Source organism: Oryzicola mucosus (assembly GCF_014534685.1).
In the GTDB taxonomy this organism is placed as follows: Bacteria; Pseudomonadota; Alphaproteobacteria; order Rhizobiales; family Rhizobiaceae; genus Oryzicola; species Oryzicola mucosus.
This window is the reverse complement of the sequence record NZ_JACVVX010000001.1, coordinates 55,365-111,386: the sequence shown is the minus strand read 5'-3', so window position 1 is coordinate 111,386 and position 56,022 is coordinate 55,365. Positions and strand designations below refer to the sequence as shown.

Sequence of the window (56,022 nt, the reverse complement as noted above, 5' to 3'; positions counted from 1 at the left end):
GGCGCAAGGCTGATACTCGCGTCTCAAGGCCTCTTGCCAGGCTTTCGAGTCACCGCTTTGCGCGCATGTGGATTTGCTGTCGGTACGCATTTGGGAAGCGCTTTTCATCCGCCGTTGTCAGGCGGACTTTCATGGCGTAGAAAAAGCTGTTCTCAGGGCGGGGCGGAAATCCCCACCGGCGGTATGCGGCGCAAGCTGCGAGCCCGCGAGCGCCTTCCTTATGAAGGGTCAGCAGATCAGGTGCGATGCCTGAGCCGACGGTCACAGTCCGGAAGAAAGAGAACGGGCAGTTTCGGAGCGATCCGGAATTGCGCGTGATCGCCTTGGGTGACGTGTCACAACCTAAGGAGATTCTCATGACACCCACCCGTTACGCCTTCATCAAAGCCAATTGGCATGCCGATATCGTCGACCGCGCGCTGGACGGCTTCCAAGAGCTCATTCCGGCCGAGCAGGTCGACGTCTTCGATGTGCCCGGCGCATTCGAGATGCCGCTTTTAGCCCGCGATCTCGCCACCACAGGCCGCTACGCGGCCGTGGCCGCCGCCGCTTTGGTGGTCGATGGCGGCATCTATCGCCATGATTTCGTGGCACAGGCCGTCGTGGACGGGCTGATGCGTGCCGGGTTGGACAGCGGCGTTCCGGTCCTGTCGGTTTCGCTGACGCCGCACCACTATCAGGAAACGGACCATCACAAGGCGATCTATCGCGCCCATTTCGTCGAGAAGGGCCGCGAAGCCGCCCGTGCAGCCCTTATGATCGGCAAGACAAGAGCGTCATTGGCCAAGCCAAGCCTGGCTGCGTGAGGAGATAACTCAGCTTCGCCTTGCATCGAGGTAGGGAAAATCGGCGCGAAAAAAGCCCGGAAGCATCACTTCCGGGCTTTTTTGGTCATGACTACACTGGCCTCAGCCGCGCAGCATTCCGCCCGTCTGCTTCTTGACGTTGTCGACAATGCGGCCTGCAAGCGCCTCGAAATCCTGGTCGGTCAGGGTCTTGTCGACCGGCTGGATCGAGACCTCGATGGCAATCGACTTCTTGCCTTCGCCGAGCGATGCGCCCGAAAACACGTCGAACACCGAAACCCCGGTGATCAGCTTCTTGTCGGCGGATGATGCGGCCTTGACCAGCGTTCCGGCCTCGACATCGCGATCGACGACAAAGGCGAAGTCGCGCTTGACCATCTGGAACGGCGACAATTCGAGTTTCGGCTTGGTGCGGGTCGGCTTGGCCTTCGCTTCCGGCACGGCGTCGATGAAGATTTCGAAACCGCACAACGCACCCGACACGTCGAGCGCTTCCAGCGTGGATGGGTGGAACTCTCCGAAGGTGCCGAGCACGACCTTCGGCCCGAGCTTGATGGTTCCCGAACGCCCCGGATGATACCAGGACGGGCCGCCCGCCTCGACCTGCAGGCGGTCCACCGGCGCGCCGCAGGCTTCCAGCGCGGCAAGCGCATCGGCCTTGGCATCGAACACGCCGACGGCGCCGGCATTGCCGCTCCATTGACGGCCGGAGCCTTCCAGTTTGGCCGTGCCGCGACGGATGCCGGCAGCAACGCGGCGTTGGGCGTCGGGCGTGTCGCCCTCATAGGTGCCGGAGACCTCGAACAGCGCGACATCGCCAAGCCCGCGGTCGGCGTTGCGCTGGGCAGCCGCCAGAAGGCCCGGCAGCAGCGAGGGGCGCATATCGGACATATCAGCGGCGATCGGATTGGCGAGCTTCAACGCCGGATGGCCGCCGCCGAACAGTTCGGCATGCCTGGCCGGGATGAACGACCAGGTGACGGCTTCCATCATGCCGCGAACGGCAAGCGCGCGGCGCGCGGCGCGGGTGCGAATCTGCAGCGTTGTCAGGATGCGGCCGTTGACGGCATCGTGGCCGGAGAGCGGCTTGGGTACGATGTTGTCGACGCCGTGCATACGCATGACCTCTTCGACCAGATCGGCCTTGCCGTCGACGTCCGGCCGCCAGGACGGCACCGAAACCTCGATCATCTCACCGTCGCCCTTCGGCGCAAAGCCGAGATTGCTCAGGATCGACACGCTCTCGGCGCGGTCGATCTCGATGCCAGTCAGGCGCTTGATCTCCGACAGCGGGAAGGCGATGGTCTTGGGGGTGTAGCGGTCATAGCCGACGATCTCGGCTTCGGAGGCTTCGCCACCGCACAAATCGAGCACGAGTTGCGTGGCAAGATCAAGGCCGGGAATCATGAACTCCGGATCGACGCCGCGCTCGAAGCGATAGCGCGCATCGGTGATGATGCCGAGCGTTCGCCCGGTGCGCGCTATGTTCAGCGGTGCCCAGAGAGCGGATTCGATCAGCACGTCGGTTGTGGTCTCGTCACTGCCCGAATGCTCGCCACCCATCACCCCGGCGATGGATTCGACGCCATTGTCGTCGGCGATGACGCACATCTCGGGCGTCAGCGTGTATTCGCGCGTGTCGAGCGCGAGCACTTTCTCGCCGTCCTTGGCGCGGCGGACGACGAGGTTGCCCGCAACCTTCTTGAGGTCGAAGACGTGCAGCGGACGGCCACGGTCGAAGGTCAAATAATTGGTGATGTCGACCAAGGCGTTGATCGGCCGCAGGCCGATGGCGAGAAGCCGCTGCTGCATCCATTTCGGCGAGGGGCCATTCTTGACGCCGCGCACCAGCCGCAGCGCGAAGCCGGGGCAGAGGTCCGATGCTTCGATGCTTACCTTGACAGGGCAGGGTCCCTTGCCGGCGATCGGAGACACAGGCGGGGTTTTCAGCGTGCCCATGCCGGAGGCGGCTAGGTCGCGCGCGATGCCGTAGACGCTGGTGGCGTCGGGCCGATTGGGTGTCAGATTGATCTCGATGAGCGGGTCGTCAAGCTTGGCATAGCTGGCGAAAGAGGCACCGATGGGCGCGTCGTCCGGCAGTTCGATAATGCCGTTGTGCTCGTCCGACAGCTCCAACTCGCGTTCTGAGCACATCATGCCGTGGCTTTCGACGCCGCGAATCTTACCGATGCCCAGCGTCACGTCGATGCCGGGCACATAGGTGCCCGGAGCGGCGAAGGCGCCGATGAGGCCCGCGCGCGCATTGGGCGCGCCGCAGACCACCTGGATCGGCGCACCGGTGCCCGTATCGACCGAGAGCACTTGCAGCTTGTCGGCATCCGGATGGCGGTCGGCGGTCAGCACTTTTGCGATGACGAAGGGCTTCAGCGCCGCCTTGTCGTCGACGGATTCGACCTCGAGGCCAATCGAGGTCAGCCGCTCGACGATCTGGTCGAGCGTTGCATCGGTTTCGAGATGGTCTTTCAGCCAGGAAAGGGTGAATTTCATCGTCTCAAACTTTCACTTAGTTTCTTCCTGGATACCGATCACGCACTCAACCCGCCGAACAGCGTCGGCATGTCGAGCGGGCGAAAGCCGTAGTGCTGCAGCCAGCGCACATCGGCGTCGAAGAAAGCGCGCAGATCTGGCATGCCGTATTTCAGCATCGCGATGCGGTCGATCCCCATGCCCCAGGCAAAGCCCTGATACTCATCCGGGTCCAGCCCGCCCGCGCGCAGCACATTGGGATGCACCATGCCGCAGCCCAAAATCTCCATCCAGTCGTTGCCCTCGCCGAAGCGCACTTCGCCGGGGCGCGAACGGTCGCATTGGATGTCGACCTCCAGAGACGGCTCGGTGAACGGGAAGAAGGATGGGCGGAAGCGCATCTTCACAGACGGCACCTCGAAGAACGCCTTGCAGAACTCCTCCAGCACCCACTTCATGTTGGCGATATTGGCCGACTTGTCGATCACCAGACCCTCAACCTGATGGAACATCGGCGAATGGGTGGCGTCGGAATCCTGGCGGTAGGTCTTGCCCGGGATGACGATGCGGATCGGCGGCTTCTGCTTTTCCATGGTCCGCACCTGCACTGGCGAGGTGTGCGTACGCAAAAGCTTCCGGTCGTTGGAGGCGTCCGGCTGGAAGAAAAAGGTGTCGTGCATCTCCCGCGCCGGATGGCCTTCGGGGAAGTTCAACGCGGTGAAATTATAGTGGTCGGTCTCGATGTCCGGACCTTCGGCGATGGCGAAGCCGAGGTCGCCGAAGATCGCCGTGATCTCGTCGATGACCTGGCTGATCGGGTGGATGCGCCCACGCTCGGCCGGTGAACTGCGCACGGGTAGTGTAACGTCGAGCTTTTCGGCGATGAGGCGGGCGGTGACGGCAGCGTCCTTGAGCGTGGCCTTCCGGGCGGCGAGCGCTTCGGTGACGCGGTTTTTCAGCCCATTGATAGCCGGACCCTTCACCTGACGGTCCTCTGGGCTCATCGAGCCCAGCGTCTTCAGCATTTCGGAGACGGACCCCTTCTTGCCGAGAGCCGCGACGCGCACGGCCTCGATCGCGGGCTCGTCATGGGCCGAGGCGATGTCGGCGAGGATTGAGATTTCCAGAGAGTTCAAATCCATTGCTTTTCTCTATCCGTCATGCGGTCGGTACCCAAAGAAAAAGCCGCGCTAGCTTGCCAGCGCGGCTTTCCCAAATCAGAAAACGAATGCTTGGGAAGCGCTGGTCTTTAAGCCACAGCGCCTTCAAACTCGTTCGGCATGCCGTCCTTGAGATATTCAAGGGCAACCTTGGCCTTTGCCACGAGTGCGGCGAATGCCTGCGGCTCATGGATGGCCATGTCGGAAAGAATCTTGCGATCGATCTCGATGTTGGACTTGTTCAGGCCATCGATGAAGCGGCCATAGGTCAGGCCATGCTCGCGGACCGCTGCGTTGATGCGCTGGACCCACAGAGCGCGGAAGTTGCGCTTGCGGTTCTTGCGGTCACGATAGGCGTACTGCTTGGACTTTTCGACCGCCTGCTTGGCGATGCGGATGGTGTTCTTGCGGCGGCCATAGAAGCCTTTTGCCTGCTCCAGAACCTTCTTGTGTTTGGCGTGGGCGGTAACGCCTCTCTTTACGCGTGCCATGTCATGATCTCCTTAATTGTGTTCCAGGGCCGAGGCTCAGAGGCCGTTCGGCAGAAAATTCTTGATGACCTTCTTGGCATCGGGTTCAGCCAGAACCATCGTGCCGCGAGCATCGCGAATGAACTTGTTGGAACGCTTGATCATGCCGTGGCGCTTGCCTGCCGCTGCCGACAGAACCTTGCCGGTCGCGGTGATCTTGAACCGCTTTTTGGCGGCCGATTTGGTCTTCATCTTGGGCATTTTGCTACTCCGTTCTTCTGGGCCATTCGCCTAGGCGAAAGCCCTTTTTGTTGTCGTTTCCGGACCGACCATAGTCTGGAAAGCAAAGTAAACCGCCACGGCATGCCCTGCCGGGCGGTTCTGGGACGCGGCTACATACTCGAAAGCAGCCCCTCGTGCAACACCTGCGACGCGCTGTTGCGCACGATTCAGGGGATTCTGAACAGAACCGGTAGTGCCCCTGTCACCTGCGCGCTGTCGATGAGTTCGAAGACGGGCATGGCGATGAGGAAAACCAGCCCATCGCCCAGCGTCTGCAACAGCCTGCGCGGCTCGAAGCGGCCCGTATTGCCTTCTTGATAAAGTACGGGGTTCGGAAAAAAGCGCGGCACCCGCGCGCAATAGACGCGATAAGCCTCGCCGAACTCGCCGGCGAGGAACTTTTCCTCGCGCCTTATGACGATGTGGAAGGCTGCCGCGCAGATCGCGCCGAAGCCGAGCAGAGCGACGATGCTGCCCATCTGCGCGCCGACGCCAGCGGCGGCCATGGAAGAAAAAAGATAAAGCGGATTGCGGCACATGGAATAGGGGCCGCCGGTGACCACTTCGCCTGCCTTGCGTCCACCGATATAGAGCGTGCACCACAGCCTGCCGACGATACCAAGAAAGATAAGCAGGATGCCGATCATCTCGACAGCCTCATGGATAGGCGTTTCCGGAGGGAAGGTGGATTGCCCGACCAGGAGAAGGCCGAAAAGAACGAGGATCAACACGGCAAGAACCAGCCGCCGCAGGCGCTGATACCTGCCGAGATTCTGCAAATCCGAGCCGCTCATGAGCTGATTCTGTGCCTTGCCCGTTTGGCCATCAAGGCCGGAGCTGGGTGAGAAACGAAAACCCCGGCGCTTGGCCGGGGTTGCAGTGGTCAGCGCGGGGCCAGAACCATCATCATCTGGCGGCCTTCGAGCTTGGGCTCGGCCTCCACCTTGGCGATGGTTGCGGTTTCCTCACGCACTTTGTTCAGGAGCTGCATGCCGAGCTCCATATGCGCCATTTCGCGGCCGCGGAAGCGCAGGGTGAGCTTGACCTTGTCACCTTCTTCGAAGAACCGACGAACGGCCCGCATCTTGACCTCATAATCGTGGTCATCGATGTTCGGGCGCATCTTGATCTCTTTGATCTCGATGACCTTCTGGTTCTTGCGCGCTTCGGCGGCTTTCTTCTGGTTGGCGTATTTCAGTTTGCCCAGGTCAAGAATTTTGACCACGGGCGGCGTCGCGTTGGGGGAAATTTCAACGAGGTCGAGGCCTGCCTCTTCGGCGGCCAGCAGCGCATCGTTGATGGAAACGTCACCGCGGTTCTGCCCGTCTGCGTCGATCAGCTGAACCCGGGGCACCCGGATGTCACGGTTTGAGCGCGGGCCGTCTTTGGTAGGCGCCGCTGCTTTAAAAGGTCTGCGAATGGTCGTTGTCTCCTCGAGCCGTTTGCAAAATAATTTCGTCGGCCCGTGCCTATGTCGGTACGAACCGTTGGAAGTCAATAGCACAGTAAAGCAGGGAAATCACCTGTCAGGGCAGCATTCCGCTATCAAAATCACCGTGTTTTGCAGTCTGGCTTTCAGGAAAAGGCGAGCTGTGCCAGAAGATGCCGATAGCATGCAACGAACCACAGGCAGGCATCATGGACGTCTCAAAACCCGAATTCCTCGATGTCGGCGGCGCCGCAATCGCCTACAGGCGTCAGGCAGGCAGCGGGCCGGGCGTGGTTTGGTTGGGCGGCTACAAATCCGACATGCTGGGCACGAAGGCCGAAACCCTGTCGCAATGGGCGTCTGCACGCGGCAATGCGTTCCTGCGTCACGATTATTCCGGGCATGGTGAGTCGGCAGGTGTCTTCGCTGACGGCACCATCTCCAGATGGCTGGCAGAAAGCCTGGCTGTCTTTCGCGCCTTCACCGATGGGCCGCAAATCCTGGTCGGCTCATCGATGGGCGCGTGGGTCGCGCTGCGCATGAACCAGGAGCTTGGACGCTCGGGCGAGGGTGCGCGGATAGCCGGCATCGTGCTTCTGGCGCCCGCACCGGACTTCACGCGTGAGCTTGTCGAGCCGAAATTGACCGCTGCCGATCGTGCCGACCTCGAGAGCAAGGGCTATTTCGAGGTGCCTTCGGACTATTCGGCGGAGCCTTATATCTACACCCGCGACCTGATCGAGGACGGTCGCGCTAACCTGGTGATGACTGGCCCGCTCGATACGCACTGCCCTGTCCATATTATCCAAGGTCTCGCCGATCCGGACGTGCCGCATAGCCATGCGATGAAACTGATGAGCCTCTTGTCCGCCGACGATGCCACGCTGGCGCTAGTGCCGGACGGCGATCACCGCTTGTCGCGACCGCAGGACCTTGAGATGCTGACCCGATCTGTCCAGGGCATGGTCGAGCGGGCGGCGAAATAAGATGCGTCCTTCCATCCCATCATCGGCCTTCGTTGCCGCCATAGTCGGATTCGGCGGCACGCTGGCCATCATCATCGCGGCGGCGAATTCGCTGGGCGCAACGCAAGCACAGACGGCAAGCTGGGTGACGGCGATATGCCTGGCCATGGCGGTTGAAACGTTGTGGCTTTCCTGGCGCTACAAAATGCCGGTGATCACTGCGTGGTCGACGCCTGGGGCGGCATTAGTGGCCGCGAGCAGCGGCTTCACCATGGCCGAGGGTGTCGGCGCCTTCATCGTGGTCGCGGTCCTCTTGGTCGCCACCGGGCTGTTCAAGCCCCTGACACGGTTGATTTCCAGGATACCGGGGTCGGTGGCCTCTGCCATGCTCGCGGGCATTGTCGTCACCTTCGTCATGGGTGCGTTCAGGGCAGCGCCTGCTGACCCACTCTTCGTGCTGCCCCTGCTTGTCGCCTTCTTCGTGATCCGGCTTTTCAATCCTGCGATGTCCGTGCTGTTCGTGTTGGTCGGCGGGGGGCTCTTCGCCTTCCTGAGTGGCCGCGTGGGTGGGTTGCCCTCGCTCGAGCTCTCGACCTTGACGCTGACCATGCCGGCATTTTCGCTGCAGGCGCTGATGGGCCTGGCGTTGCCGCTCTATCTTGTCACCATGGCATCGCAGAACCTGTCCGGCCTGGCCGTCCTGCGCGCCGCCGGCTATGAACCACCGGCGGGGCCCTTGATCGCCGTGACGGGATTGGTCTCGCTGCTGACGGCCCCGCTCAATGCGCTGACCACCAATCTGGCCGCGATTTCCGCCGCAATCTGCACCGGGCCGGATGTGCATCCAGATCCTGCGAAGCGCTGGCTGACCGGCCCCTTCTACGCCTTCTACTATCTCCTTTTTGCAATTTTTGGGGCCTCTTTGGTGGCGCTGTTTGCGGTCATGCCGCCAAGCCTCATCGCACTGGTGGCGGGACTCGGGCTGATAGGCGCGCTGTCCAACGCCCTGACAATCGCGCTGAAGGATGAGGAGGATCGCATGGCGGCGGTTACGGCCTTTGTCGTGACGGCTTCCGGCCTGAGCTTTTTAGGCGTCGGATCGGCCTTCTGGGGGCTGGTCGCTGGATTAGCGGTGCTTTTCCTCGATCGTGCGAAAAAGCGTTAAGAATTACAAGGATTTGTCCGGTTTTAGCGGGCGATATCTTGAAGTGGGTTTTTGCCGTTCCCATTTCGATCTCAAGCAGCCGACTTGGCTGCGTGAAACCTGAGGAACGACAAAACGATGAACACGACCGCACTGATCCGCCCGGCCTGGACGCCGGCGACCATCGCGCTCATGGTGATCGGCTTCATGGTCTTTTGGCCGCTCGGCTTTGCCATGCTTGCCTACATCTTGTGGGGTGACCGGCTTGACGGCTTCAAGCGCGACGTGAACCGCGCGACGGACGGTATCTTCAAGGGCTGCCGCAAGGCGTCCTACCGCGCCAGCGCCAACGTCGGTACCGGCAATGTCGCCTTCGATGACTGGCGCGAAAAGGAACTCGCCCGGCTCGACGAAGAGCGCAACAGGCTTGAAGAAGCCCGCGAAGCCTTCGAGGAATATGCGCGCGAACTGCGCCGTGCCAAGGACCAGGATGAGTTCGACCGCTTCATGGCCGAACGCAACAGGTCGAACGCGCCGGCAGCTGCCAGCAAGCGCGGCGGCAAGTCAACTCCGGGCTTGCTCGACGAGTAGGATCGCGTCCTACTGATGAAAACGACGGCGTCGTGAAAGCGGCGCCGTTTTCTTTTGCTCTTCCCTGCCGCTCGAATCGACTATCGTCATTTCATGTCCTTCGGCTTTTTCCGTAAGAAACCGCACAGTCCGGCCCAGTCGCCCATTCAGGTACGAGAGCATGTCGTTGCCGGGCGCAGCTTGCCGCTGCGCATTGTCGAGAATGGCCGTGCCCGCCGTTTGACGTTGCGGATAGAGCCGGGTGGTCGCGGCTTGCGGATCACCATTCCGCCCGGACTGGCCAAGGGCGAGGTGGAGCGTTTCTTGCTGCGCCAACAGCGCTGGCTGGAACAGAAACTGATAAAACTGCCCGACAAGCCTGAAGTGCGGACCGGTGTGAAGATCCCTCTGCGCGGCGTGCCGCATATCGTAGTGCACCAGCCGACCGGACGCGGCACAACCACTGTGGGCGAGCACGAAGGAGCACTCGCTCTTCTGGTTTATGGCGATGTCCAGCATCTGCCACGCCGCGTTGCGGATTTCCTCAAGCGCGAGGCAAAACGCGACATCGAGGCGTTGGTGGCAACGCATTGCGAAACCATCGGCAAGCGCGCTAAAACGATCCGGTTTCGCGACACGTCGAGCCGCTGGGGCTCATGCACATCGGACGGTGCCTTGTCATTTTCCTGGCGCATTATGATGGCGCCGCCGCAGGTGATCAACTATCTCGTCGCTCATGAGGTGGCGCATCTCAAGGAGATGAATCACGGGCCGGGCTTCTGGCGTCTGTGCGAAAAGCTGTGTCCGGATACCGACCGATGCAAGGCTTGGCTGAAGCGCAATGGCAACGCGCTTCAGGCTATCCGTTTCGAATAATGAGCGGCTTAGTTTTGCTGAACGGAAATGCCGCTTTCATTCAGTTTGATCTCGACCCCATCGGGCTGGCTTTCCTCGCGCAACACATAAATTCCCAAAGCGATGACCGCCGCCACCAGTGCGCCGATCACAAGATAGAGCTGTTTCTGCTGCATGAATATCCTCAGTCTGAGCGGCTGAGATAGTGCACGGAACGGCTCTTGCCAGTGGCGGGCGGGGATTGAAGGCCTATCCCGTGCATTTCATGATATTGTCCCGCGCCCTGGCTGAGCGCGGGATAGGTATTGAGGTAAGACGTCAGATGACGAGGAAGTCGCGATAGCTGAGCGGCTCGAGGTTATCGATGACTGCGAATTTCACAGCGTCATAGGCGGTGCCGGAACCGTCGCGGTCGAAGAACAGGTCGCCGGTTGTGGAATCATACAGGATGCGGTCGCTTGCATCGACTGTACCGGTGCCGATGTCCTTGAACTGAGCTTTCGCAATCAAAGCACCCTCTGTGAGCCCGACGAATACTGCGTCATCTAGACGTATGCTATCCTGACGCTCGTAGAAGTCGGTAATCGTATCTACGTTGGATGGACGCAGAGGTGTGTCGAACACAAATCGGTCGCCACCATTGCCGCCAGTGAGCGTATCGTTGCCGTCGCCACCTTTGATAATGTTGCCTTTGAAGTTTCCGACAATCGTGTTGTTGAGCTTGTTGCCCGTCGCGTTGATGATGTCAGAGCCGGTCAGAATAAGATCTTCAACATACTGACCTTTCAGGGTGTAACTGACCGACGAAAAAACAGTATCATTGCCTTGACCCTGCTTTTCGACTGCTTTGTCGCCTATATTATCCACATAATAGGTATCGTTGCCGAGGCCACCAGACATCTTATCCGCGCCGGCAGCGCCATCGATAATGTTGTTTCCTGAGTTGCCCAGAATGATATTGTTGAATTTATTGCCCGTGCCGTTGATATCGCTCGATCCTGCAAGCGTTAGATTCTCGGCGTAGACGCCTTTAAAGCTATAGCTTGCAGTGGTTATAACGGTATCAGTACCTTGGCCGTCAATTTCGACGACTTTATCGCCGGCACTGTCGACGTGATAGGTATCATTGCCTTTGCCACCAATCATTATGTCGGCGCCCGCGCCGCCGTTGATGACGTCATTCCCGTCACTGCCGCGAAGGGTTTGAACGCCGGCATCGCCAGTCAAACTGTCGTTTCCAAAAAATGCGAGGTCGGGAAGGTTCGGTGTTTCGTTGGTGGTGAGGTTGTCATAACCGCCATTGCCGCCATTAGCCAAGCCGAGCGTTACAAGCAACTGCAGCAGGTTTCCGGTCAGATCGCCAACCTGCACGGACGGCGATGTGCCGAAATCGACGTCGAACTCCCGCCCCTGGTATGTCGCGATCGTCTCCCCACCCTGTGACAATTCAATATTGTCATAAGAACCGGTGATAGATACGGAGCCTAACACAAGAAGACGGTTTTCGGTCTGGGTCCACTCTCCATTGTAGGAATAGGTGATCCCATTATAGTCAAAGCTGAGCGTCTCAAAGGTTTGAACATATTCCCCGAGCAATGGATTTCCTGAAGCGCTGATTTGATTCTCGAAGCGGAGATTAGTGACGTCATTCAGGCTGGTAACAAAGAGCTGATTGGAATCAAGTGTAACGGGTTTTGTTACACTGAAAGTTGCCATAGACTTCCTCCATTTGAATAAAGCTGTAGTCAACTCGCTCCGTCCACAGCTTATGCAGTATTAGGTCAGGGGAACGATTTTTAATCGTTCCATAATTAAACTAATCTTTCAAGTAATTGTTCCAGTGAAAGGTAAACTGTAATATTTTGGTACAACAAAAATTGTAAAACGTTTTTTTATTGATAAAATATAAATATCAACACATTGCATATTTGGTTAATGCATGCGGGGGCCAAGTTTTGCGCAATAACTTATTTTTTTAGAGAAACACGAAAAGCCAGTTCTGGGCATTTCCTGTATTGTTTTAACGTCAGATTTCATAGGAGCTTGGCTTGGCGGACCTCTGTTTTCCGATCGCCATTGTTTTGAAAAACAGCGACTTCCGCCGTTCAGGTCTGCTAAACTCCAGCTTTTCTGGGCAACGTTCTGGCAGCCCGCTCTGATAAATAAAAGCGGGTTCTTCCCACGCTTTGTCTGTCGCACATGTGCTGGAGAGCCTGCGAAAGAGTCATGGCTGATTTATGGACTAATCATTCTTCTCTGAAGGCGCGGGAGAAAGAGTCCATGATCGGCTTGATAAGGTATTCCGCGAAGGTTCGGTCGCCTGTAGCGATGAACGTCTCTACCGGCATTCCAGGGTAGATCTGCTCCAGCGCCAGATCCGGTGGCAGGTCCTCGGAGATCGCGAGACGGGCAGTATAATAAGGGTTTCCCGTCTGCTGTTCGATCTGCCGGTCGGCCGAGACATAGGTGACATTGCCATTGACGATGGGCGTGGTGCGGGCGTTCAAGGCCGAGAACTGAAGATTGGCATGCTGACCGACTTCGATGGCGTCGATGTCGCGTGGCGAGACGCGCGCTTCGATGATCAGGGCATTACCGGTGGGCAGAATCTCCATCAGCGGTTCTCCGGCGCGTATCACCCCACCGGGAGAATTGAACAACGAGCGCACCACGATGCCGTCGGTCGGCGAGACGATGCTGATGCGCCCCAGCGTCGCGCGGGCGGAGACCATCTGCTCTTCAATGTCGCGCAGATTGGCCCGCGTGGTGTTGAGTTCGTTCATCGCTTGCTGCACGCGTTCGGTTCTAAGCCGCTCTACCTGTTGGCGGGCCTCGACCGTCTGTGTGGCCGAACTGGCGATCTGCGATTGCAGGGCTCCGGTGCGGCCGATGAGTTCGGCTTCCGCGCGCAGAAGCGCACTGTATTCGGTTCGATTGGTAAGGCCCTTGTCGAGCAGGCCCTTCTTGCGGTCGATCTCGTCGCGCAGAAGAAAGAGTTGGTCTTCACCAGCCTTTTTTTGGGCCTCGAGCCCGATAACCCCTTCCACCAGCGCCTCTTCTCTTTTGCCGAGAATATCCTGCTCGGCCTGGAATCGCGCCAGCCGTGCCGCGAATTCCTTCTCATGTTCGGAAGCCACGAAAGCGATGTCGAAGCCATCGACCGCCGCGGCCTCATCGCCATCGAATCCCGCCATGGCATTGAAGGTGGTCAGCCCATCGCGCTCCGAACGCAGGCGAGCTTCGCGCATGCGCATTTCAATGCGCTGATTGTTCAGGCGATTGTAGAGCGTGCGGACCTGGGTGTCTTCGAGGACGAAGAGCGTCTGGCCGGCCTTGACCCGCTCGCCTTCGCGCACGTCGATCGACTTGACGATGCCGCCATCAAGATGCTGGATCATGATGTTGTGACCGGTGGCAGCGACGAATCCGCTGGCGATCACCGCCCCACCAAGGGGGGCGCTTGCGGCCCAATAGCCAAAGCCCCCCAGCAGCAGAAAAATGGTGGCATAGCCGGCGAGCGCCACAGGCGCGGTCGTCGCTCTGATGCTCTGCTGCCAGCGCGTTTTTTTGGGGGGGGCCAAGGGAAAAGTCGTCATCTCAATTCGCCTTTACGCGTGCAACGGTCTGAAATGTCGCGGTGGCGGCGCTTTCCGCTACGGGAGCAGCAGGTGTCGGACGTTGTGGGACGACTGGCGTGCCTGCCAGCCGCTGAAGTACATCCGCTGCCGGCCCGAAAAGATCGATCTGACCGTCGCGAAGCACCAGTACACGGTCGCATTTGGCGGCGATCGAGGGCTTGTGGGTGATCAGGAGGATGGTGACGCCATTGGCCTTCGCCTCTTTGATCGCGAGTTCAAGCGCCATTTCGCCCTCTGCGTCGAGGCTGGCGTTCGGCTCGTCCAGCACGAGCAGGCGAGGCCCGCCATAGAAGGCTCGAGCCAGGCCGACGCGCTGACGTTCACCCCCCGACAGCCTGACGCCCGACGCGCCGATTTCGGTGAGGTAGCCCTTCTTCATCCGCAGGATCAGTTCATGCGCCTGCGCCCGTTGTGCGGCGCCGACGATGTCATCGTCAGCGGGCTGCTCGGCAAAGCGCGAAATGTTTTGCGCCACGGTGCCGGGCAAAAGATCCACTTCCTGCGGCAGATAGCCGATGTGGCTTCCCAGCATGTCGGGATCCCAGGTGCGGATATCGGCACCGTCGAGCCGCACCAGACCGGCATTTGGCTTGAGGGCACCCACGATGAGGCGCGCCAGGGTCGATTTTCCGGCACGGCTGGGGCCGACAATGGCAACAGACTCTCCCGCCTGAATCTGGAAGTTGAGTCGTTTGATCAGCGGGCTGGAGGCGTCCCCGTCCGGCAATTGGTAGACCAAGTTCTCGACGATCAGGCTGCCTTTCACATTGGGCAGGCGGATCGTCTCGCGTTCATGCTCCAGCTTCATCTCCCGCAGCGCGCCCAGCCGCCTCCAGGCCTTGCGCGCTTCGCCGATCTGCCGCCAGCCGCCGATGATCTGGTCCATCGGCTGCAGCGCGCGTCCCGCGATCAGCGAGGAAGCGAAGATCATGCCGGCGGTCATCTGGCCTTGGAGTACGAGATAGGCGCCCAGGCCGAGCATAGCGGTCTGCAGTCCGGTCCGGAGCATGCGGGAAATGCCGCTGAAAAAGGCGTTTGTGTCCGCAACTTTGCGATGTGCGGTGACCTGGTCAGCAAATCTGCGACCCCAGACGCCCGCGACACTCGATGTCATGCCCAGAGCTCGAACCGTTTCCTGCATGCGCGCGAAGGTTTGCGCAAGCATCATCGTTTCGGAGCTCGCCTCGCCGGCAGTCGCTTCGCTTTTCATCGTCGCGCGCTCATTCGCCAGAGCGACAAGAACCAGCACCACCACGCCGATCAACGTCAGCAGAAACAGCGCCGGATGGATGAAATACATCAACAGGAGAAAAAAGGGCGCAAACGGCAGGTCGAACAGGAAGAAGATCGCCTTTGAGGAGAGAAATGCGCGGATGGTGGAAAGATCGCGCAGGGGCTGGATGTCGCCCATAGCGGCGCGAGACCCGGTTATCGTTGCCAGAAAAGCCTTTCCGCCAAGCGATACATCGATTTGGGACGCGATGCGGTTGGCATAATAGGAGCGCACGATTTCAAGTGCACACAAGGTCAGAAACGCGGCGGCACATATGATCGAAAGGTAGATCAGTGTACTCAGGCTCTGTGCCGGGAGCACACGGTCGTAGATCTGCAGCAGATAGATGGGGGATACCAGCAAAAGCAGATTGACCGCTGCCGAAAAGATGCCAACTTCCAGTATTGCTTTCTTCACAAAGGACAATGAAAGCCCCTCCGCCCAGAGTCTAAAACCGCCGCCACGGCCTGTGGCTTAGATGACCTTATTTTTTGAAATGTGAACATCCAGAAAATGTGGTCCAGATAAGCTATCTCAACGTGTACAAGCCGAGATAACGAGAAGCAATTCGGCACCAATGTGACTTCGCTGTATGCAAAAAGGCATCGGCGCGGACATGTCCGCGCCGATCTAGGTCGTTTCAAATGCTCCCGAGGTGACTCCTTATCAGTCGAAAGCGCTTGGCAACCACGGCAGAAACTTAGGTATGTCGTGTATAGCCATCGGTCTGTCGACTGCAAGCCTATCGGCAAGCCCGAGCCTCGAAACTGGTCGGGTTATGCCGTGTCTCTGTTTCTTGGTTATGTCATCGGCCTGAAAATCGATCTGAAATTCAAGCGACATGTTTCAGCAAATCGTGTGGCGCGATCAATATGGCCATCTCCTCCGGGGTCAATACAACCCGATAGAGATATTCAGATTTGTCATATTGCCCTGCCGCCTTAAAGGTAAACGTAAAAGCACCGTGGTCGGCACTGATATCGTTCGTCTCCAAAGGCCGATCTAAAATTTTCTTGGACGGGCCGACGCGTTTCGCCGGACTGACAAGAACCTGCATAAGTGCCTCCCTCCCATGACTGCGCATGGTTATGGTGGCCGCATCTGTTTCGAGACTGCTCTCGAATTATTCAACAGGCAAGGGGCAATTGCTCACAATTTTCGGAGGGTGATTAAATTCGAAGAATGTGTTCCATAGTGGGACTTGTCTTTCAGCGATCCACCAAATGAGAAGTTCTTTGAAGATATAAGCAGATGCAACATTAGATATACTATTATAAAAAATTATCATTTATAAGATTTCAGATTAGAAATCCGAAAATTGATAATAGATGTATGCAATATATATTGAACTCTAAATTGCGCTCAGCCGAAAATCACGGCAGGCACAGTTCGAGCCGCGGCGTCGCTGCCATTCTCGTTCGCCAGAGAAAAGATCCGGGCGCTTGCGCGTACTGATGGCTTCTCATGGTGAGAACTATGTCACCTCTCTCCGGATCCGCGCCTCAAGCTTCGTCACAAACTCTTCAGAGCGAACTGTCATAAGCTTCACCAAACCGCCGGACGCCTCTATTTCAAGCGTCTGAGAGACCATGCCTTTCTTCAACGAGATGCCCGAGATGTCCTCCAGCTTAATCCGCCAGGTCGCCGGCGGATTTTTCGGTGATCTCACCAGCTTCGATTCAACATAGAGCAGATGGTCGGCCATCAGCCGCAATTCACCATTCAACCATACCCCGCCATTGCGCTTGAGCAACAATGCAGAGGCCGGGATCAGAATCCACCGCCAAAGCGGGGTTCTATAGTCTTTTGGCAGGGGCCTTAGCCAGGCGACGGGATGTGTGGCGATTGAGGTTTCTGTGGTCAAATCCGGCTCCATTATCGAAGCTCAGAGTTAGTCAAACATCCCTTTCCCAGCAAGCGTAGTCCGCCGACGGATGTTCGGGCTGAACCCAATGCAGGAAGATACAGCCGAAATTAGCGACCGCAGACCCGGCCATGTCACTCGTTATGCGAGGACCGTAGGTCAAAGAAGGCGAGCGGATAGAGCAAAGCGAGAGGCCTTGGGAACAAAAACAATTCTAACAGTGCTCCACGTTCGCCCTAAAAAGGAAGGCTCGCTTATCAATCGTCTTGGCTATCTAGCTCGATCAGACTGGAAGCTCAGGGCTCAAAAAATCCCGCGTCTTCCTCGAGCAGGTATTTCTTCGCTCCGACGGGGTCGATGTCCAGCCCCAGCCCAGGTCCCTTCAGTAGGTCCACCATGCTGTCGTTGACGATCTGCCCTTCCGGCAAGCCGGTCACGATATCGCTCCACCACGGATCGGACGCGCTGGGATATTCGAAGGCGATGTAGTTGGCCGGCAGCGTGGCGCAGACATTGATCAGAGCGCCAAGACCCAGAAGTCCATTCGCAGTGCCGTGCGGCGCCATCATGATCGAGTGCATATAGGCGTGTTCGGCCACCCATTTGAGTTCAGCTATTCCGCCGATATCTGCGGGATCGGGGCCAATTACCCGTACCGCCTGGGTCTCGATCAGCTCCTTGAAATTATGCCGCAGATAAATCTGCTCTCCAGTATGGATCGGCGTCGAGGTCGAGGTTGTCAGCTCTCTATAAGCCTGTGGGTTGACCCAAGGGACATAGTCGCCGGTCAGCATGTCTTCGAGCCACATCAGGTTGTGCTTTTCCACCGCCCGCGCAAAACGAATGGCGTCGGGCAGGAACCAACCTGGTCCGCAATCGAGCGCCAGGCTGACTGTATCGCCCAGCACCTCCTTCATGGCGGCTACACAGTCGAGCATATGGTTGAAGCCATGCTCGGAAATCTGCCCCTGATCCATCGCTCCGTGATAGCCGGCCTTGGTCTGGCGCGGACCATAGTGGAAATCGTCGATGCTATCCTTCATGTTGGAATGAAAGCTGATGCCTTGCTTGACCATGAAGAACTTTTCGGGCCGCTCCATCATCCACTTCACCTCGGCGGCGTAGTCCTCCGGCCGATCGCCTGTCCGCTTCTGGCGGATCGATCCATTGTAGACCCGCACCTGGTCGCGCACTTTGCCACCTAGCAGCTTGTAGACCGGCACGCCTGCCGCCTTGCCGGCAATGTCCCAGAGCGCATGTTCGATGGCGCTGACGGCCGCGCCGTAGGGCTTGAATGATCCGCGCTGGCGTATCTTGAGCATCACACGTTCAACATCTGTCGGATCTTCGCCGATCAGCGCGTCGCGGAAATGTAACACCCACGGCTTGAGATACGTTTTGGTGTATTCAACCTCACCCAGCCCATAGAGGCCCTCGTCGGTGACGATGCGTATGATGGGATGTTTGCCTATGACGGCGCAGCGCAAATCGGTGATTTTCATTTTGACGCCTCAGCTCCAGGTCCTGTCCCAGGAATACTCCTGATCCCATTGGTCAGTCGGCAGCCAAATGCCTTTGACACCCTCCTGGAGGTGGGCGCTAATGACCTCATCGACCACGTCGTCGATACCGAGCCCCGGCTTATCCGGCACGGTAATAAAGCCGTCTTTCACAAGCGGCTTGGGCAAGCCGGTGACGATGTCGTCCCACCATTCGACTTCGACACTGTGATATTCGAGTGCCATGAAATTCTCAGTCGCCACGGCGACATGAGCCGCGGCCATCGCAGCGATCGGGCTCTCCGCCATATGAATGGCCATGGCCACCCCATAGTCTTGCGCCGCATCGCCAAGCTTCTTCGTCTCGAGAATGCCGCCCGAAGTCAGAAGGTCGGGATGGATGACGGATACGCCGCCACTTTTAAGCAAGGGCTCAAAGCCCTCCTTGAGATAAATATCCTCGCCGGTGCAAATTGGAACCGTCGTGGCCTGCTGCAACTGCCGATACTGATCGGTATATTGCCAGGGAACCACGTCTTCGAGCCATGCCGGGACATATTTTTCGATCCGGCGGGCCAGCCTGATACCGTCCTGCAGAGATATATGGCCGACATGGTCGATGGCCAACGGGACCTCGTAACCGATGATCTCTCGTACTTCATGAATGTACTGCTCCAACAGGTCGATGCCCTTTTCGGTAAAGTGCAGACCGCTGAATGGATGCCGGACGTTGTGAACGTCATAGGCGGCATTGCGGGCGCGTCGATCGTCGATACTGTTCACCGGTCCACGGGTGGGAGATACGCGATAAGCGTCGAGCAAACCCGCAGGCGCGACCACCGCCCCTGGGATATCGGCGATCTGCATCAAGCCCAGGTCCATTTTCAGAAACGTGAAGCCGAGGTCCATGCGCTCCTTGAGGCGTCTTCCAGTCAGCGTGCCGCTGGGCTTGTCGGCGTCGGTGTCACAATAGACGCGCACCTTGTCCCGGAATTTGCCGCCGAGCATCTGATAGATCGGCACGCCATATGCCTTGCCGGCGAGATCCCAGAGAGCAATCTCGATGGCTGAAACCCCACCGCCCTGTCGGCCATGGCCGCCGAACTGCTTGATGCGCCTGAACAGTCGGTCGACATCGCAGGGATTCTCTCCAATCAACCGGCTTTTGAGCATCAGCGCAAAAGTCGCGCTGGCGCCGTCCCGCACCTCTCCTAACCCGACAATGCCCTGGTTGGTGTAGATCTTTATCAACGCCGACGTGAAAGGCGCCCCGACAATCTCCGCGACCCGTAGATCGGTGATACGCAATTCGCTAGGGCGCGAACTGGTGCGCACATTTTTCTCGATGGTTTCTTCGACCGTCAACGCCTGCATGTCACCCTCCATTTTGTCTGGCAGTTGCTTCGCTCAATGCCCTTGGCCCTGTTACGAAATTTCGATCGCATTCGCCTCGAGGTAGTCCCGGTTCATCTCGATGCCGAGGCCGGGCGCCTTGTTGAGCTTGAGGCTGCCATTGGAATTGTCGAGCGGCTTGTCGATCAGGTGGTCGTATTTGCTCAGGTTCCATTCCGAAGTCTCGAGCCGATAGAAGTTCGGCACCGTCATCATCACCTGCGCGCCGGCCACCACGTTGATCGGCCCTGCCGCGTCATGCGGCGAGACGGGGACATAGTAGGCCTCACACATTGCAGATATTTTCTTCAGTTCGGTGATGCCGCCGGTCCATGTCACGTCGGGCATGATGTAGTCAGCGAGCTTTCCTTCGAGGATCGGCACGAAATCCCATTTCGTATGGCCACGCTCGCCCCAGGAAATGGCGGCATTGACCTTATCGCGGACCTGCTTGAGCGCGTTGAAGCTTTCGGGCGGGACAGGCTCTTCGAACCAGTCGATATCCCCTGCCTCCTCTAGTGTCCGGCACAGTCTAATTGCCGTGGGCACGTCGAAGCGCCCATGGGCGTCTATGAGGATCTCGACGTCCGGGCCAGCGGTTTCGCGAATGAGGGCGGTGAGTTCCGCAGCCTCGCGCTCGTCCTTACGGTTCATGGAGCCATCGAGATAGCCTTCGGACTGCTCACGCGCAGACCCGTCAGCGCCTTTTGGTCCCTGTTGCGGGAAGGGATCGAACTTTAGCGCAGTGTGCCCTGAGGCGACGATGTCGCGGATTTCTTGAGCTACCGCTGCATTGCTCGTGAACTTGCGCTGGTCGGGATGCGTGTAAAGAAGGATGTCGTTCCGCACCGGCCCACCCAGCAGTTCGTAGATGGGCTGCCCTAAAACCTTGCCGCGAATATCCCATAATGCGATATCGATGGCACTGACGCATTCCACGGCGGCGCCACGGCTGCCCATATAGGTGAAGTTGCGAAAGATCTTGTGCCAGATGCGCTCGATATGAGCGGGGTCGTCGCCTTCGATAATTTTGCTGATCTGTCTTGTCATGACGCACAGCGCCCGATTGGCGACGAACGTCGTTGTCGTGATTTCTCCCCACCCCGAGACGCCTTCGTCGGTCAGGATCTCGACAAACAAGAACTCGCCCCAGTAGGACGCACTGGATTTGATGAGCCACGGCCGGACGCTGGTTATCTTCATTTGCATTGCCCTTTGCTGAACTGTGAACGGCGAAGCGGATTGGTCGGGCCTTACCCCGCACGCGCGGCCGAAGCCGAACGCATCTGTTCAAGGATATGCCGGCCAGAACCTTCGACATGACGAGCTACCAGTTTGGCGGCCTCATCGGCTTCGCCAGCTTTGATGTGGGCGATAAGTTCGCGGTGTTCGCGGATCACCTGCGCCCGGCGGGCGAGGGTAAAATTGAACCGGCGACCGACCGAGCGCAGCACCTCACGATGTTTCCACCACAACTCCGCAGCGTGACGATTGTAGTGTCGTTGGTACATCAAGGTATGGAATTGAGTGTCGAGGTCGCTGTGCTTGATCTGGTCAGCGAAGTTGTTGTCTTCAATCTGGCGCTGTACCAACTCAAGTTCCGCAATATCCGCCTCAGTTGCCATCCCAACAAACCAATGCGTCAGTACCGGCTCGATCAAGACACCGATCTCGTAGATATCGCGGACGAAATCCTGATCGATCGGCCTAACCCGCGCCCCGCGATTGCGCGTAAAAACAACAAAGCCTTCACCGCGGAGGAGTTGCAGGACCTCGCGAACCGGGGTTGTTGAAGTTTCGTGTCGCTTGGCCAGATCTCCAACAACCAGGCGCTCATTGGCTTCAAGTCGTCCTGAGACAATGTCCTCGCGGATCACATTGTAGAGGAGGGCGGCGCTTTCCGTCGAAGCGCCAATCGGATCGATTCCAACTGGCGGCGCAGCCTTAAATTCTCTCAAATCAGCCAAAAAGGCCTCCTAAAATCAAAACTATTTCATATCGTACGTGAGTTGTTTAAAACAATATACAATCTGTGCATATTGACACGCAATTGGTGTTCTGCAACTTTGATGTGGGTGGAGTAAAAATGAACAATAAGGGAGTGCCACGGGTCAGATCTGTGGGCTGAAGCCAGCGGAAAACCTGAAAATTGGGAGGAGCTCAATGACGTGTATTGCACTCGGCCGCGCGATTGGTCGCGGCGTTTCGGCGGCTGCCATTACGGCGTCGTTGATATCGGCGCCCGCGTTCGGCGCACCCGTCGACCTAAATAAATGGTCGCCCGAATACGTACGATCGATTGCCGGCACAGAGGAATTTGACACTGCCGCCGATTGCGGCAAGGTCACTCCGCTCGACTACAAAGGGCGCCTGACATTCTGGTACCAGGGCGTCTTTGAAGGCGACCCTGACCTCCTGCGCCAGTATTACAAAGACTTCTTTGAAGCCTTCCGCAAAACGTACCCGAACATCGAGCTGGAAGAGCAGGCGCTTACCTATAACGACTTGCTCGACAAGTTCCGCACGGCACTACTGGGCAATGCCGGTCCGATGGTTGTGCGTTTGCAAATTCTTGGCGGCGTCGAATTCGCCTCGAAGGGATATCTGCAAGAACTGAAACCGGAAGACGTCGGCTACTCTACCGATGATTTTTGGCCGGGTGCTATGAAATCCGACATTTGGGAGGGCAAGACCTACGGCATTCCCACCAACAATGAGACCATGGCGTTCATCTGGAACGCTGATGTCTTCAAGCGGGCCGGCCTCGATCCTGAAAAAGCCCCCGCCACCTGGGACGATGTCGTCAAGTATTCGAAGCAAATCCACGACAAGCTCGGGATCGCCGGCTATGGCCTCGTCGCTCGCAAGAACGCCGGCAATACGCCTTACCGCTTCATGCCGCAGCTATGGGGTTACGGCGGCGGAGTCTTCGATGAAGCCACGGAAAGCCCAACCTACAAACAGGTGGAGTTAAACAGCCCGGCAAGCAAGCAGGCTTTGCAGGCGTCGTATGATATGTACGTTCGCGATAAGTCTGTTCCAGTCTCAGCGTTGACCAACCAGCAAGCAGACAACCAGCCGCTCTTTCTGGCAGGTCAACTCGGCATGATGATTTCACATCCTTCCGACTACAACGTCATGCTTGATTTGCAAAAAAAGGCGACTGGGGGCGACCAGGCAAAAGCCCAGACCGTGATCGACAACATGCGATACGGCTTGATTCCGACAGGCCCGGACGGCAGGCGTGCGGTGGTGTTTGGCGGGTCCAACATCCACATCCTGAAACCCGAATATGTAGACGGCGGCAAGGTGGATGAGGCGGCGGCCAAGGCGCTCATCTGCTTCTGGGCCAGCCCAGAATGGTCTTTGAAGATGGCATATGCCGGCTCCAACCCCGGCAACCTCAATGGCTTCAAAACCAAGTGGATGAAAGAGCGCCTCGATAACATCAAGTTCCTCGATGTCACGACCTCGATGCTGCCTTACGGCGTGCCGTTCCCTGCGCTGCCGGAGACTCCTGAGATCATGAACATCGTCATCCCCGATATGCTGCAGAATGCTCTTACTGGAGCGATGACAGTTGACGAGGCGGCCGAGGATGCGGCTAAAAAGGTCGAGGAGATCATGGGCGGCGGCAAGCTTTAAGCCGATCTCATGCACCGGACCGGCGAAGTTTGTCGTCGGTCCGCTCCCTTAAATCACAAAGGGTTTCAAAATGACGGCGGTGGGAAGCCCGGCGGATTCGGCTTGTCGAAAAAACGTCCAGCGCACCGGTATCCTGCGGCAAGCATGGATCAACCGCTCCGACTACCTTTACGTACTTCCGTCTATCGGCGTTATGCTCGTCGTTATCGCCTATCCGATCTACTATACTATCGAGCTTTCATTCTTCAACACGCCCCCCAGCCTGCAACTGCGCGATAAGATTTTCGTCGGGCTGGATAATTATGGCTTGATACTTCAAAGCAACGTGTTCTGGCGTGTAACACTCAACACCATTATCTGGACCGTCGCCTCGACCTTCTTCGCTTTCTTCCTCGGGTTGGGCGCCGCTCTTGCGCTGCATCGAGAATTTTTCGGACGAGGCGTTTTGCGCGCCATCCTAATCATTCCGTGGGTGATCAGCGCAGTCGCGGCATCCTACATCTGGAAATGGATCTACCACTCGGATTTCGGAGTCATCGGCGCGGTTCTGGTGGGCCTCGGACTAGCTGACCGCCCCCCCAATTTCATCGACAACGTCAACACCGTCTTGCCGTCGCTGATTGTCGTCAATGTCTGGCGCGAGTTTCCATTTGCAATGATCATGCTGATGGCCGGTCTGCAGACCGTTCCGGACCAATTGTTGCGGGCCGCGACGGTCGATGGCGCGGGTCCGTGGCAGCGCTTCTGGCACGTGACGTTCCCTCATCTGAAAGGCGTGTCGACCGTGACGATACTGCTGCTCGCTGTGGCCAACTTCAACTCATTCATCATCCCATGGATTATGACTGGCGGCGGGCCGTCCAACGCATCGCATATCTGGATCACGCACATCTATGAACTCGCATTTGGACGACAACGCTGGGGCGTCGCGTCGGCCTATTCGGTGCTGCTGTTCCTGATTGTGATGACCTTCGGGTACTTCTATGTGCGCGCGCTTAGTGGCAGCGAAAGAAAGGCGCGGGGATGATGAACTCACCATCGAACCCCACACCCAAAGCTCGCAGACCAATCGATCGCTGGCGCTGGACCGGACGGTTGTTCCTCGTGCTCATGCTGCTTTACACGGCGGTTCCCATGATCTGGATGCTGCTGACGTCGATCAAATCCGGCTTCGCCGCGTTGCAGTTTCCCCCTCAATGGTGGCCGGACGAGCCAACGCTTGCGAGCTACCAGAAACTGCTCGATCCGACCAACAGTGTCGGCCGGGACTTTCTGCGGTTCTTCTGGAACAGTTTGTTTGTATCGACGGTGACGACGATCCTTGCCGTTATCGTTGCGGTCCCGGCTGCATACGCATTTTCGCGCTTCGATTTTCCGGGGCGGAAGTTCCTGTTTTTCGCAGTTTTGCTGCGTAACATGTTTCCAGCCGTGATCTTTCTTGTGCCACTGTTCATCCTGATGCGTCTTCTCGGCCTGGTGAACACCCACGGCTCGCTGATTCTGACCTATCTGACGTTTGGCCTCCCACTCGCCATCTGGCTGCTGAAAGGCTTTTACGACAATATTCCGATCCAGCTTGAACAGGCCGCGCGCATTGACGGCGCCACCCGATTCCAGGCGTTTATCCTGGTGGTGATGCCGCTGTCGGTGCCGGGGATTATTGCTACGGCTATCTACTCATTCATCGGCGCCTGGAACGAGTATATTTTCGCCTACACATTCATCAACAGGAACGATCAACTCACGCTGCCGGTCGGCATCCAGCGCTTCTTCTCTGAGAACACGACGGACTTCCCTGGCCTTATGGCTGCGAGCTTCATGATGAGCTTGCCTGTCGTTGTGCTGTTTCTCCTGCTGCAACGGTATTTCGTAAAGGCCCTCACGGAAGGCGCAGTCAAACACTAGAAAGTAGGTTTCATGGCCCACGTGGTCCTCACTGATCTCGTCAAGACCTACGGCACCTTCAAGGCTGTCAACAATGTTTCGTTGCGGGTCGAAGACGGAGAGTTCGTCGCCCTCGTTGGCCCCTCCGGTTGCGGGAAAACGACAACACTCAATCTCGTCGCTGGACTGGTACCCTTGACCTCGGGCGATATTACGATTGGCGACCGGATTGTGAATGATATCGATCCGAAAGATCGTGACATTGCGATGGTATTCCAGAACTACGCGCTTTATCCGCAAAAATCGGTCTATAAGAACCTGGCGTTCCCACTTCAGATGCGGAAGCTCCCGCGTGACGAGATCGACCTCAAGGTCAAGGAGGCGGCACGCGTACTTGATATGACGCACCTGCTCGAGCGCAAGCCACGCGAGCTGTCTGGAGGGCAGCAGCAGCGTGTCGCATTGGGTCGGGCGCTGGTGCGCGACCCCGCCGTCTTCCTTATGGATGAACCGCTGTCCAACCTGGATGCCAAGCTACGCGTGCAGATGCGATCCGAGATAAAGCGCTTTCACCAGGACCTGAAGGCCACGATCATCTATGTGACGCATGACCAACTCGAAGCTGTCACCATGGCCGACAAGATGGCGGTGATGAACGGTGGTTTTCTCCAGCAGTATGATTCACCGGCCACCGTCTTCGCCAATCCGGTCAATATGTTCGTCGCCAGTTTCATCGGCAGCCCGGCGATGAGCCTTGTGCCGCTTGAAGTCTCGACAAACAACGGCGACACCGCATTGTCCGGCACAGAAGGCTGGAGCATGGCTCTGTCGCCGCTGAACGCCAGAAAAGTCCAGAACTCGACCTCAAAGAAAGTCGTTCTGGGCGCGCGGCACTCCACCATCAAGCTTCATAAGCATGTGATCGCCGGCGGCATCCCGGCAAAGGTCTACACGGTCGAACCCACCGGAGATGTGACGTTTGTCCAGGCGCTGCTTTCAGGAGCCACGGTGAACATCAGTGTGCCACCAACTGTATCAGTTGCACCCGACGAGACGGTCTGGCTGGAATTCGACCAGCAGCGGATTCACTTGTTCGACGGCGAGACCGAGATGGCGTTGTCGGCAGCTTGAACAACGGCCTCACCAGAGACGGACCATGCCCGCGAAATTAAAAATCACCGCGATCAAGTCGTACCCGGTCAGGGTTGGAATCCGGAACCAGTTTCTCCTGAAAGTCGAAACCGACGAAGGCATTTTCGGTTGGGGTGAGAGCGGGCTGACCGGGCGCGAAAAGGCTGTTGCCGGAGCCGTCGAGCATTTCGCGGAATTCCTTGTCGGTCAGGATGCCATGCAGATCGGCCGGATCTGGCAGGAATTGTACCGCAGCCAGTACTTTGAAGGCGGGCGCGTCTTGCAGGCCGCCATCTCCGCCATCGATATCGCGCTGCACGACATTAAAGGAAAGGCACTCGGCATACCCGTCTACGAACTGCTGGGTGGCAGGCAGCGCACTGTTATTCCCACCTTTGCATCGACGGGCGATAGCGCCGGCGAGAATGCAATCGAACGCGCCAAAGAATTGCGGGACGCAGGCTTCGACGCAATCCGTTTTTTTCCCATAGGGCAGGACAGCCGCGATATTTTCGAACCGCGCCAGTCGATCCCCGCGACCGCCCGCATGCTCAACAAAGCCCGCGAGGAACTCGGCAGCGAGGTCGTTCTCGGCATCGATTTTCACCACCGTCTCTCGGTGGCCGAGGCCGCCAGCTTCTGCAATAAGCTCGACCGCGGTGTTTTGGATTTCCTCGAAGAGCCAATCCGCGACGAAACGCCCGAAGCCTATGAGTCGCTGCGCACCATGACGGATATTCCATTCGCCATAGGTGAAGAATTCGCCAGCAAGTGGCAATTCCTGCCTTATATCGAGCGCGGCATCCACCAGTTTAACCGCATCGATGTGTGCAATGTCGGCGGGCTGACAGAGGCTATGAAAGTGGCCGGTTGGAGCGAGGCGCATTATGTCGACTTGATGCCGCACAACCCCCTTGGCCCGATTTGCACTGCGGCAACGATTCAGATGGCCGCTGCCGTACCAAATTTCTCCTGGCTGGAAACGCGCGCTCCCGAACGGGAACTGGGTTTCGACAACAGCGATTTCTTCCCAGTTCAGCCGAAGCTCGAGCTTGCCGTCTACCCCGTGGGCGACGCGCCCGGACTGGGCATCGAGGTCAACGAACAACGGATTGCGCGGGAGAGCTTCGCATTTTGGGAAGCGCCGCATCTGCGGCGCAGAGATGGGTCAGTGACGAACTGGTAGGCTACAGGGAGCCGGGGAGACCAAAGCATGTTCAAGACAGCCGACATCAAGCGTCCACCGAAGCACCTGATCGAGGGGCTGCGGGGGCTGGGCGCCGCGACGATCGCGGGCACCTTGGGTCACATGGGCTTCCGCAACCCTCATATGACGGGCATCCTCCCACAGACCAGGGGCAAGTCTATCTGCGGCCCTGCGTTGACGCTCCAGTGCTTGCCGCAGCGACCAGATCTGTTCAGCGAGGGCGAGTATGCCGATCCTGAAACTCAATTGCATCGTCACGTGCTTTACCATGTGCAGGAAGGCGACGTCGTGGTCGTGGATGCGCGTGGCGACATGCGCTCCGGCATTTTTGGCGATATGATGTCGACCTACTTCAAGGGCCGTGGCGGTGCCGGGATTGTCATCGACGGCGTGATGCGCGATCGTCCCAACGTGGACAAGCTCGACCTGGCGCTTTGGCTCAAGGGCTGGTCGCCAAACTATCATGTTCAGACGGACATCTACCCAAATGCGGTCAACGTAACGATCGCCTGCGGCGGCGTAACTGTCGTACCAGGAGACATCATCGTTGCAGATGACGATGGGGCCGTTGTGGTTCCAGTATCGATGGCTGAGGCCGTTATCGAAGAGGGGCAAAAGCATGCTGAGTGGGAAGAGTTCTCCCGCATGAAATTGATGGAAGGGGCTCCGCTTCAGCGATATTATCCTCTGCATCCCGACGCGAACGAAGAATACGAGGTCTGGCGTCAAATCAATCGATGATATCAACGGAGATCGCTTGACGGGCGCCCCGGCCGCCATGGCCGGCGAACTCATTGCTAATGAGACACTTTGAGCGGCGGTGGTAAGAAAGTGGTGCCCAGACGCGGATTCGAACCACGGACACGCGGATTTTCAATCCGCTGCTCTACCAACTGAGCTATCTGGGCCTGTACCGAAGCGGTTCAAGCGAACCGTTCAGCGGTTCCAAGGGGCGTCGCCGTCCGTCGGAAGCGGGTGGGTTATAACACGAGAATCCGCGCTGTCCAGCGCTGCCGCGACTATTTTTGCCGAGAAACGATCAGCCTGTGCAGAACCGGGCGAAGCTGCTCAGCTCTCCGAATCCTGGTTGCTGGGAATGCCGTCTTCGTCTTGCTCGTCGTCGCGCGCGGGGATCACATAGGCGCCGGAAAGCCAGCGGTTGAGGTCGATGTCCTTGCAGCGGGTCGAGCAGAATGGATAGGTCGCGCGCTCGGTCGGGCGGCCGCATTCGGGACAGGCCCGGCGCGGCCGCAGCGGCGTGACCTTGTCCGTCGGGCCGCTCAACGTTCGCCTCCCGCAACCCAGCGCGGATGAATCTGGAGCCCGTCGCCTGTCAGAAGTGCGGCGGTTTCATAAAGCGGCAGGCCGACGACATTGGTGTAGGAGCCGACGAGTTTGACGACGAAGGAGCCGGCGATGCCCTGGATGGCATAGCCGCCCGCCTTGCCTCGCCATTCACCGGAGGCAAGATAGCTGTCCATCTCCGCGCGGGTCAGCCGCTTGAAGCGCAGGCGGGTCTCCACCAGCCGCTGCCGAAATTTTCCCGCGGGCGTGATCAGGGCGACGCCGGTATAGACCCGATGCGACCGCCCCGACAGCAGTTGCAGGCAGGCAAGCGCTTCGTCTGAGGTTTCCGCCTTGGGCAAAATGCGCCGGCCAACGCAGACGACGGTATCGGCTGCGAGGATATAGGCTGGCGTAGCCGCCTTTTCGCTGTCGACGATGCTTTGGGCCTTCTCGGCCTTGTCCTTCGACAACCGTTTGGCGAGCGAACGCGGGTGTTCGGCACGCTGCGGCGTTTCGTCGACATCGGCCGGCAGCAGCCGGTCGGGTTCGATGCCGGCCTGCTGCAGCAGTTCGATGCGTCTCGGCGAGCCGGAGGCGAGAACAAGCTTATATGATGCGCTCAATGCAATTCCCCGTGATGCCGCGAGGGCCTTGCGGAAGCGTCGCTTACTTGAAGCGGTAGGTAATGCGGCCCTTGGTCAGGTCGTAGGGCGTCATTTCCACGAGAACCTTGTCTCCGGTCAAGACGCGGATACGGTTCTTGCGCATACGCCCTGCGGTGTGCGCGATAATTTCATGTTCGTTTTCGAGCTTGACCCGGAACATCGCATTTGGGAGCAATTCCGTCACGACGCCCGGAAACTCCAGGACTTCTTCCTTCGGCATTCGATACCTTTGGTTTGGGTGGTTCTCCGGCCCGGCCGGAATTTGCGCGGAACCTATATGATTATGGTCGGTTTGTGAACACGGTTATTCCGGTGCTTCAGCATCGTCTTTTTGACCTAATCTCTCGGCGATTTTGGCCTTCAAGCGGTCCCTGACATCGCGGTAAGCGGCAAGGATGTTCTCACGGCCGCCGCTGGCGACCGTTGGGTCGGGGGTCGGCCAATATTCGACATCCACAGCAAGTGAGCGGGTCAGGTCCAGCGCCTTGTGATGCGCTTGAGGCGACAGAGTGACGATGAGGTCGAAGAAGTCGTCTTCGAGCTCGTCCACGCTGCGTGGCTGCCGGTCGCCCAGGTCGAGGTCATCCTCGGCGAGCACGGCATCGACGAAGGGATCGCGTTCGCCCGCGCGCACACCTGCCGAAGCGACATAAACCGATTTCGGCAGAAACTGCCGCGCCAACACCTCGGCCATCGGCGAGCGGATGGAGTTCATGCCGCACATGAACAGGATGGATCGGGCCGGGGAACTCAGCCGGGTGCCCTCAGCCGCGCCAATGCAGCACGCAGATCAGCGTGAACAGCCTGCGCGCCGTATCGAAATCAACCTCGATCTTGCCTGAAAGGCGATCGAGCAGGGTCTGCGATCCCTCATTGTGCAGTCCGCGGCGCCCCATGTCGATGGCTTCGATCTGGCTGGGTGTGGCGGACCGGATCGCTGCGTAGTAGCTTTCGCAGATCATGTAGTAGTCTTTGACGATGCGTCGGAACGGCGTCAGCGACAGGATGTGCGTGACAACGGTATCGCCGCTTTCGCGGTTTACCGCGAAGATCAGGCGCGATTCGGCCAGCGACAGCTTGAGCTTGTAGGGGCCGCCTGTCTCGTCGCCGATGGGATGGAAGCTGTTTTCCTCAATCAGGTCGAAAATAGCGACCGCGCGCTCGTGCTCGATATCAGGCGTGGACCGGCCGATCGTCTCGTCCAGTACGACGTCGCTCAGCCGGTTGTTCGCGTTCCCGTTTCCAGCCATGGCATTACATATTGAGCCGGATCGCGACCGACCGGCCATGCGCTTCCAGCCCCTCGGCCTTGGCGAGCGCGATGGCCGCCGGCGCGAGCGCCTTGAGCTGGTCTGGCCCGAGCCGCAGGATCGAGGTGCGCTTGACGAAATCGAGCACCGACAGGCCCGAAGAGAACCGCGCCGAACGCGCAGTCGGAAGCACATGGTTGGAGCCGCCGACATAGTCGCCGATGACTTCCGGCGTGTGGCGCCCGACGAAGACGGCGCCGGCGTTGCGAATCTTTCCGAGGAAGCTCTCTGCATCGTCGATGGCGAGTTCGAGATGCTCGGCGGCGATGCGGTCGACAAGCGGAATGGCAGCGTCGAAGGTCTCAACCAGGATGACGGCGCCGAAATCGCGCCAGCTCGCCGCGGCCGTCTCGGCGCGGGGCAGAAGCTTGATCTGGCGTTCTACGGCGTCTTCGACGGCCTTGCCGAAAGCTTCGTCGTCGGTAATCAGGATAGACTGCGCCGATACATCATGTTCTGCCTGGGCGAGCAGGTCGGCGGCGATCCAATCGGGATCGTTGCTGCCGTCCGCCACAACCAGAACTTCGGACGGGCCTGCGATCATGTCGATACCGACGGTGCCGAAGACGTGGCGCTTGGCGGCGGCGACATAGGCGTTGCCGGGGCCGACGATCTTGGCCACGGGAGCAATCGTCTCTGTGCCGTAGGCAAGGGCGGCGACAGCCTGCGCGCCGCCGATGCGGTAGATTTCCGACACGCCCGCAAGATCGGCCGCGACCAGCACCAGCGGGTTGATGACGCCGCCCGAGGCGGGCACCACCATGACGATGCGGTCGACGCCCGCGACCTGTGCGGGAATGGCGTTCATCAGCACCGAGCTGGGATAGCTCGCCGTGCCGCCCGGCACATAAAGGCCGACGGCCTCGATCGCGGTCCAGCGCGAGCCAAGTTCTACGCCGAGCGCGTCGGTGTAGCGGTCGTCCCTGGGCTTCTGACGCTCGTGGTGGCTGCGGATGCGGTCACGGGCGAAGCGCAGCGCCTCGACGGTCGCCGGATCGGCTTGCTTGTAGGCCTGCTCGATATCGGAGCGCGCCACCGCGATGCCGAGGGTGGACAGATCGGCCCGGTCGAATTTTTGGGTATAGTCGATCAGGGCTGCGTCGCCGCGCGCCCGCACCTCATCGATGATAGTGCGCACCGTTGCCTCGACATCAGGCGAGGCCTCGCGCTTGGTTCCCAGGAACGCCTTGAAGCGCTCCTCGAAGCCCGGGTCGGTCTGGCGAAGTGTGATGGCCATGGGTCTGCTCAGGCTTTGTGGATGGGGCGGGAGGATGCCTGCCAGGCAGCACCCGTGTCGCTGAGGCGTGCCTCGATGCATTCGACCTCGAGCCGGATGGTGGCATCGCCAGCGAAGACCAGATCAATGGCTCCGGCGGGCGACGCCACCGGCACGAACTGGACGGCGAGCAGGGACAACACATCATCCTTCTTGTCGCGGTCTATACCGGCGGTCTTGATCGAAAGCACGCGGCCGAAGCTCAGCAGGCTTTGGCGTCGCTCGTTGCGCTGGGAGAACAGGCCCGACTTCTGCTCCCAGGCAAAGCGGTTCAATGGCAACGCGAACTGCCGTGAGGAGGCGACGAATTTCAGCTCGCCGACCTTGGTCACGGCATCCTGGACATGGGCCGAGATGATCTCGAGATCCTGTTCGTCCAGCGCTGCGAGCTTGAGAATTTCCATGTCCGGACCCGTCGGAAGCAGTGTTTCCGGACTAGTTAGGCGGTTATGTCCCGGCGCGCAAACGCTTTCAGCTTGAGATGCGCTCGATCACCGCGCCGCAGCGCGACAGCTTCTCTTCAAGCCGTTCAAAGCCGCGATCGAGATGGTAGACGCGGTTGACGACCGTCTCACCCTCGGCGGCAAGGCCGGCGATGACGAGCGAGACCGAGGCGCGCAGATCGGTGGCCATGACCTGGGCGCCCTTGAGCTTGGGAACGCCGTCGACGATGGCGGTCTGGCCCGACAGCGCGATGCGCGCGCCCAGGCGGGCGAGTTCCTGCACATGCATGAAACGGTTCTCGAAGATCGTCTCGGTGATGCGCGATTTGCCGCGGGACATGGTCATCAGCGCCATGAACTGCGCTTGGAGGTCGGTGGGAAATCCGGGGAACGGTTCGGTGACGACGTCGACCGGCGCGATGCCTTGGCCGTTGCGGGTGACGCGGACGCCCGAATCAGTCTGGGTGATGACAGCGCCCGTCTGGGCGATGACGTCGAAAGCGTTCTGCAGCAGATCGGCGCGCGCGCCCTCCAGCAGCACGTCGCCGCCCGTCATGGCCACGGCCATGGCATAGGTGCCGGTCTCGATACGGTCGGGAATGACGCGATGACGTGCGCCCGACAGCGAATCGACGCCCTGGATGGTGATGGTGGAGGTGCCCGCGCCTTCGATCTTGGCGCCCATGGCGTTGAGGCATTCGGCGAGATTGACAACTTCGGGCTCGCGCGCGGCATTGAGCAGCACGGTCTCGCCGCGCGCCAGCGTAGCCGACATCATCAGCACATGGGTAGCGCCGACCGAGACTTTCGGAAAGTGGTAGCGGTTGCCGATCAGCCGGTTCTTGGCGCTGGCTATCGCATAGCCGCCCTCGACGTCGATCTGCGCGCCCAGGGCCTGCAGGCCTTCGATGAAGATGTCGACGGGCCGCGTGCCGATGGCACAGCCGCCGGGCAGCGATACCTTGGCCACGCCCATGCGGGCCAGCAGAGGGCCGATGACCCAAAAACTGGCGCGCATCTTCGAGACGAGCTCGTAGGGAGCTGTGGTGTCGACGATGTTGCGGGCGGTGAAGTTGATGGTGCGCGAATAGCCTTCGTTCTGGCGCTCGCGGCGGCCATTGACCGCGTAGTCGACGCCGTGATTGCCGAGAATGCGGATGAGCTGCTCGACATCGGCGAGATGCGGCACATTCTCCAGCGTCAGCGTGTCGTCGGTGAGCAGGGAGGCGATCATGAGGGGGAGGGCGGCATTCTTGGCGCCCGAGATCGGAATGGCTCCGTTGAGCTCGTTTCCGCCGACAATCCTGATGCGGTCCATGAAGAATCGTTTCTCCGGCTTGGGCCGGTTCTTGATGTTTTTTGCGTGCCGCCCGTCTAGACCATCACGCCGTCCGGTTCAAGGAACAGGATGCTACAGGGCGATTGATGGTCTTTTCAGGACGATTCGTTGCCGCTTTCAGGATTTTTTGCCGACGCAGCGTCCAGCCCATCAGGCCGCTGGTCGGGATCGCCGCTCCGGCGGGACCGTGCCTGCGCCTTGCGCCGCTGAAGGTTGGCGCGCAACTGTTCGGCGAGCCGCGCCTGGCGGCGCTCCTGTTCGTTGGAACGCTGTTTTGATCCCGCAGACACCGTGTCTTGTCCCCTGCTGCTTGGCCGTTTCGTCGTGCCGGGAGATATGGCCTTCTTTATGACCCGGCCAAGATTATCGGAAAACATCGAAAAAGGCAGCACGACACAACTTGCGCTTCCGGAAACGATGTGGCAGAAGTCCGCCGCATTCAAGACGCTGCCGTAGCTCAGTGGTAGAGCACTCCCTTGGTAAGGGAGAGGTCGAGAGTTCAATCCTCTCTGGCAGCACCATTCTTCTTCCTTTGCCGATTTGCGACAAACGACAGCGCCCTTGCTGTTGCCAAGGCGTTGATGATTTTCATCGCTTTGTCGGCATTCCTCGATCGGGTACTTAACCCTACCCCGAAGTCACCATCTTGTGTCCGTCGACATCGGCAACCATCTGAGAGATGACACGTTGAGCGCGACATAATTCGGGATAAACAGATGGACGCAACTCAGTTTGCAGTGCCGGTTCGCATCAACACCAAGGACGGTGTGATCCGCGAGATATACAGCGCAGAAGATGCTCTTGAGGTACTTTTCGATTGGCCGCGCCGTCAGGGCCCGCTGTACGAAAAGGCGCTTGAGACGTGCTTGATTGCGACGGTCGGGGGTGAAACAGCAGAAAGAGCCCAAAACGCCTTCCGATTGTTCTCGCGTGCTAGTGGAATTCTCGCCAAGGATATGATGTATCCGAAGGATCGTCGTCGTAATCACACTCGCCATCTATAGGCTCGGTCGGCAGAAGCCTTCCCTGAACGGTGTGAAGTCAGCGTTAGAGGCATGTCTCTTGTCTGGCGAGAGACTCGTTACCTTGCTGGCTCGGCTTGAGGGGTTGAACGCTCAGAGCGCTTTTGCAACCAGAGCAGGAAAAAGCCAAACAGCGGTATGAAAATATCGGTGTAGAAAATGACGCCAGCATTGCCTGGAGCAAAATTATTGGCTGTCACCATCTCCTTTGCATGCCCATAAGCTGCGCCGAGCAGGAAGCACGCGGGCCCGACGATTGCGGCTAACCGACGATCGAAACTACCGAACGCCGCCAAAAATCCAACCACCGAGAAACCGAGACTGGCAGTCGCTACTTCGAACTGGAAGGGGCTGTCCGCCCAGCCAATGAAGGAGGCGGTCATTTCGCCAAAAAAGCCGTGCATGATGAAATTGTAGAAAAATGACACGCCGATGCAGAAGAACACAAACCACGATATAAGCTTTTCGGCAATTACAGGCTGATCACGCTGCGGCGAGCGCATGATGGCCACCGCTGAGAAGATCAATGCTATAATGAACAAGGTCAGCGTGAAATTAGAAAGTGCCGATCGAACCATTTCCGCTATCACGAGACCGCCTCCGTTCATCCGTATGGCCAAGGTAGTGAGAACTTACTGCGAACGTAATTCTACAGCAATAGTGCGTAAATAAGAGTGTCGCTTTGGGTAGTCGGATTCTTCACATCTGTTTGGCGAAGACATAAAGTTTCCAGGGTGCGGGGCTGACCCTAAGCTGAAACATTGAGTTTCGGCTGCCTATTTCGCCAGCTCTATCGAACGTTTCCGCGCAGCTTCCACCGCTTCGGCAATAAGCTTCTCAAGCCTGTTTTCGCCCATCAAAATGTCGAGCGCGGCAGCCGTGGTGCCGTTCGGGCTGGTCACCTGCTTCCGCAGCGTTGCCGGGTCCTCGCCGCTTTCGGCTGCCAGGCAGGCCGCGCCGTAGACGGTCTGCATGGCGAGCAGCTTTGCGGTGTCCTCCGGCAGGCCCGCTGTTTTTGCAGCGGACGTCAGGCATTCGATGAAGTGGAATATATAGGCAGGCCCAGAGCCCGATACGGCGGTGACGGCGTCCATCTGGGCTTCGTCGTCGATGGAGGCGACCGCGCCGGATGCGGAAAGCAGATCGCCGATGGTGGCTTTCGCTGATTCGGAAACGTGCGGGCTGGCAAATGTCACCATCATACCTTTGCCGATGGACGCCGGGGTGTTTGGCATGCACCGCAAGACCGGCGTCCGGCTACCGAGGATTTCGGTGAAGGTGGCTACCGTCGTGCCGGCGGCGACGCTGACGAAGGTCGTCGTGCCATCGCCGAAACGGCGATAGGCGGCCGTGACGTCGCGGATCACCTGCGGCTTCACTGCGAGAACGACGATGTCGGGATGTGCGTCGGGGCCGATCGCTTCAGCCGATTCGGTTACCGTGACACCCAGCTTTGCTGCCCGCGCGCGCAGTTCGGCGTTCGGTTCCACCACGAGACATTCGGATGTTGCCAGCTTGCCCGAGCCGATCCAGCCCGAAAGCATTGCAAAACCCATATTGCCGCAACCGGCGAGGATCAGTTTGGTCGTCATGTCACAGCCTCCATCGATCCTCTCCCAATACAGGCGGCCGGGCTGACGCGAAAGCACCTGTTGCAGCCCACCGTGAAAATCGGTTGTTACCTCGGCGTTAACCTTTTGTTTTCCATGTCCGTTTAACGTCGGTTAACCATTGGGTATCCGCCCATGGAGAGTTCAACGGTCCGGGGACCTGCGCGCCATGAGCACCTCCGCAAGGCAAATCGACTGGAACATGCAGCCTACGTTGCTTGCCCCGAGTGGCGAAGGCAATGAGCGGCAGTCGCAGACAGATGCGGATGCGCGTTTTTTCGAGGCGAGATCCGATGCCGCTTTGCCGGGAGAGGGCGCGCACGATCCGTTCGAGGTGACAATAGGCCTTCCCGATGCAACCGGCGACCTGCGCGATGAAATCGATCACGACGTCGCAGCGACCTATGCCGCTCCCCGTGGCGCAGTGCCGCGTCGCAGCCGCCGCATGATGTTGCTTGCTGCGACCACGGCACTGGGAGCGGTGTGCGCCGGCGCGTGGACGGCCTGGATGCCGCAGCGTTACGAAGCGGTGGTGGAGTTCGTCGCCCGGCCCGACGCCGAACAGCTCTCTGCCGCTTACGGCGTCGAAGCGCCTGCCCGGCTCTTCGATCAGGCCGATGGGCACGTGGCGGCGCTGACCGGCCCGGCTGTGCTGCAACAAGTGGCCGATAGACTGAACCTTCAAGAGGATCCCGAATTCACCACGCTGTCTTCGCACCCCAGCGAGTGGACTTTCGCCGCCTTGCTGAACATGGCGTCGCCTGGCGGTCTGTCCATCCCGGCGGCTACGCTCCGCGACAAGGTGAGTGTCACGCGAGCCCCCGACAGCTTCATCATCCGCACTGGTGTCACCACGGATAGTGCGGAAAAATCCGCTCTGATTGCCAATACACTTGCCGAAACCTTCCTGAAGCTGCCATCGGGAAGTGCGGCTTCTGCTGCCGACAATCGGCTGGCCGAGTTGGAAAAAGCAGCCAACGACGCCGAACGTCGTGCGCAGGGCTATGCGGCGGAGAACCGCCTCGGCCCGGTCCTGGCAAGCGAAGCCGAGATCAGGACGCTGCAGGCCCAGATTGCCGAGGCGCGTCTGCGCACCGTCGAGCTGAATGCCACGACGGCTGCGGCGCGCAGCGCTAATCTCGAGAGTTTCCTAGCAGGCGAACTGCCGGCATCCGTCGAAAATGCGGGCCTGCGCCACGCTCGTGCCGACTATCTCGACGCCAGCCAGAATCTGGCGAGACTCTCGGCCAACCTCGGCCCGAAACATCCCCAACGCATCGCGGCTGAGGGGCTTGTGTCCGATGCCAGGCGCATTCTTGACGCGCAGCTACGCGGAGCTATCGGCAAACTGCAGATCGATCTGACGCGCGCGGTGGAGATCGAGCAGCACCTTGCCGGCCGCATGGCCGAGATCAAGGCGGAGCGCGAGGCCACGGCTCCGGAACTCGTTCGTCTACAGGATTTGCGGCGTGACGCCGATGCGCGACGCTCTGCCTACGAAGCCGCGCGGCTCGAGGCCAAGCGCGGTCCAGGCTCCAGCGGGCTTGCCGGCATCAATCTCGTGGCTCCGGCCTTTGCGCCTGCGACACCGGTGAAGCTCTCAATGGCGAAATCCATCTTTGGCGGTGCGGGCGCGGGTCTGCTCGGCGGCATGTTGATTGCTCTTCTGGGACTTTCCCGTCGTCGTGACGAGCAGGTCGAGGCGCTTCCCGCAACCATGAAGGCGGAGCCGGTCAGTGAGGCCGACGCCATCGAGCCGACCCTCGAGGTCGCTTCCGAACCGTATGCTCCACCTGTCTCACATGCCGAGCCGGAGTTGCAACTGACGCCAGTGGAAGAAGTCGTGGCCGCGCCTTCGGAATTTGCACTGGACGCCAGCGAGTTCGAGCCGGTTGTGCTGTCGGGCGAACCCGAAGAGACGCTGGCGCCGGCTGAAGAAACAGCGCTTGAGTTTTTGGCGGAGGAGGATGAGCCGGTGGCAAGTGAGACGGAACTGGAAGTTCGTTCGGATGAAGCGGAAATATCTTCAAACGAAGCGGAATGGCTCGCCTTGCTGAACGACATGCGGCAGTCGGTCGCCAACGACAACCCCGCATCCGTCGGTGCAACTGAATTTGTCGCCGCTGCCGCCGATCGAGATGCCACGACGGATGACGATGACCGCATGCGGGAAATCGATGCGATTCGCGAAAGACTCCGCGAATTTCGGGCGTCCGTCTACGAATATCACGCCCGCAAGGGTACAGAGCAGCGCATCGCTGGATAGATTGGCAGACCAGTGGCGGTCGCCTGTTCGGCTATAGGCTCTTGTAGGAACGTCTCATGGGCGGCTGCTGCGCCGCCCCTGGCTTTCAAGGCCAATCAGGTGCTGAAAACGCTGCCGCCATTGTCTGCGCGGCCGGCCAATTGGCGAAAGCCGGTGAACAGCTCACGCCCGAAGCCGAAATCGTTTTCCGAAAGGTCGACCGTAGGCACACTGCGCGCTGCCAGCTCGGCCTGAGAGATCAGCACTTCGAGTGTGCCGGTGATTGCGTCGACGCGGATGATGTCGCCGTCGCGAACCTTGCCGATTGGCCCGCCCTCCAGCGCTTCCGGCGTGACGTGGATGGCGGCAGGAACCTTCCCGGACGCGCCGGACATGCGGCCGTCCGTGACAAGCGCGACGCGGTGGCCACGATCCTGCAGTACGCCGAGCACTGTGGTCAGCTTGTGCAGTTCGGGCATGCCGTTGGCCTTCGGTCCCTGGTAGCGCAGAACCGCGACGAAGTCCTTGTTCAGAAGGCCAGCCTTGAACAGGTCGTTGAGCGCCTGTTGGCTGTCCAGAACCACCGCCGGCGCCTCGATGACGCGCCGTTCGGGTTTCACCGCCGAGACTTTGATGACGGCGTGGCCGAGATTTCCGGTCAGCATCTTGAGGCCGCCGGTGGGCTGGAACGCCTTGGGCAGCGGTGCAAGAACCTTCTCGTCGCCGCTGATGGCTGGGGCCGGCTCGCGCATCACGGAACCATCCGCTGCGAGCTTTGCCTCGACCGTGTACGGACGCAGGCCTTCGCCCCAGATCGTCTGGACGTCTTCGTGCAGATAGCCGCCGTCGAGGAGTTCTCGGATCAGGAAGCCCAGGCCGCCCGCCGCCTGGAAATGGTTCACGTCGGCCAGCCCATTCGGATAGACACGTGCCAGCAGGGGCACGATATCGGACAGGTCTGAGATGTCCTGCCAGGTCAGGCGGATGCCGGCCGCGGCAGCCATGGCGACGAGATGCATGGTGTGGTTGGTGGAGCCGCCGGTTGCGTGCAGTCCGACCACGCCATTGACGATGGAGCGCTCGTCGATCATGCGGCCGACTGGGATGTATTCATTGCCGAGCGCTGTAATGGCGAGCGCGCGCTTGGCCGCCTCGCGCGTCAGCGCCTCGCGCAAAGGCGTGTTCGGGTTGACGAAAGAGGCCCCCGGGGTGTGCAGGCCCATGATCTCCATCAGCATCTGGTTGGAGTTGGCCGTGCCGTAGAAGGTGCAGGTGCCGGGACCGTGATAGGACTTGGATTCGGACTCCAGCAGTTCGGCGCGGCCGACTTTGCCTTCGGCAAAGAGCTGGCGCACCCTGGCTTTTTCGTCGTTGGAAATGCCTGTTGTCATCGGTCCGGCAGGGATGAACACAGCCGGCAGATGCCCGAAGGTGAACGCTCCGATGACCAGGCCGGGCACGATCTTGTCGCAGACGCCGAGATAGACCGCGGCATCGAACATGTTGTGGGTCAGGCCGATCGCCGTCGACATGGCGATGACGTCGCGCGAGAACAGCGACAGTTCCATACCTGGCTGGCCTTGGGTAACGCCGTCGCACATGGCCGGAACCGCACCCGCAACCTGGGCGATGCCACCCACTTCGTGTGCCGCATCCTTGATCTGGTTGGGGAAGGTCTCGAACGGCTGATGCGCCGAAAGCATATCGTTGTAGGAGGTGATGATGCCGAGGTTCGGCACCCGGTCGCCGCCAAGCGCGACCTTTTCGGAAGGGCTGCAGACGGCAAAACCGTGCGCGAGATTGGCGCAGGACAGCACGGCGCGGTTTGCGGTTCTGCTCGCCGCCTGTGCGACGCGTTCAAGGTAAGGTCCGCGGGCGGGTTTGGATCGTTCCCGTATCCGCTGGGTGATGGCTTCGATTTCTCGTCTGGCTGTCATGGTCTTTCCTTTCACGCAATCCAGCGCGGCTTGGGAGCGCCGCGCCGGGTAGGCGCCGGATCATGGCGCCCAGAAAATCTCGATCCCCTCCGCGGCATTCTCGATCACCGCGCGGATCGGCAGGATGGTGTCGGCGGCAAGCGCGGCTTCGAGCGCAAACCGTTTCTCTTCGCCCTCGATGTGGAGCGCCAGAAAGCGGGCCGAAACAAGTCGCGGCAGCGTCAATGTGAGGCGCGGTTCGCCGGCACTTTCGGCATGGACCGCCATGACCGAGCGTGTGCCCGCCGGGTCGAGCAGTTGCGGCAGCTCCTTGGCGTCGGGGAAGAACGATGCCGTGTGGCCGTCCGGTCCCATGCCAAGGATCACCGCATCGAGCGGCCAGGGCAGGGTGGCGAGTTCGGCTTCGGCGGAATCCGCGCTTGCCGCGACCTCGGCCACGTCGCGATAGAGCGTGACGAAGCTCGCAGCCGCCGCGTCGTTCTGCAGCAGATTGGTTTTGGCGAGACCCGCATTGGAGCGCGGCGAGGTTTCCGGGACGAAACGCTCGTCCACCTGTACGACGGTCACCTTCGACCAATCGAGAGGCTTGCCCGACAATGCCTGCATGAAGCGGGCAGGGGTGGAGCCGCCCGAGACGGCCAGAAGCCCGTATCCGCGCTCGTCTATACCGTCTTCAAGAGCAGCGGCCACGGCCTCGGCGAGGGTTTCAGCAAGCGTTTCGCGGCTGTCGAAAACGGTCCACATGGGTTCATGATCCGCCATGTCAGTTGCTCTCGTGCCAGGTGCGACCGTCGCGCTCGATCAAGGCGATGGAAGAGGACGGACCCCAGGTGCCGGCTGTGTAGCCCTGCACGTCCTGGCGGCCTTCTTCCCACGCATGCTGGATCGGATCGATCCAGTTCCACGCCGCCTCGACTTCATCGCGGCGCATGAACAGCGACTGGTTTCCGCGAATGACATCCATGATCAGCCGTTCATACGCATCCGGAGCACGTCCGGTGAAACTTTGCGCGAAACTCATGTCGAGCGGAATCTGGCGCAGGCGCATGCCGCCCGGACCGGGATCCTTGATCATGATGAACTGCTTGACGCCCTCGTCGGGCTGCAGCCGGATGACGAGCTGATTGTTGAAAATCGAGCCGGCATTTTCGCCGAAGATAGAGTGCGGGATCGGCTTGAACTCGATGACGATCTCGGAAACGCGGGTGGCAAGCCGCTTGCCTGTGCGCAGATAGAACGGCACGCCCGCCCAGCGCCAGTTGGCGATCTCGGCCTTGATGGCGACGAAGGTCTCGGTGTTGCTCTCCGCACCCAGTTCCTCGACATAACCCTTGACCGGGCCACCGGCGGATGCGCCTGCGCGATATTGTCCGCGCACGGTATGCTTTGGCGCCTCGTTGCCATTGATGCGCTTCAGGGAGTTCAGCACCTTCAGCTTCTCGTCGCGCAGGGCATTGGCTTCCATCGACGACGGGGCTTCCATGGCAACGAGGCAAAGAAGCTGCAGCATATGGTTCTGCACCATGTCGCGCAGCGCGCCGGCATTGTTGTAATAGGTGACGCGGTCCTCGAGGCCGACGGTCTCAGCCACGGTGATCTGCACGTGGTCGATATGGGCGGAATTCCACAGCGGCTCGTAGAGCGCATTGGCAAAACGCAGCGCCATCAGGTTCTGCACGGTCTCTTTGCCAAGGTAATGGTCGATGCGGAAGATCTGATGCTCTTCGAAATCATCGCCGATCAGCTTGTTCAGCGCCTTTGCCGAGGCGAGGTCGCGCCCGATGGGCTTTTCGACGACGATGCGCGATTCCGGCGTGACAAGCTTGTGCCCCTTGAGGTTGTCGGCAATGCTGCCGAACAGGCTGGGGGACACCGCAAGATAAAAGGCGCGAATGGCCTTGCTGTCGCCAATTGCCTTTTTAAGGTCTTCGAAGCCGTCGCCCGACACGGCGTCAACCGCGACATAGCTCAGCCGCGCCAGAAACGTCTTCAGTTCCGTGTCGTCGATATACTCTTCCTTGACGTGCTCCTTGATCGCCTTGCGGGCAAAGTCCTGGAATTCCTTGTCGGTCATCTTGGAGCGCGAGGCGCCGATGATCCGCGTCGGTTCGGAAAACTGGTGGTCGCGCTGGCGATGATAAAGCGAGGGCAGGAGCTTGCGCTCCGCGAGGTCGCCGGTGCCTCCAAAGACGATGAAATCAAAGGGGTCGACGGGGATGATCTGGCTAGTCATTCTTCATCCGTTCTGCGTGATGAGCTTCAAATAATCTAATCGATTTAAAATTACCAGTACCAAAATCGCCTTGCGCCCCGGTCTTCCATCGGAACGGGCGGAAGCGAAGCAGTTAACGCGCAACATAGTGGCTTTGGGTTGGTAAATCCAAGGCTTCAAGACGCGGTATCGTCGCAGGCTGCTGCCTTCCATCGCTGCGATTTGTCGCTATATGCGCAATGTGCAAAGCGATGCCAAAGGCAAAACGGGGGTTGGAGACGTCATGCATAGGGTTGCGATCACGGGAACTGGCATCTTCACTCCGGAAGAGGTGATCACCAACGCCGAACTGGTAGCGTCCTACAACGAATATGCCCTTCGGCAGAATGCGCTTCATGCGGCGGCCATCGACGCCGGCGAGCGCGAGCCGATGCCGATGTCGAGCGAGGAATTTATTCTAAAGGCGTCCGGCATCGAGCGGCGCCACGTGATGAGCAAGTTCGGCATCGTCGATCCCGGCATCATGCACCCGGTCTTGCCGGAGCGGACGGAAGACGAGTTGTCGATCATGGCGGAAATTTCCGTCAAAGCTGCCGACGAGGCTTTGAAGAAGGCTGGGCTGGCTGCAGGCGATGTCGATGCGGTGATCTGTGCTGCTTCCAACCACGAGCGCGCATATCCTGCAATTGCCATCGAAGTTCAGCAGGCGCTCGGCATCAAGGGCTTCGCCTTCGACATGAACGTGGCTTGCTCGTCGGCCACCTTCGGTATCCAGCTTGCCGCCGACATGGTGCGCACCGGCTCGGTGCGGGCGGTGCTGATGGTCAACCCGGAGATCACGTCGGGCCACCAGGAATGGCGCGACCGGGACTGCCATTTCATCTTCGGCGATGTCTGCACCGCCGTCGTTATCCAGCGGGCTGAGGATGTGAAGACCGAAGGGGCCTACGAGGTGCTGTCGACCCGTTGCATCACCGAGTTTTCCAACAACATCCGCAACAACAACGGCTTCCTGCGCCGCACGCGCGAGGGACACATGGCCGACCGCCGCGATATGCAGTTCCACCAGGAGGGCCGCAAGGTCTTCAAGCAGGTCGTACCCATGGTGGCCGATCTGATGCTCGGACATCTCGCCGACGAGAATATCGAGCCTTCCAAGCTGTCGCGGCTGTGGCTGCATCAGGCCAATAAGGGCATGAACGACATGATCGGGCAGAAGGTGCTTGGCCGCGAGCCGAGCCGTGAAAGAGCAGCCCAACGTATTGCAGGACTACGCCAACACCTCGTCAGCCGGTTCGATCATCGCTTTTTCAAAATATTCCGATGATTTGCCCTCAGGAAGCCTTGGCGTGATTTGTTCTTTTGGCGCCGGATACTCTGCGGGAAGCGTGATTGTAAGAAGAATGTAAGGTTTGTGCAGAGTCCGCATTGCGTCTTGATTAACCTTCTTCTAACTTCGTTTTTCTGGAGTGCTCCACAAACATGACTCATGACCGTCGCGCCATCGCAAGGCATAGGAATTGTTAATGGCTGCGGCATGAAGTGAAAATGCCCCGCAATGTCACATCGAGCCTAGCATGTCTCATCGTTCGCAGAAGATTCAGGGCTTCTCCCGCGCCGGCCGGCAGGATGAAGCCGGGGTCGCGGCGTTGAGGAAGCAGCTGAAGAAACAGCAGGAACTCATCGACACGCTCCAGGCCGAACTCAAGCACAGCCGCAAGATTTTCGATCGGGCATCGGCGGCCGCGCGCATTGGAGTGTGGGAATGCGAGCTGCCGGCCGAGACGTTGCGTTGGACGGATGTCGTCTATGACATCTTCGACCTGCCGCGCGATTTCGATATTACGAGGGGCAAGACGCTTGCCCTCTATAGCGAGGAGTCGGCACGTGAACTTAAGCGGCTGCGCGACAAAGCCATCGAGGAGCGCTCCGGATTCACGATGGACGCCGAAATCGTCACCGAGAAGGGCAATAAGCGCTGGATGCGGATCACGGCAACCGTGGAATGCGATGGAGAGATGCCCCAGCGCATATTCGGTATGAAGCAGGACATCACCGAAGAAAAGAACCTTGCCGACCGCACGCGTTATCTCGCGGAGTTCGATGTCCTGACTGGACTTGCAAACCGCAGCCGGTTCCAGTCGATGCTGGCAGAAGTCGGCGAGATCGTCTTTCCGCATCAGCGCGCCGACGCGCTGTTGCTGATCGACATGGACGGATTCAAGAGCATCAACGACAGCTATGGTCATGCCGCCGGCGACGATTGCCTCAAGGAAGCCGGCCAGCGGCTGTTGACGATCTGTGAGGATGCACGTCTGGTGTCGCGCATCGGAGGCGATGAATTCGCCGTTTAGCGACTTATGACGATGCGGCAAACCTCGTCGATCTGTGCCAGCGCATTGTCGAGACAATTGCCCGCCCTTTTGAACATCGCGGCATGCAGCTTGGCATGGGCGTGTCGGTCGGGGTTGCAACCTTTGACGCTTGCCCGCCTTCAGACCTGCTGATTTGCGCCGATATTGCGCTCTACGAGGCCAAAGCTGCCGGCCGCAATACCTTCCGGATCTACGAGGCTGCGAATCCCATCAAGGGCTTGGGTTCAGGTCTGCAGGAACCTAGGATTCCGCTGAGCAACTGAGAGAGCTTAATGAAGATATTTCTGTCGTGTCTGGCGGTGCTGGCCGGGCTGGCCGGCCCAGCTTTCGGACAGCAGCGTACGGTCTATCTGACATTCGACGACGGTCCGTTGACGGGCACAGCCAACATCTTGAGCGTTTTGGAGACGGAGAGCGTGCCGGCCACGCTGTTCATGGTCGGAATGCATGTAGAGGCAAGTCCGGCGCATGAGGCGCTTCTGGCGAAGGCCAAGGCCATGCCGCTGGTGACGGTGGGAAACCACAGCTATTCTCATGCGCATGACCAGTACCGGCATTTCTATGCCGACACCGATGCGGTGGTGGCCGATCTCGAACGCGCCAACACCGTGCTGGGGCTGACGAAAAAACCGTTCCACACGCGACTTCCCGGCCGCGATGTTTTCCGCCTGCCGGATTTTTCCTCCGACGACTTCTCCATCGGCAAGGCCGAGGACAACCGCGAGGAGCCCGACTTCGAGTTTGCCGCAGCCGAGGGCTTTTATCTCTATGGCTGGGATCACGAATGGGTGCACGACAGTCGCGGCAAGCCAGTGCAGAGCGTGGAGCACCTGCTGTCGGAGATCGACAACCTGTTCTCGCATGGCAGGCTGGTGAAGCCCGGGAAGCTCATTCTGCTGATGCATGACGAGATGTTTCAGGACAGCTACGACGGCACGTCCAATCTCACGGCGCTGATTGGCGGGTTGAAGGCAAAAGGCTACGCCTTCGGCACCATCGAATCCTATGACTAGAGCCGGTCGCGCAGCGCGTACCAGTTGAGCGCGAGGAAGAGCAGCGGCGTGCGGAAGCGACGCCCGCCCGGAAAGGGCGGTATGTCGAGGTCTTCGAACAGCCTGAGCCTGTCGCGATTGCCGCTGATCGTCTCCGCATAAAGCTTGCCGACGAAATTCGACAGCATCACGCCATGGCCGGAATAGCCGCCGGCGGAGATGACCTTCGGCATCACCTCGCGCACGAACGGCTTGCGCGGCAGCGTGATGCCGACATAGCCGCCCCAGCCATGCGTGATCTCGATATCCTTGAGGCCGGGATAGACCTCGCTGATCTGCTTGCGGATATGGATGTGGATATCCTTGGCGTCGTCCACCCCGTAGACCTCCCGGCCACCGAAGAGCAGGCGACCATCTTGCGACCGGCGGAAATAGCGCACGACGAAGCGCGAATCGTCGACCGCCTCGCCGCCCGGAAGCACCGGGCTGTCGGCGCCGAGCGGAACGGTCGCCCCGATGAAGGAGCCGATAGGCATGACATGGGCGGCGCTGACCGGTTCGAGATTGCCGCCATAGGCATTGACGGCGATCAGGCATTTGTCGGCGGTGATGGTGCCGTTGGCCGTGGTGACACGCACCTTGCCGCCTGAACTGGCGATGTTTGTCGCCTTGGTATTCTCGAACAGCATCGCGCCGGCTTCGGCGGCGACACGGGCTGTGCCGATTGCGAGCTTCAATGGGTGAATGTGACCTGTACCGGTGTCGCGCACGCCACCGAAATAGGCCGTTGAGCCAAGCCGCTCGGCTGTCTCCTTTGCATCCATGAAACTTATATGCGGATAGTCGTAGCGCTCGGTCATCAGTTCGGCATGACGCTTGTATTCGTCGAGATAGCGCTTCTTGTGCGTCACCGACATCTGGCCGGGCACATACTCCATGTCGATGCCGTTGGTGGCGGTGAACTCCATAAGATGCGCCTTGGCCTCTTCGGCGAGGCTGAACAAAGCCTTTGCGCGTTCGAGGCCGAGTTCGGCTTCAAGCTCTTCGGTCCAGGCGCGCTGCCCGGTGCCCATTTGTCCGCCATTGCGCCCCGAAGCGCCATCGCCAAGCCGATGCGCCTCGATCAGCGCGACGCGCGTCCCTGCCTTCGCCAAATGCACGGCCGCCGACATGCCGGTATAGCCGCCACCGACAATGACCACGTCGACGCTCTGATCGCCGTCGAGTGCCGGATAGGTCGGGCGCGGACCTGCGGTATCCTCGTACCAGGAAATGCCGGGAGAGATGGGGGATTGGTAGGGCATGAGCGTCAAGCAAGTACCGAATGAGAATGAGCGAGTGGCGAGTAGCCAATAGCGAATAGGGAAAAAAGAACCCTCAAGCAGACGCGGGTAACTGGTTCTTGCACTATGAAATACCTACCATAATCCTACTCGCTACTCGCTACTCGCTACTCGCTACTCGCTACTCGCTACTCGCTACTCGCTCAAACATTCAACAGCAAAAACTCCCGCTCCCACGGGCTGATGACTTCCATGAAGGTCTCGAACTCGGCGCGTTTGATGGCGGCATAGGTGGCGCAGAAGGACTGGCCGAGCGCCGCCCGCAGCTCCTCGTCGGCCTCGAACAAATCCACCGCCTCGAGCAGGCCGCGTGGCAGGTCGATCTCGTCCTCGTTGGCGGTCGTCAGGATGGGCGGTTCGGCAGGTAGTTTTTTCTGCAACCCGATCAGGCCGCAGGCCAGCGAAGCCGCGAGCGCCAGATAGGGATTGGCATCGGAGGAGGGGATGCGGTTTTCGACGCGCCGGGCGGACGGGTCGGAACGCGGCACGCGGAAAGCCGTGGTGCGGTTGTCATAGCCCCATTTGTTGTTGACGGGGGCGGATGCTGCCTGGGTGAGGCGGCGATAGGAATTCACATAGGGCGCAAGCATCACCAGCGCATTTGGAACATGCTTCTGCATGCCGCCAATGAAGTGAAAAAACGCATCCGACTCCGTGCCATCCTCGTTTTTGAAGATGTTTCGGCCTGTTTTCTTCTCGACGATGGACTGGTGGATGTGCATGGCCGAACCAGGCTGTCCTTGGATCGGCTTGGCCATGAAGGTGGCGTAGGTTTCGTGTTTCAGCGCCGCCTCGCGGATGGTGCGCTTGAACAAAAACACCTGGTCAGCCAGTTCGATCGGGTCGCCGTGGCGCAGATTGATCTCGAGCTGTCCAGCACCTTCCTCGTGGATCAACGTGTCGATCTCTAGGCCCTGGCTTTCGGAGAAGTGATAGATGTCGTCGATCAGCTCATCGAACTCGTTGACGCCGGCGATGGAATAGCCTGCGCCACCGCCGATGGGGCGGCCGGAACGGCCGACGGGCGGGGTCAGCGGATAATCCGGATCGGGGTTTTTGCGGACGAGATAGAATTCTATCTCCGGCGCGACGACGGGCTTGAGGCCCAATTTGTCATAGGCGGCAAGCACCTTCCGGAGAACGTTGCGGGGGGTGAACTCCACCGCTCGACCATCCTGATGCACCAGGTCGCAGATGACCTGCGCGGTTGGATCGCTCTCCCAGGGCACGACGGAAAGCGTATCGAGGTCGGGCACGAGCTTCAGGTCGCCGTCATCTTCCGGGTAGGAAAAGCCGTTGCCGTCCTCGGGATAGCCGCCGGTGATGGTGGTCATGAACACAGCTGATGGCAGCGCCAGCGAGGTGTTCGAGGTGAATTTCTTGGACGGCATCATCTTGCCGCGCGCAACGCCCGCCTGGTCGGGCGTAATACACTCAATGTCCTCGATGCCGCGCCAGTCGAGCCAGCCGGACGCCTCTTTCCAGTCCTTGACGCCCCGCAGATTTTTCACGAAGGCAGGCGTACGGGTACGTCCTCCGCGGTTCGACGGACGGACTTCCTTTTTGGCAGGCGGCATCAATCACCAATTGCGTGTTGCGGATGGGCGAGTATAGCCGTGCCCATAGCGGGAAGGGAAGGGGCAGGTGGTTTGCCGTCCTATGCTTATGCAGGATATGACGGGTCCGCTTCTTGGATAGGGGAGAATGTCATGGGTGGATTGGCTCAAAATCTCACCACGATCGGCTTCGACGCTGACGATACGCTCTGGCAGAATGAACAGTTCTTTCGCCTGACTGAGGCGCAATTCGCTGATCTATTGGCCGATCACGCGGATAAGCAGCATTTGCTCTCGCGCCTTCTGGACGCGGAACGGCGCAATCTTGGGCTCTATGGCTTTGGTATCAAGGGTTTCACGCTGTCGATGATCGAAACTGCGATAGAGGTGACCGAAGGACGGGTGCCGGCCGACGTTATTGCAAAAATCCTTGCCGCAGGGCGCGAGATGCTGCGTCATCCCATCGAAACGTTGCCGCATGTTCACGAGACGCTGGAAGCATTGGCTGGTCGCTACCGCCTCATGCTGATCACCAAGGGCGATCTGTTCGACCAGGAGCGCAAGCTCGCCCAGTCAGGCCTCGGCGATATCTTTGATGCCGTCGAAATCGTCAGCGACAAGTCGCGCGAGACTTACGAACGCATCTTCGCTCGCCATGGCGATGGCGCTGGGCGAAGCATGATGGTGGGCAATTCGCTGAAATCGGATGTGGTGCCGGCACTTCAGGCGGGCAGTTGGGGCGTGTATGTGCCACATGACCTGACATGGGTGCTCGAACACGCGGACGAGCCCGAGACCGAGCCACGGTTTCGGCGGCTTTCGCATTTGGGAGAGCTGTTGCCGGTTGTGGAAACGATCGGCTGACGCGTGTCAGTCCCTGCCGCTCAGGCGATCGACAACAGCCTGTAACCGCTCCGGTATGATAGGCTTGGGCACAACCGCATCGACGGCCTCTGATACCACGATATTTGCAGCGGCTGGGAGTCGGCTCGTCAAAAGAACCACCTTCGGCAGCCCGTCCTGCGTGTTTTGCCGCAGTGTCGCAAGGCGCGTCATCAGATGCTCGCAGTCGCGATTTTCAGGCCCGCAGTCGAGGATCACAGTTCCCGGAGTCAGACGATCTAGGATGCTTTCGGCATTTTCCGGCAAGTCCGACAGGATTTTCAACCCTGACCTCTCGATGATCTTGGCGACAACAATTCGGTTGATCCGCGAAGTCGCGACGATCAGCACGCGGGAAGCATCAACAGGTGCTATGCGCCTTGAAGAAGGCGTGGGGTCAGTTGAAATTTCCTCATCCCTGGCATCAGGGCTCTGACGGTCCATGCGCTCTCTCTTGCTGAAATTCAATGCTAGGTTGAATTGCAGGTTTGAGATGCAGCACTGGCCTGGTGGGAGTCAAGTCTACTTTCTGATGAAGTTTAAGTTTGAAGTTGTGAAAATTTCTAGCGCCGCCTTCCTTCAGCGAAAGCAATGGGTGGAGCCGCAAGAAAATCCCCGCCTTGTCGGGCGGGGATTTCGTTGAGGTGCGGATCGTGAGGTTCACCCATGCGCGCTTTGTGAAACGATGACCGGGATGAGCAGGTCGCCCCAGTTGCCTTCGCCCCCATGGTGACGGGCCGACCGCACCAGCTCGACGGAAACACCCGCTTCCACTGCCTTCATGACCGACTGGTTGAGCCGGTGGAGATCGTTTGCGACCATGCGAATGGTGGCTTGCTGGTCGGCATTCATGGTGCTCGACTGTTCTTCGGCACGTTCCTTGACTCGGGTCTTGGGTGTCATTGTTCTTCTCCTGGGTGCTTCCTTGGGTGGCAGCCGGCCTTAGCGAAGGTCGGTCGTTTCCGTCACTCCGCCGCAGGGCGGAACTGTTCGTGCTCGGTCGATTCGTGCATGGCTGTCGTCGAGGACTGGCCTCCGGTGATTGCCATGGAGACGGCATCGAAATAGCCGGTGCCGACTTCGCGCTGGTGCTTGGTTGCAGTGTAGCCGTTGACTTCGGCCGCGAATTCCGCCTCCTGCAACTCGGAATAGGCAGCCATCTGCCGGTCCTTGTAGCCGCGAGCCAGTTCGAACATGCCGTAGTTCAGTTGGTGGAAGCCGGCGAGGGTGATGAACTGGAACTTGTAGCCCATAGCGCCCAACTCGCGCTGGAATTTGGCAATGGTCGCGTCGTCGAGGTTCTTCTTCCAGTTGAAAGACGGCGAGCAGTTGTAGGCGAGCTTCTTGCCCGGATGTGCCTTATGCACCGCTTCTGCAAACTTCCGCGCCTGGGCGAGATCCGGCTTGCCGGTTTCCATCCAGATCAGGTCGCAATGCGGGGCATAGGCTATGGCCCGCGCGATGCAGGGCTCAATGCCGTTCTTAACATGGTAGAAGCCTTCGACGGTACGTCCCTTGTCGTGATCGACGAAGGGCTGGTCGCGCTCATCGATGTCGGAGGTCAAAAGCTTGGCTGCTTCCGCATCCGTACGAGCGATAATGAGCGATGGCACGCCCATTACATCCGCTGCAAGACGTGCCGCATCAAGGTTGCGAATATGAGCTGCCGTCGGGATCAAGACCTTGCCGCCGAGATGGCCGCACTTCTTTTCAGAAGCCAACTGGTCCTCGAAGTGGACGCCGGCGGCACCCGCCTCGATAAACGCTTTCATGATCTCGAAGGCATTCAGCGGGCCGCCGAAGCCGGCTTCGGCATCGGCGACAATCGGTGCAAACCAGGTATCGACCGAAAGGCCCCTGCCTTCCGCCGTCTCGATCTGGTCGGCGCGCTGCAGCGTCTTGTTGATGCGCTTGGCCAACTCGGGCGCCGCATTCGCCGGATAGAGCGACTGGTCTGGGTACATTGCCGAAGCGGTGTTGGCGTCCGCGGCGACCTGCCAACCTGAAAGATAGATCGCCTTCAGCCCGGCGCGAACCATCTGCATGGCCTGGTTGCCTGATAGGGCGCCAAGCGCATTGACGAAGTCTTCCTGGTTGATCAACTGCCACAGCCGGTTTGCGCCCATTTCGGCGATGCTGTGCTTGATCTGAACGGAGCCACGCAGTTTCGTCACATCTTCGGGAGTGTAGGGTCGCTCGATGCCATCGAAACGACCACCGGCTGCGGATGGAACGAGATTGTAAAAGTCAGTCATAGTGTACTCCCTCAGGCTCTGATATCTGACGCCGCAGGCCTCGCGTGTCATTCGTGTATGACTTGATTTACATTGCGCTGCACAGAAGGCGAGGAAAACCGCTCAAATAGCGCCATATTTGAAGAAAACCTGTCTTGTCTTTGACTGCATCGGTGTGTAAATTTGTAAATATTGTAAATAACTCGCGCGGCGTTGTTGTAAATCCGGTGTAAACAAATGGCAGAGCAGAAGATTTTCGCCGGGCCTCGGATCAGGCGCATCCGCATCGCGAAGGGGTTGACCCAGACCGCGATGGCAGAGGGCCTGGGCATTTCTCCGTCCTATCTCAACCTGATCGAGCGCAACCAGCGGCCCCTGACGGTGCAACTGATCTTGAAGCTGGCATCCGCCTACAAGGTCGAGCCGGAGGAATTGCATGGCGAAGCGGGCGGCTCCATCGCTGCCCTGCGCGAGGTGTTCTCGGATCCGCTTTTGTCGGGCGAACTGCCTGGCGACCAGGAACTGATCGAAATCGCTGAAGCCGCGCCGAATGCTGCCGCTGCGGTGGTCAAGCTGTTCCGCGCCTATCGCGAGCAGGCCGAGCGCTTGTCGGACCTCTCGGAATTGCTGGCGCAGGAGGGCAAGGCAACCGCGCTTTCCTCAGCGCGGCTTCCGATCGACGAAGTGAATGAGGTCTTCGAGCGGCGTCCGAACCATTTTCAGTCGATCGAAGAAGAGGCGGACGCCTTCGTTTCGCTGCTCGATCCGCGAGACGATCTCATGGGTGCATTGAAGGCCTGGTTGAAGCGCGACTACGGCATCGTGGTCAAGGTCCTGCCGGTGACGACCATGCCCAACTGGCGCCGCCGCTACGACCGGCATTCCCAGCGGCTGTTCCTGTCGGAACGGCTGTCGCCCTTCGACCAATTACGCGAGGTGGCGATGGAGGCTTGCCTGATCCGCATGCAGGTAGCCATCGCGGCGGAGATCAAGGCGCTGAAATTGTCGAGCGACGAGGCCCGTCGCATCGCCCGGTTTGAGCTGGCGCGCTATGCAGCTCATGCGCTGATGATGCCATACCAGGCTTTTCAGACCGCGGCCGTTCGAGCTTTGTACGATGTCGATGTGCTGCGCTCGCGTTTCGGCGTCTCGTTCGAGCAGGCGGCCAATCGGCTCACCACGCTGCAGCGGCAGGGGGCTCTGGGTGCGCCCTTCTTCATGCTGGAGATCGACAATGCCGGAAACCGCTTTCGCAGATCGGGCGCGCAAGGTTTTCCGCACAGCCGTTTCGGTGGTGGCTGCCCGAAGCTGCCGGTGCATGCCGCCTTCACCCAGCCGGGTCAGATTTTCGTCGAGGCTGTGCAAATGCCGGATGGAGCCGAGTTCCTTTGCGTCGCGCGAACGCTTGAAGGCCCGCAGGGCGCCTTCAACGAACGTCCGCGCCGTACGGCTATCCTGCTCGGCTGCGACATCGCCTTCCGTGCCGAGATCGTCTACGGCGCGGCACTGCCGCAAGCCACCGGTCCGGCCGGCCGGCCGATCCAGATCGGCGCGACGGCTGTCGGGCCGGCGTGCCGGCTGTGCGAGCGGCAGGGATGTCTTGCGCGCGCCGAGCCGCCGGTCACCCGCCCGCTCGGCCTCGATGAGATGGTCACCGGTCTGAGTGCTTTCGACTTTCAATAAGGCCAGTTCCACGCTCGTGCCACAAGCCATCAACGCCGCGTGGATCACGCTGATGGCCCGCAAATGCTCTATGGATACCGGCGCTTTCATGCCGAAGCACATCCTCTTTCCATCCGGTTGCTCCATGTCCGACCTCGCCGCGCCCATGCCGCAGCCTGCGCAGTCCTCGACGAGCGGGGAGGAGCGCCAGGGCTTGCTTCTCGTCTTCCTCTCGGCGCTCGCCTGGAGTTTCGGCGGCACGATCGGGCGCTTCGTGGAAACCCCCGACGGCTGGACCATGGTGTTCTGGCGGTCTTTCTGGGCGGTGGCCTTCCTCGTCGGCTTCATGCTGTGGCGCGACGGACGTCGCGGAACGCTGCGGATGTTTGCAGGAATGGGCGTTCCAGGCATGGCGGTCGCAATCTGTTTCGGGATTTCCTCGGCCTGTTTCGTGCTGGCGCTGTCTTACACAACGGTTGCCAACATCCTTCTGATGCAGGCCGGCGTGCCGCTCATCGCCGCCCTCATTTCCTGGGTGATCTTTCGCGAACGCATAGCATGGACGACATGGATGGCGATTTGCGCCGTTATTCTGGGCATCGGCATCATGGTCTCGGAATCCGCGACCGGCGCTGTATCCCCGATCGGCGATGCTCTCGCTCTGCTGATAGCGATATGCTTTGCCATCGCAACCGTGATCACCCGGCGCTACGCCCATGTGCGCATGACGCCGGCAACCTGCCTTGGTGCCGCTCTGGCAGGCCTTGTGGCGGCGTTCCAGTCGTCCGGACTGATCACCAGCGTGCCGGATGCCATGATCCTGTTTGTCTTCGGTGCACTCAATCTCGGGCTCGGTTTTGCGTTCTTTGCCATGGGCGCGCGACTGGTGCCGGCAGTGCTCGCAGCGCTGATGGGAACCTTCGAGCCGGTGCTTGGTCCAGTCTGGGTGTGGCTCGTGCATGGCGAGGTTCCCTCGGCCAGCACCATGATCGGCGGCACGGTGGTGGTGCTCGCTCTGGTTGCCTATCTCGGGCTGGAGTTTCGGCGCTACTCGCTGCCGCGCAAGCCTGGCGTCACCGGCATGCCGAACCCGAATTAGTCGTCTTTGCCAATTGACAAGCAAGCCGTAGGACGGGCACCTTTCGAGCAGGGCAAACAACGCACAGGCTTATCTTGCCAAGGGGTCGGACAGGGGCAACCGTTTCCGCAGGCTTACGATCCACCCCGATGGTGGTCGCATTTCCACGCTTCCATCGTTTGCGCCTTTTCCGCAAAGCGCAATTTGATGTGCGTGCGCAGCGTCCTGCCCATTATTGGTGCTTGTCCACCTCTTGCAACACAAATAGGCTAGCCGAAATTCCGCCTTCGGACGGACCCGGCAGGGTCGCCCGGGCACACGCGTAAAAGGAGAATCCTGATGAACACAAAGGCGCTTTGGCTTACCGCAGCCACGGCAATGATCGCTGCGTTCGCACAATCAGCCACGGCGCAGGAGCGTGTGGTCAATGTCTACAACTGGTCGGACTATATCGATTCGTCCATCATCGACGACTTCACCAAGGAAACCGGCATCAAGGTCGTCTATGACGTCTTCGATTCCAACGAAATCCTTGAGACAAAGCTCCTCGCCGGCGGTTCCGGTTATGACGTGGTTGTGCCCACCGCCAACTTCCTGGCGCGCCAGATCCAGGCGGGCGTCTTCCAGAAGCTGGACAAGTCAAAGCTGCCGAACCTTTCGAACATGTGGGACGTGGTCAACGATCGCACCGCAAAATACGACCCCGGCAACGAATACTCCATCAACTACATGTGGGGCACGGTCGGTATCGGCTATAATGTCGATAAGGTGAAGGCCGCGCTCGGTATCGACAAGGTCGATAGCTGGGATGTCGTGTTCAACCCCGAGAATGCGAGCAAGCTCGCCCAATGTG

The 56,022-nt window shown here is 59.5% G+C and carries 56 protein-coding genes, 2 tRNA genes, 1 pseudogene and 1 riboswitch (2 of these 60 running past the window's edge); of the genes and pseudogenes, 23 read left to right on the top strand and 36 right to left on the bottom strand.

Annotated features, from left to right (window positions below; all coding sequences use genetic code 11):
• Both ICI42_RS00560 and ICI42_RS00555 read left to right on the top strand, forming a co-directional pair.
• Positions 1–13, top strand: partial view of a GNAT family N-acetyltransferase gene (locus tag ICI42_RS00560; protein ID WP_188162599.1) — the final stretch only. It extends 530 nt beyond the left edge of the window; the window shows 13 of its 543 coding nt (coding positions 531–543); the start codon falls outside the window, past its left edge; the stop codon is at positions 11–13.
• Between the two features lie 131 nt (positions 14–144).
• Positions 145–288: riboswitch (FMN riboswitch) on the top strand.
• A 68-nt stretch (positions 289–356) separates the two neighbouring features.
• Positions 357–806, top strand: a complete 450-nt coding sequence (locus ICI42_RS00555) for a 6,7-dimethyl-8-ribityllumazine synthase (protein WP_188162598.1) — start codon at positions 357–359, stop codon at positions 804–806.
• Positions 807–908: 102 nt separating this feature from the next.
• Here the strand turns inward: ICI42_RS00555 and pheT are convergent, their stop codons facing one another.
• The 6 genes from pheT to infC all read right to left on the bottom strand — a co-directional run bounded on the left by pheT (position 909) and on the right by infC (position 6,625).
• A complete protein-coding gene (gene pheT, locus ICI42_RS00550) occupies positions 909–3,314 on the bottom strand; it encodes a phenylalanine--tRNA ligase subunit beta (RefSeq protein WP_188162597.1) in 2,406 nt (801 codons plus the stop codon).
• A 38-nt stretch (positions 3,315–3,352) separates the two neighbouring features.
• Entirely contained in the window at positions 3,353–4,435 is a 1,083-nt protein-coding gene (pheS, locus tag ICI42_RS00545; RefSeq protein WP_188162596.1) for a phenylalanine--tRNA ligase subunit alpha, read from the bottom strand.
• A gap of 107 nt (positions 4,436–4,542) precedes the next feature.
• Positions 4,543–4,944, bottom strand: coding sequence for a 50S ribosomal protein L20 (gene rplT, locus ICI42_RS00540; protein WP_188162595.1), 402 nt, complete (start codon positions 4,942–4,944; stop codon positions 4,543–4,545).
• A 36-nt stretch (positions 4,945–4,980) separates the two neighbouring features.
• The gene (gene rpmI, locus ICI42_RS00535) at positions 4,981–5,184 is read right to left on the bottom strand and encodes a 50S ribosomal protein L35 (protein ID WP_091915627.1); all 204 of its coding nucleotides are present in this window, start codon (positions 5,182–5,184) and stop codon (positions 4,981–4,983) included.
• A gap of 188 nt (positions 5,185–5,372) precedes the next feature.
• On the bottom strand, positions 5,373–5,999 hold the full coding sequence (locus tag ICI42_RS00530; protein WP_188162594.1) for a methyltransferase family protein: 627 nt from the start codon (positions 5,997–5,999) through the stop codon (positions 5,373–5,375).
• Positions 6,000–6,088: 89 nt separating this feature from the next.
• Entirely contained in the window at positions 6,089–6,625 is a 537-nt protein-coding gene (gene infC, locus ICI42_RS00525; RefSeq protein WP_188163660.1) for a translation initiation factor IF-3, read from the bottom strand.
• Positions 6,626–6,843: 218 nt separating this feature from the next.
• Between infC and ICI42_RS00520 the strand changes: the two genes are divergently transcribed.
• From ICI42_RS00520 to ICI42_RS00505, 4 genes are all read left to right on the top strand, one after another.
• Positions 6,844–7,620, top strand: coding sequence for an alpha/beta hydrolase (locus tag ICI42_RS00520; protein ID WP_188162593.1), 777 nt, complete (start codon positions 6,844–6,846; stop codon positions 7,618–7,620).
• Position 7,621: 1 nt separating this feature from the next.
• Entirely contained in the window at positions 7,622–8,764 is a 1,143-nt protein-coding gene (locus tag ICI42_RS00515; protein WP_188162592.1) for a benzoate/H(+) symporter BenE family transporter, read from the top strand.
• Between the two features lie 117 nt (positions 8,765–8,881).
• Positions 8,882–9,334: a DUF2852 domain-containing protein gene (locus ICI42_RS00510; RefSeq protein WP_188162591.1), complete on the top strand. Its 453-nt coding sequence runs from the start codon at positions 8,882–8,884 to the stop codon at positions 9,332–9,334.
• A 93-nt stretch (positions 9,335–9,427) separates the two neighbouring features.
• Positions 9,428–10,189: a M48 family metallopeptidase gene (locus ICI42_RS00505; RefSeq protein WP_188162590.1), complete on the top strand. Its 762-nt coding sequence runs from the start codon at positions 9,428–9,430 to the stop codon at positions 10,187–10,189.
• Positions 10,190–10,197: 8 nt separating this feature from the next.
• On the opposite strand, the gene ICI42_RS00500 is transcribed toward ICI42_RS00505, so the two are convergent.
• The 10 genes from ICI42_RS00500 to ICI42_RS00455 form a co-directional block, all read right to left on the bottom strand.
• Positions 10,198–10,344, bottom strand: coding sequence for a hypothetical protein (locus tag ICI42_RS00500; protein ID WP_188162589.1), 147 nt, complete (start codon positions 10,342–10,344; stop codon positions 10,198–10,200).
• 142 nt (positions 10,345–10,486) lie between these two features.
• A complete protein-coding gene (locus ICI42_RS00495; protein WP_188162588.1) occupies positions 10,487–11,884 on the bottom strand; it encodes a calcium-binding protein in 1,398 nt (465 codons plus the stop codon).
• Between the two features lie 530 nt (positions 11,885–12,414).
• A complete protein-coding gene (locus tag ICI42_RS00490; protein WP_188162587.1) occupies positions 12,415–13,764 on the bottom strand; it encodes an HlyD family type I secretion periplasmic adaptor subunit in 1,350 nt (449 codons plus the stop codon).
• Position 13,765: 1 nt separating this feature from the next.
• A complete protein-coding gene (locus ICI42_RS00485; protein ID WP_330999111.1) occupies positions 13,766–15,496 on the bottom strand; it encodes a type I secretion system permease/ATPase in 1,731 nt (576 codons plus the stop codon).
• A 415-nt stretch (positions 15,497–15,911) separates the two neighbouring features.
• Complete coding sequence (locus tag ICI42_RS00480) at positions 15,912–16,136, bottom strand: hypothetical protein (RefSeq protein WP_188162585.1); 225 nt, start codon at positions 16,134–16,136, stop codon at positions 15,912–15,914.
• Between the two features lie 417 nt (positions 16,137–16,553).
• Entirely contained in the window at positions 16,554–16,943 is a 390-nt protein-coding gene (locus ICI42_RS00475; protein ID WP_188162584.1) for a PH domain-containing protein, read from the bottom strand.
• A 296-nt stretch (positions 16,944–17,239) separates the two neighbouring features.
• Entirely contained in the window at positions 17,240–18,445 is a 1,206-nt protein-coding gene (locus ICI42_RS00470; RefSeq protein WP_188162583.1) for a mandelate racemase/muconate lactonizing enzyme family protein, read from the bottom strand.
• Positions 18,446–18,454: 9 nt separating this feature from the next.
• Positions 18,455–19,816, bottom strand: coding sequence for a mandelate racemase/muconate lactonizing enzyme family protein (locus ICI42_RS00465; protein WP_188162582.1), 1,362 nt, complete (start codon positions 19,814–19,816; stop codon positions 18,455–18,457).
• A gap of 51 nt (positions 19,817–19,867) precedes the next feature.
• The gene (locus ICI42_RS00460) at positions 19,868–21,037 is read right to left on the bottom strand and encodes a mandelate racemase/muconate lactonizing enzyme family protein (RefSeq protein ID WP_188162581.1); all 1,170 of its coding nucleotides are present in this window, start codon (positions 21,035–21,037) and stop codon (positions 19,868–19,870) included.
• Positions 21,038–21,087: 50 nt separating this feature from the next.
• The gene (locus tag ICI42_RS00455; protein WP_188162580.1) at positions 21,088–21,801 is read right to left on the bottom strand and encodes a GntR family transcriptional regulator; all 714 of its coding nucleotides are present in this window, start codon (positions 21,799–21,801) and stop codon (positions 21,088–21,090) included.
• Positions 21,802–21,997: 196 nt separating this feature from the next.
• Between ICI42_RS00455 and ICI42_RS00450 the strand changes: the two genes are divergently transcribed.
• The 6 genes from ICI42_RS00450 (at position 21,998) to ICI42_RS00425 (ending at position 28,442) form a co-directional block, all read left to right on the top strand.
• Positions 21,998–23,479 carry an ABC transporter substrate-binding protein gene (locus tag ICI42_RS00450; protein ID WP_188162579.1) on the top strand — a complete coding sequence of 494 codons (1,482 nt, stop codon included), beginning with the start codon at positions 21,998–22,000 and terminating at the stop codon, positions 23,477–23,479.
• Between the two features lie 70 nt (positions 23,480–23,549).
• Positions 23,550–24,506 carry a carbohydrate ABC transporter permease gene (locus ICI42_RS00445; protein WP_188162578.1) on the top strand — a complete coding sequence of 319 codons (957 nt, stop codon included), beginning with the start codon at positions 23,550–23,552 and terminating at the stop codon, positions 24,504–24,506.
• Positions 24,506–25,384 carry a carbohydrate ABC transporter permease gene (locus tag ICI42_RS00440; protein ID WP_188162577.1) on the top strand — a complete coding sequence of 293 codons (879 nt, stop codon included), beginning with the start codon at positions 24,506–24,508 and terminating at the stop codon, positions 25,382–25,384. Before ICI42_RS00445 ends, ICI42_RS00440 begins: the two co-directional genes overlap by 1 nt.
• A gap of 12 nt (positions 25,385–25,396) precedes the next feature.
• A complete protein-coding gene (locus ICI42_RS00435) occupies positions 25,397–26,494 on the top strand; it encodes an ABC transporter ATP-binding protein (protein ID WP_188162576.1) in 1,098 nt (365 codons plus the stop codon).
• A gap of 25 nt (positions 26,495–26,519) precedes the next feature.
• A complete protein-coding gene (locus ICI42_RS00430) occupies positions 26,520–27,680 on the top strand; it encodes a mandelate racemase/muconate lactonizing enzyme family protein (RefSeq protein WP_188162575.1) in 1,161 nt (386 codons plus the stop codon).
• A gap of 27 nt (positions 27,681–27,707) precedes the next feature.
• Complete coding sequence (locus ICI42_RS00425; protein ID WP_188162574.1) at positions 27,708–28,442, top strand: ribonuclease activity regulator RraA; 735 nt, start codon at positions 27,708–27,710, stop codon at positions 28,440–28,442.
• Positions 28,443–28,533: 91 nt separating this feature from the next.
• Here ICI42_RS00425 and ICI42_RS00420 read toward each other — a convergent pair.
• The 10 genes from ICI42_RS00420 to ICI42_RS00375 all read right to left on the bottom strand — a co-directional run bounded on the left by ICI42_RS00420 (position 28,534) and on the right by ICI42_RS00375 (position 34,311).
• Positions 28,534–28,609, bottom strand: a tRNA-Phe gene (locus ICI42_RS00420).
• A 160-nt stretch (positions 28,610–28,769) separates the two neighbouring features.
• Positions 28,770–28,985, bottom strand: a complete 216-nt coding sequence (gene yacG, locus ICI42_RS00415; RefSeq protein ID WP_188162573.1) for a DNA gyrase inhibitor YacG — start codon at positions 28,983–28,985, stop codon at positions 28,770–28,772.
• Positions 28,982–29,611, bottom strand: a complete 630-nt coding sequence (locus ICI42_RS00410; protein ID WP_188162572.1) for a Maf-like protein — start codon at positions 29,609–29,611, stop codon at positions 28,982–28,984. The genes yacG and ICI42_RS00410 overlap by 4 nt, the downstream gene beginning before the upstream one ends.
• A gap of 43 nt (positions 29,612–29,654) precedes the next feature.
• Positions 29,655–29,873, bottom strand: coding sequence for a translation initiation factor IF-1 (gene infA / locus ICI42_RS00405; protein WP_006200926.1), 219 nt, complete (start codon positions 29,871–29,873; stop codon positions 29,655–29,657).
• A gap of 84 nt (positions 29,874–29,957) precedes the next feature.
• Positions 29,958–30,377 carry an arsenate-mycothiol transferase ArsC gene (locus ICI42_RS00400; RefSeq protein WP_188162571.1) on the bottom strand — a complete coding sequence of 140 codons (420 nt, stop codon included), beginning with the start codon at positions 30,375–30,377 and terminating at the stop codon, positions 29,958–29,960.
• 40 nt (positions 30,378–30,417) lie between these two features.
• Positions 30,418–30,903: a UPF0262 family protein gene (locus tag ICI42_RS00395; RefSeq protein WP_188162570.1), complete on the bottom strand. Its 486-nt coding sequence runs from the start codon at positions 30,901–30,903 to the stop codon at positions 30,418–30,420.
• Between the two features lie 4 nt (positions 30,904–30,907).
• On the bottom strand, positions 30,908–32,200 hold the full coding sequence (hisD, locus tag ICI42_RS00390) for a histidinol dehydrogenase (protein ID WP_188162569.1): 1,293 nt from the start codon (positions 32,198–32,200) through the stop codon (positions 30,908–30,910).
• Between the two features lie 8 nt (positions 32,201–32,208).
• A complete protein-coding gene (locus tag ICI42_RS00385) occupies positions 32,209–32,643 on the bottom strand; it encodes a DUF2948 family protein (protein WP_188162568.1) in 435 nt (144 codons plus the stop codon).
• Between the two features lie 67 nt (positions 32,644–32,710).
• Entirely contained in the window at positions 32,711–34,000 is a 1,290-nt protein-coding gene (gene murA, locus ICI42_RS00380) for a UDP-N-acetylglucosamine 1-carboxyvinyltransferase (protein WP_188162567.1), read from the bottom strand.
• 116 nt (positions 34,001–34,116) lie between these two features.
• Complete coding sequence (locus tag ICI42_RS00375; protein ID WP_188162566.1) at positions 34,117–34,311, bottom strand: hypothetical protein; 195 nt, start codon at positions 34,309–34,311, stop codon at positions 34,117–34,119.
• A 156-nt stretch (positions 34,312–34,467) separates the two neighbouring features.
• Here ICI42_RS00375 and ICI42_RS00370 point away from each other — a divergent pair.
• Together ICI42_RS00370 and ICI42_RS00365 are read left to right on the top strand one after the other, a co-directional pair.
• Positions 34,468–34,542: transfer RNA gene (locus ICI42_RS00370), tRNA-Thr, on the top strand.
• A 246-nt stretch (positions 34,543–34,788) separates the two neighbouring features.
• Complete coding sequence (locus ICI42_RS00365) at positions 34,789–35,025, top strand: DUF982 domain-containing protein (RefSeq protein ID WP_407945132.1); 237 nt, start codon at positions 34,789–34,791, stop codon at positions 35,023–35,025.
• A gap of 77 nt (positions 35,026–35,102) precedes the next feature.
• Here ICI42_RS00365 and ICI42_RS00360 read toward each other — a convergent pair whose 3' ends face one another.
• On the bottom strand, positions 35,103–35,633 hold the full coding sequence (locus ICI42_RS00360) for a DUF6790 family protein (protein ID WP_330999073.1): 531 nt from the start codon (positions 35,631–35,633) through the stop codon (positions 35,103–35,105).
• Positions 35,634–35,819: 186 nt separating this feature from the next.
• Entirely contained in the window at positions 35,820–36,635 is an 816-nt protein-coding gene (gene proC / locus ICI42_RS00355; RefSeq protein WP_188162563.1) for a pyrroline-5-carboxylate reductase, read from the bottom strand.
• Between the two features lie 187 nt (positions 36,636–36,822).
• Between proC and ICI42_RS00350 the strand changes: the two genes are divergently transcribed.
• The gene (locus tag ICI42_RS00350) at positions 36,823–38,919 is read left to right on the top strand and encodes a GumC family protein (RefSeq protein ID WP_188162562.1); all 2,097 of its coding nucleotides are present in this window, start codon (positions 36,823–36,825) and stop codon (positions 38,917–38,919) included.
• A 95-nt stretch (positions 38,920–39,014) separates the two neighbouring features.
• Here the strand turns inward: ICI42_RS00350 and edd are convergent, their stop codons facing one another.
• The 3 genes from edd to zwf are packed head-to-tail and all read right to left on the bottom strand — an operon-like array spanning position 39,015 to position 43,068.
• Entirely contained in the window at positions 39,015–40,835 is a 1,821-nt protein-coding gene (gene edd / locus ICI42_RS00345) for a phosphogluconate dehydratase (protein ID WP_188162561.1), read from the bottom strand.
• Between the two features lie 60 nt (positions 40,836–40,895).
• The gene (gene pgl / locus ICI42_RS00340; protein WP_188162560.1) at positions 40,896–41,597 is read right to left on the bottom strand and encodes a 6-phosphogluconolactonase; all 702 of its coding nucleotides are present in this window, start codon (positions 41,595–41,597) and stop codon (positions 40,896–40,898) included.
• A 1-nt stretch (position 41,598) separates the two neighbouring features.
• Positions 41,599–43,068 (bottom strand): glucose-6-phosphate dehydrogenase, encoded by a 1,470-nt coding sequence (gene zwf, locus ICI42_RS00335; RefSeq protein WP_188162559.1) that lies wholly within the window; start codon positions 43,066–43,068, stop codon positions 41,599–41,601.
• Between the two features lie 262 nt (positions 43,069–43,330).
• Here zwf and ICI42_RS00330 point away from each other — a divergent pair.
• The 4 genes and pseudogenes from ICI42_RS00330 to ICI42_RS00320 all read left to right on the top strand — a co-directional run bounded on the left by ICI42_RS00330 (position 43,331) and on the right by ICI42_RS00320 (position 46,435).
• Positions 43,331–44,456: pseudogene (locus ICI42_RS00330) on the top strand (beta-ketoacyl-ACP synthase III).
• A 168-nt stretch (positions 44,457–44,624) separates the two neighbouring features.
• A complete protein-coding gene (locus tag ICI42_RS23905) occupies positions 44,625–45,401 on the top strand; it encodes a diguanylate cyclase domain-containing protein (protein ID WP_269140744.1) in 777 nt (258 codons plus the stop codon).
• A complete protein-coding gene (locus ICI42_RS23900) occupies positions 45,389–45,685 on the top strand; it encodes a diguanylate cyclase domain-containing protein (RefSeq protein ID WP_330999110.1) in 297 nt (98 codons plus the stop codon). The genes ICI42_RS23905 and ICI42_RS23900 overlap by 13 nt, the downstream gene beginning before the upstream one ends.
• A 9-nt stretch (positions 45,686–45,694) precedes the next feature.
• Positions 45,695–46,435 (top strand): polysaccharide deacetylase family protein, encoded by a 741-nt coding sequence (locus ICI42_RS00320; protein WP_188162558.1) that lies wholly within the window; start codon positions 45,695–45,697, stop codon positions 46,433–46,435.
• Here the strand turns inward: ICI42_RS00320 and ICI42_RS00315 are convergent.
• Both ICI42_RS00315 and ICI42_RS00310 read right to left on the bottom strand, forming a co-directional pair.
• Entirely contained in the window at positions 46,432–47,718 is a 1,287-nt protein-coding gene (locus tag ICI42_RS00315; RefSeq protein ID WP_188162557.1) for an NAD(P)/FAD-dependent oxidoreductase, read from the bottom strand. The genes ICI42_RS00320 and ICI42_RS00315 overlap by 4 nt on opposite strands.
• 182 nt (positions 47,719–47,900) lie before the next feature.
• Positions 47,901–49,334, bottom strand: a complete 1,434-nt coding sequence (locus ICI42_RS00310) for a glutamine synthetase family protein (RefSeq protein WP_188162556.1) — start codon at positions 49,332–49,334, stop codon at positions 47,901–47,903.
• A 132-nt stretch (positions 49,335–49,466) separates the two neighbouring features.
• Here ICI42_RS00310 and ICI42_RS00305 point away from each other — a divergent pair, with 132 nt between their 5' ends.
• The gene (locus tag ICI42_RS00305) at positions 49,467–50,177 is read left to right on the top strand and encodes an HAD family hydrolase (RefSeq protein ID WP_188162555.1); all 711 of its coding nucleotides are present in this window, start codon (positions 49,467–49,469) and stop codon (positions 50,175–50,177) included.
• Between the two features lie 6 nt (positions 50,178–50,183).
• On the opposite strand, the gene ICI42_RS00300 is transcribed toward ICI42_RS00305, so the two are convergent.
• From ICI42_RS00300 to aceA, 3 genes are all read right to left on the bottom strand, one after another.
• Positions 50,184–50,639, bottom strand: a complete 456-nt coding sequence (locus tag ICI42_RS00300) for a response regulator (RefSeq protein ID WP_188162554.1) — start codon at positions 50,637–50,639, stop codon at positions 50,184–50,186.
• 216 nt (positions 50,640–50,855) lie between these two features.
• On the bottom strand, positions 50,856–51,098 hold the full coding sequence (locus ICI42_RS00295; RefSeq protein WP_188162553.1) for an SMc00767 family acetate metabolism repressor: 243 nt from the start codon (positions 51,096–51,098) through the stop codon (positions 50,856–50,858).
• 62 nt (positions 51,099–51,160) lie between these two features.
• Complete coding sequence (gene aceA, locus ICI42_RS00290; protein ID WP_188162552.1) at positions 51,161–52,450, bottom strand: isocitrate lyase; 1,290 nt, start codon at positions 52,448–52,450, stop codon at positions 51,161–51,163.
• A gap of 216 nt (positions 52,451–52,666) precedes the next feature.
• On the opposite strand from aceA, the gene ICI42_RS00285 reads away from it, so the two are divergent.
• The 3 genes from ICI42_RS00285 to ICI42_RS00275 form a co-directional block, all read left to right on the top strand.
• Complete coding sequence (locus ICI42_RS00285; RefSeq protein ID WP_188162551.1) at positions 52,667–54,112, top strand: helix-turn-helix domain-containing protein; 1,446 nt, start codon at positions 52,667–52,669, stop codon at positions 54,110–54,112.
• Positions 54,113–54,236: 124 nt separating this feature from the next.
• Positions 54,237–55,190: a DMT family transporter gene (locus tag ICI42_RS00280; RefSeq protein WP_188163659.1), complete on the top strand. Its 954-nt coding sequence runs from the start codon at positions 54,237–54,239 to the stop codon at positions 55,188–55,190.
• A gap of 318 nt (positions 55,191–55,508) precedes the next feature.
• Positions 55,509–56,022, top strand: partial view of a polyamine ABC transporter substrate-binding protein gene (locus tag ICI42_RS00275; RefSeq protein WP_188162550.1) — the beginning only. Its footprint extends 584 nt past the window's final position; only the first 514 of its 1,098 coding nucleotides appear in the window; the start codon lies at positions 55,509–55,511; its stop codon lies beyond the right edge, outside the window.

What these genes read in the sequence shown, in the direction of transcription:
- ICI42_RS00555 (WP_188162598.1), top strand. Translation starts at nt 357, where the DNA reads ATGACACCCACCCGTTACGCCTTCATCAAAGCCAATTGGCATGCCGAT.
- pheT (WP_188162597.1), bottom strand. Translation starts at nt 3,314, where the DNA reads ATGAAATTCACCCTTTCCTGGCTGAAAGACCATCTCGAAACCGATGCA.
- pheS (WP_188162596.1), bottom strand. Translation starts at nt 4,435, where the DNA reads ATGGATTTGAACTCTCTGGAAATCTCAATCCTCGCCGACATCGCCTCG.
- rplT (WP_188162595.1), bottom strand. Translation starts at nt 4,944, where the DNA reads ATGGCACGCGTAAAGAGAGGCGTTACCGCCCACGCCAAACACAAGAAG.
- rpmI (WP_091915627.1), bottom strand. Translation starts at nt 5,184, where the DNA reads ATGCCCAAGATGAAGACCAAATCGGCCGCCAAAAAGCGGTTCAAGATC.
- ICI42_RS00530 (WP_188162594.1), bottom strand. Translation starts at nt 5,999, where the DNA reads ATGAGCGGCTCGGATTTGCAGAATCTCGGCAGGTATCAGCGCCTGCGG.
- ICI42_RS00520 (WP_188162593.1), top strand. Translation starts at nt 6,844, where the DNA reads ATGGACGTCTCAAAACCCGAATTCCTCGATGTCGGCGGCGCCGCAATC.
- ICI42_RS00515 (WP_188162592.1), top strand. Translation starts at nt 7,622, where the DNA reads ATGCGTCCTTCCATCCCATCATCGGCCTTCGTTGCCGCCATAGTCGGA.
- ICI42_RS00510 (WP_188162591.1), top strand. Translation starts at nt 8,882, where the DNA reads ATGAACACGACCGCACTGATCCGCCCGGCCTGGACGCCGGCGACCATC.
- ICI42_RS00505 (WP_188162590.1), top strand. Translation starts at nt 9,428, where the DNA reads ATGTCCTTCGGCTTTTTCCGTAAGAAACCGCACAGTCCGGCCCAGTCG.
- ICI42_RS00500 (WP_188162589.1), bottom strand. Translation starts at nt 10,344, where the DNA reads ATGCAGCAGAAACAGCTCTATCTTGTGATCGGCGCACTGGTGGCGGCG.
- ICI42_RS00495 (WP_188162588.1), bottom strand. Translation starts at nt 11,884, where the DNA reads ATGGCAACTTTCAGTGTAACAAAACCCGTTACACTTGATTCCAATCAG.
- ICI42_RS00490 (WP_188162587.1), bottom strand. Translation starts at nt 13,764, where the DNA reads ATGACGACTTTTCCCTTGGCCCCCCCCAAAAAAACGCGCTGGCAGCAG.
- ICI42_RS00480 (WP_188162585.1), bottom strand. Translation starts at nt 16,136, where the DNA reads ATGCAGGTTCTTGTCAGTCCGGCGAAACGCGTCGGCCCGTCCAAGAAA.
- ICI42_RS00470 (WP_188162583.1), bottom strand. Translation starts at nt 18,445, where the DNA reads ATGAAAATCACCGATTTGCGCTGCGCCGTCATAGGCAAACATCCCATC.
- ICI42_RS00465 (WP_188162582.1), bottom strand. Translation starts at nt 19,816, where the DNA reads ATGCAGGCGTTGACGGTCGAAGAAACCATCGAGAAAAATGTGCGCACC.
- ICI42_RS00460 (WP_188162581.1), bottom strand. Translation starts at nt 21,037, where the DNA reads ATGAAGATAACCAGCGTCCGGCCGTGGCTCATCAAATCCAGTGCGTCC.
- ICI42_RS00450 (WP_188162579.1), top strand. Translation starts at nt 21,998, where the DNA reads ATGACGTGTATTGCACTCGGCCGCGCGATTGGTCGCGGCGTTTCGGCG.
- ICI42_RS00445 (WP_188162578.1), top strand. Translation starts at nt 23,550, where the DNA reads ATGACGGCGGTGGGAAGCCCGGCGGATTCGGCTTGTCGAAAAAACGTC.
- ICI42_RS00440 (WP_188162577.1), top strand. Translation starts at nt 24,506, where the DNA reads ATGAACTCACCATCGAACCCCACACCCAAAGCTCGCAGACCAATCGAT.
- ICI42_RS00435 (WP_188162576.1), top strand. Translation starts at nt 25,397, where the DNA reads ATGGCCCACGTGGTCCTCACTGATCTCGTCAAGACCTACGGCACCTTC.
- ICI42_RS00430 (WP_188162575.1), top strand. Translation starts at nt 26,520, where the DNA reads ATGCCCGCGAAATTAAAAATCACCGCGATCAAGTCGTACCCGGTCAGG.
- ICI42_RS00425 (WP_188162574.1), top strand. Translation starts at nt 27,708, where the DNA reads ATGTTCAAGACAGCCGACATCAAGCGTCCACCGAAGCACCTGATCGAG.
- infA (WP_006200926.1), bottom strand. Translation starts at nt 29,873, where the DNA reads ATGCCGAAGGAAGAAGTCCTGGAGTTTCCGGGCGTCGTGACGGAATTG.
- ICI42_RS00400 (WP_188162571.1), bottom strand. Translation starts at nt 30,377, where the DNA reads ATGTGCGGCATGAACTCCATCCGCTCGCCGATGGCCGAGGTGTTGGCG.
- ICI42_RS00395 (WP_188162570.1), bottom strand. Translation starts at nt 30,903, where the DNA reads ATGGCTGGAAACGGGAACGCGAACAACCGGCTGAGCGACGTCGTACTG.
- hisD (WP_188162569.1), bottom strand. Translation starts at nt 32,200, where the DNA reads ATGGCCATCACACTTCGCCAGACCGACCCGGGCTTCGAGGAGCGCTTC.
- ICI42_RS00385 (WP_188162568.1), bottom strand. Translation starts at nt 32,643, where the DNA reads ATGGAAATTCTCAAGCTCGCAGCGCTGGACGAACAGGATCTCGAGATC.
- murA (WP_188162567.1), bottom strand. Translation starts at nt 34,000, where the DNA reads ATGGACCGCATCAGGATTGTCGGCGGAAACGAGCTCAACGGAGCCATT.
- proC (WP_188162563.1), bottom strand. Translation starts at nt 36,635, where the DNA reads ATGACGACCAAACTGATCCTCGCCGGTTGCGGCAATATGGGTTTTGCA.
- ICI42_RS00350 (WP_188162562.1), top strand. Translation starts at nt 36,823, where the DNA reads ATGAGCACCTCCGCAAGGCAAATCGACTGGAACATGCAGCCTACGTTG.
- edd (WP_188162561.1), bottom strand. Translation starts at nt 40,835, where the DNA reads ATGACAGCCAGACGAGAAATCGAAGCCATCACCCAGCGGATACGGGAA.
- pgl (WP_188162560.1), bottom strand. Translation starts at nt 41,597, where the DNA reads ATGGCGGATCATGAACCCATGTGGACCGTTTTCGACAGCCGCGAAACG.
- zwf (WP_188162559.1), bottom strand. Translation starts at nt 43,068, where the DNA reads ATGACTAGCCAGATCATCCCCGTCGACCCCTTTGATTTCATCGTCTTT.
- ICI42_RS23905 (WP_269140744.1), top strand. Translation starts at nt 44,625, where the DNA reads ATGTCTCATCGTTCGCAGAAGATTCAGGGCTTCTCCCGCGCCGGCCGG.
- ICI42_RS00320 (WP_188162558.1), top strand. Translation starts at nt 45,695, where the DNA reads ATGAAGATATTTCTGTCGTGTCTGGCGGTGCTGGCCGGGCTGGCCGGC.
- ICI42_RS00315 (WP_188162557.1), bottom strand. Translation starts at nt 47,718, where the DNA reads ATGCCCTACCAATCCCCCATCTCTCCCGGCATTTCCTGGTACGAGGAT.
- ICI42_RS00310 (WP_188162556.1), bottom strand. Translation starts at nt 49,334, where the DNA reads ATGCCGCCTGCCAAAAAGGAAGTCCGTCCGTCGAACCGCGGAGGACGT.
- ICI42_RS00305 (WP_188162555.1), top strand. Translation starts at nt 49,467, where the DNA reads ATGGGTGGATTGGCTCAAAATCTCACCACGATCGGCTTCGACGCTGAC.
- ICI42_RS00300 (WP_188162554.1), bottom strand. Translation starts at nt 50,639, where the DNA reads ATGGACCGTCAGAGCCCTGATGCCAGGGATGAGGAAATTTCAACTGAC.
- ICI42_RS00295 (WP_188162553.1), bottom strand. Translation starts at nt 51,098, where the DNA reads ATGACACCCAAGACCCGAGTCAAGGAACGTGCCGAAGAACAGTCGAGC.
- aceA (WP_188162552.1), bottom strand. Translation starts at nt 52,450, where the DNA reads ATGACTGACTTTTACAATCTCGTTCCATCCGCAGCCGGTGGTCGTTTC.
- ICI42_RS00285 (WP_188162551.1), top strand. Translation starts at nt 52,667, where the DNA reads ATGGCAGAGCAGAAGATTTTCGCCGGGCCTCGGATCAGGCGCATCCGC.
- ICI42_RS00280 (WP_188163659.1), top strand. Translation starts at nt 54,237, where the DNA reads ATGTCCGACCTCGCCGCGCCCATGCCGCAGCCTGCGCAGTCCTCGACG.